The organism is Streptococcus sp. 21.1 (genome assembly GCF_016648635.1).
Lineage (GTDB): Bacteria > Bacillota > Bacilli > Lactobacillales > Streptococcaceae > Streptococcus.
In genome coordinates, this window is the sequence record NZ_JACLQL010000007.1 from 1 (window position 1) to 57,671 (window position 57,671).

General features: G+C 39.6%; 61 protein-coding genes and 1 tRNA gene (1 of these 62 running past the window's edge). 7 read left to right on the top strand and 55 right to left on the bottom strand.

Annotated elements, in window-relative coordinates:
- Positions 1-141: 141 nt before the first annotated feature.
- The 13 genes from H7U01_RS06185 to dnaG form a co-directional block, all read right to left on the bottom strand.
- A complete protein-coding gene (locus H7U01_RS06185; RefSeq protein ID WP_183137293.1) occupies positions 142-1,362 on the bottom strand; it encodes a beta-carotene 15,15'-monooxygenase in 1,221 nt (406 codons plus the stop codon).
- Between the two features lie 29 nt (positions 1,363-1,391).
- Complete coding sequence (locus H7U01_RS06190; RefSeq protein ID WP_003094408.1) at positions 1,392-2,168, bottom strand: glycosyltransferase family 2 protein; 777 nt, start codon at positions 2,166-2,168, stop codon at positions 1,392-1,394.
- Complete coding sequence (locus tag H7U01_RS06195; RefSeq protein WP_003094173.1) at positions 2,161-2,514, bottom strand: DUF2304 domain-containing protein; 354 nt, start codon at positions 2,512-2,514, stop codon at positions 2,161-2,163. The genes H7U01_RS06190 and H7U01_RS06195 overlap by 8 nt, the downstream gene beginning before the upstream one ends.
- On the bottom strand, positions 2,514-3,230 hold the full coding sequence (locus tag H7U01_RS06200; RefSeq protein ID WP_064518984.1) for a glycosyltransferase family 2 protein: 717 nt from the start codon (positions 3,228-3,230) through the stop codon (positions 2,514-2,516). The genes H7U01_RS06195 and H7U01_RS06200 overlap by 1 nt, the downstream gene beginning before the upstream one ends.
- Positions 3,231-4,199 carry a glycosyltransferase family 2 protein gene (locus tag H7U01_RS06205; protein ID WP_064518982.1) on the bottom strand — a complete coding sequence of 323 codons (969 nt, stop codon included), beginning with the start codon at positions 4,197-4,199 and terminating at the stop codon, positions 3,231-3,233.
- 17 nt (positions 4,200-4,216) lie between these two features.
- A complete protein-coding gene (locus tag H7U01_RS06210; protein WP_003094727.1) occupies positions 4,217-5,161 on the bottom strand; it encodes a glycosyltransferase family 2 protein in 945 nt (314 codons plus the stop codon).
- 5 nt (positions 5,162-5,166) lie between these two features.
- A complete protein-coding gene (locus H7U01_RS06215; RefSeq protein WP_101799716.1) occupies positions 5,167-6,420 on the bottom strand; it encodes a polysaccharide biosynthesis C-terminal domain-containing protein in 1,254 nt (417 codons plus the stop codon).
- Positions 6,421-6,538: 118 nt separating this feature from the next.
- Positions 6,539-7,390 carry a dTDP-4-dehydrorhamnose reductase gene (rfbD, locus tag H7U01_RS06220; protein WP_183137294.1) on the bottom strand — a complete coding sequence of 284 codons (852 nt, stop codon included), beginning with the start codon at positions 7,388-7,390 and terminating at the stop codon, positions 6,539-6,541.
- 85 nt (positions 7,391-7,475) lie between these two features.
- Positions 7,476-8,951, bottom strand: a complete 1,476-nt coding sequence (locus tag H7U01_RS06225; RefSeq protein ID WP_201041291.1) for a glucosyltransferase domain-containing protein — start codon at positions 8,949-8,951, stop codon at positions 7,476-7,478.
- Between the two features lie 4 nt (positions 8,952-8,955).
- Positions 8,956-9,882: a glycosyltransferase family 2 protein gene (locus tag H7U01_RS06230; protein ID WP_201041292.1), complete on the bottom strand. Its 927-nt coding sequence runs from the start codon at positions 9,880-9,882 to the stop codon at positions 8,956-8,958.
- Between the two features lie 10 nt (positions 9,883-9,892).
- The gene (locus tag H7U01_RS06235) at positions 9,893-10,228 is read right to left on the bottom strand and encodes a metal-sulfur cluster assembly factor (protein ID WP_002884757.1); all 336 of its coding nucleotides are present in this window, start codon (positions 10,226-10,228) and stop codon (positions 9,893-9,895) included.
- A 53-nt stretch (positions 10,229-10,281) separates the two neighbouring features.
- Positions 10,282-11,391, bottom strand: a complete 1,110-nt coding sequence (gene rpoD / locus H7U01_RS06240; protein WP_002884252.1) for an RNA polymerase sigma factor RpoD — start codon at positions 11,389-11,391, stop codon at positions 10,282-10,284.
- Between the two features lie 3 nt (positions 11,392-11,394).
- Positions 11,395-13,206 carry a DNA primase gene (gene dnaG, locus H7U01_RS06245; protein WP_201041293.1) on the bottom strand — a complete coding sequence of 604 codons (1,812 nt, stop codon included), beginning with the start codon at positions 13,204-13,206 and terminating at the stop codon, positions 11,395-11,397.
- 162 nt (positions 13,207-13,368) lie between these two features.
- On the opposite strand from dnaG, the gene mscL reads away from it, so the two are divergent.
- Positions 13,369-13,749, top strand: a complete 381-nt coding sequence (mscL, locus tag H7U01_RS06250) for a large conductance mechanosensitive channel protein MscL (RefSeq protein ID WP_037611854.1) — start codon at positions 13,369-13,371, stop codon at positions 13,747-13,749.
- Positions 13,750-13,905: 156 nt separating this feature from the next.
- On the opposite strand, the gene rpsU is transcribed toward mscL, so the two are convergent.
- The 9 genes from rpsU to H7U01_RS06295 all read right to left on the bottom strand — a co-directional run bounded on the left by rpsU (position 13,906) and on the right by H7U01_RS06295 (position 22,449).
- Positions 13,906-14,082, bottom strand: a complete 177-nt coding sequence (rpsU, locus tag H7U01_RS06255) for a 30S ribosomal protein S21 (RefSeq protein WP_002884573.1) — start codon at positions 14,080-14,082, stop codon at positions 13,906-13,908.
- Between the two features lie 192 nt (positions 14,083-14,274).
- The gene (locus H7U01_RS06260; protein ID WP_037601831.1) at positions 14,275-15,069 is read right to left on the bottom strand and encodes a transporter substrate-binding domain-containing protein; all 795 of its coding nucleotides are present in this window, start codon (positions 15,067-15,069) and stop codon (positions 14,275-14,277) included.
- 67 nt (positions 15,070-15,136) lie between these two features.
- Positions 15,137-16,246, bottom strand: coding sequence for an aminotransferase (locus H7U01_RS06265; RefSeq protein WP_014634848.1), 1,110 nt, complete (start codon positions 16,244-16,246; stop codon positions 15,137-15,139).
- 245 nt (positions 16,247-16,491) lie between these two features.
- The gene (locus tag H7U01_RS06270) at positions 16,492-17,289 is read right to left on the bottom strand and encodes a transporter substrate-binding domain-containing protein (protein WP_070656491.1); all 798 of its coding nucleotides are present in this window, start codon (positions 17,287-17,289) and stop codon (positions 16,492-16,494) included.
- A gap of 11 nt (positions 17,290-17,300) precedes the next feature.
- Positions 17,301-18,113, bottom strand: a complete 813-nt coding sequence (locus H7U01_RS06275; protein ID WP_201041294.1) for a transporter substrate-binding domain-containing protein — start codon at positions 18,111-18,113, stop codon at positions 17,301-17,303.
- Between the two features lie 215 nt (positions 18,114-18,328).
- Positions 18,329-18,793, bottom strand: coding sequence for an 8-oxo-dGTP diphosphatase (locus H7U01_RS06280; RefSeq protein ID WP_060971812.1), 465 nt, complete (start codon positions 18,791-18,793; stop codon positions 18,329-18,331).
- A 44-nt stretch (positions 18,794-18,837) separates the two neighbouring features.
- Entirely contained in the window at positions 18,838-20,829 is a 1,992-nt protein-coding gene (gene uvrB, locus H7U01_RS06285) for an excinuclease ABC subunit UvrB (RefSeq protein WP_201041295.1), read from the bottom strand.
- Complete coding sequence (locus tag H7U01_RS06290) at positions 20,819-21,445, bottom strand: hypothetical protein (RefSeq protein WP_225745331.1); 627 nt, start codon at positions 21,443-21,445, stop codon at positions 20,819-20,821. Before H7U01_RS06290 ends, uvrB begins: the two co-directional genes overlap by 11 nt.
- Positions 21,446-21,513: 68 nt before the next feature.
- A complete protein-coding gene (locus H7U01_RS06295) occupies positions 21,514-22,449 on the bottom strand; it encodes a CPBP family intramembrane glutamic endopeptidase (RefSeq protein WP_155124370.1) in 936 nt (311 codons plus the stop codon).
- A 198-nt stretch (positions 22,450-22,647) separates the two neighbouring features.
- Between H7U01_RS06295 and H7U01_RS06300 the strand changes: the two genes are divergently transcribed.
- Complete coding sequence (locus H7U01_RS06300) at positions 22,648-24,846, top strand: ABC transporter substrate-binding protein/permease (RefSeq protein WP_045768497.1); 2,199 nt, start codon at positions 22,648-22,650, stop codon at positions 24,844-24,846.
- Entirely contained in the window at positions 24,846-25,586 is a 741-nt protein-coding gene (locus H7U01_RS06305; RefSeq protein ID WP_002884797.1) for an amino acid ABC transporter ATP-binding protein, read from the top strand. The genes H7U01_RS06300 and H7U01_RS06305 overlap by 1 nt, the downstream gene beginning before the upstream one ends.
- A gap of 77 nt (positions 25,587-25,663) precedes the next feature.
- Here the strand turns inward: H7U01_RS06305 and H7U01_RS06310 are convergent, their stop codons facing one another.
- The 7 genes from H7U01_RS06310 to H7U01_RS06340 form a co-directional block, all read right to left on the bottom strand.
- Entirely contained in the window at positions 25,664-25,861 is a 198-nt protein-coding gene (locus H7U01_RS06310; RefSeq protein ID WP_021143779.1) for a hypothetical protein, read from the bottom strand.
- A 623-nt stretch (positions 25,862-26,484) separates the two neighbouring features.
- Positions 26,485-27,798 (bottom strand): GTPase ObgE, encoded by a 1,314-nt coding sequence (obgE, locus tag H7U01_RS06315; RefSeq protein WP_002891491.1) that lies wholly within the window; start codon positions 27,796-27,798, stop codon positions 26,485-26,487.
- 94 nt (positions 27,799-27,892) lie between these two features.
- Entirely contained in the window at positions 27,893-28,021 is a 129-nt protein-coding gene (locus tag H7U01_RS06320) for a DUF4044 domain-containing protein (protein ID WP_002884629.1), read from the bottom strand.
- Positions 28,022-28,101: 80 nt separating this feature from the next.
- Positions 28,102-28,833 (bottom strand): pseudouridine synthase, encoded by a 732-nt coding sequence (locus H7U01_RS06325; protein WP_201041296.1) that lies wholly within the window; start codon positions 28,831-28,833, stop codon positions 28,102-28,104.
- Positions 28,834-29,808, bottom strand: a complete 975-nt coding sequence (locus tag H7U01_RS06330) for a GyrI-like domain-containing protein (RefSeq protein ID WP_201041297.1) — start codon at positions 29,806-29,808, stop codon at positions 28,834-28,836.
- Positions 29,809-29,821: 13 nt separating this feature from the next.
- Positions 29,822-30,205, bottom strand: a complete 384-nt coding sequence (locus tag H7U01_RS06335; protein ID WP_201041298.1) for a PaaI family thioesterase — start codon at positions 30,203-30,205, stop codon at positions 29,822-29,824.
- A gap of 93 nt (positions 30,206-30,298) precedes the next feature.
- Entirely contained in the window at positions 30,299-30,664 is a 366-nt protein-coding gene (locus tag H7U01_RS06340; RefSeq protein WP_201041299.1) for an OsmC family protein, read from the bottom strand.
- A 246-nt stretch (positions 30,665-30,910) separates the two neighbouring features.
- Between H7U01_RS06340 and H7U01_RS06345 the strand changes: the two genes are divergently transcribed.
- Together H7U01_RS06345 and H7U01_RS06350 are read left to right on the top strand one after the other, a co-directional pair.
- Positions 30,911-31,276: a histidine kinase gene (locus H7U01_RS06345; RefSeq protein WP_070576771.1), complete on the top strand. Its 366-nt coding sequence runs from the start codon at positions 30,911-30,913 to the stop codon at positions 31,274-31,276.
- Positions 31,277-31,392: 116 nt separating this feature from the next.
- The gene (locus H7U01_RS06350) at positions 31,393-32,283 is read left to right on the top strand and encodes a DMT family transporter (protein ID WP_070576768.1); all 891 of its coding nucleotides are present in this window, start codon (positions 31,393-31,395) and stop codon (positions 32,281-32,283) included.
- Positions 32,284-32,319: 36 nt separating this feature from the next.
- Here the strand turns inward: H7U01_RS06350 and H7U01_RS06355 are convergent, their stop codons facing one another.
- The 14 genes from H7U01_RS06355 to H7U01_RS06420 all read right to left on the bottom strand — a co-directional run bounded on the left by H7U01_RS06355 (position 32,320) and on the right by H7U01_RS06420 (position 44,152).
- The gene (locus H7U01_RS06355) at positions 32,320-32,559 is read right to left on the bottom strand and encodes a hypothetical protein (RefSeq protein ID WP_002884756.1); all 240 of its coding nucleotides are present in this window, start codon (positions 32,557-32,559) and stop codon (positions 32,320-32,322) included.
- A gap of 225 nt (positions 32,560-32,784) precedes the next feature.
- Positions 32,785-33,432 (bottom strand): phosphoserine phosphatase SerB, encoded by a 648-nt coding sequence (gene serB, locus H7U01_RS06360; RefSeq protein WP_201041300.1) that lies wholly within the window; start codon positions 33,430-33,432, stop codon positions 32,785-32,787.
- Positions 33,433-33,542: 110 nt separating this feature from the next.
- Positions 33,543-35,267: a septation ring formation regulator EzrA gene (gene ezrA / locus H7U01_RS06365; protein ID WP_201041301.1), complete on the bottom strand. Its 1,725-nt coding sequence runs from the start codon at positions 35,265-35,267 to the stop codon at positions 33,543-33,545.
- A 96-nt stretch (positions 35,268-35,363) separates the two neighbouring features.
- Positions 35,364-37,316 (bottom strand): DNA topoisomerase (ATP-hydrolyzing) subunit B, encoded by a 1,953-nt coding sequence (gene gyrB / locus H7U01_RS06370; RefSeq protein ID WP_195413465.1) that lies wholly within the window; start codon positions 37,314-37,316, stop codon positions 35,364-35,366.
- A complete protein-coding gene (locus H7U01_RS06375) occupies positions 37,317-37,877 on the bottom strand; it encodes an HAD-IA family hydrolase (protein WP_070576761.1) in 561 nt (186 codons plus the stop codon). It lies immediately after the preceding gene.
- Between the two features lie 85 nt (positions 37,878-37,962).
- The gene (locus H7U01_RS06380; protein ID WP_070576758.1) at positions 37,963-38,658 is read right to left on the bottom strand and encodes an LrgB family protein; all 696 of its coding nucleotides are present in this window, start codon (positions 38,656-38,658) and stop codon (positions 37,963-37,965) included.
- On the bottom strand, positions 38,651-39,025 hold the full coding sequence (locus tag H7U01_RS06385; protein ID WP_037598332.1) for a CidA/LrgA family protein: 375 nt from the start codon (positions 39,023-39,025) through the stop codon (positions 38,651-38,653). The genes H7U01_RS06380 and H7U01_RS06385 overlap by 8 nt, the downstream gene beginning before the upstream one ends.
- 152 nt (positions 39,026-39,177) lie before the next feature.
- Positions 39,178-39,248: transfer RNA gene (locus tag H7U01_RS06390), tRNA-Thr, on the bottom strand.
- 57 nt (positions 39,249-39,305) lie between these two features.
- On the bottom strand, positions 39,306-39,659 hold the full coding sequence (locus tag H7U01_RS06395; RefSeq protein WP_037598335.1) for an arsenate reductase family protein: 354 nt from the start codon (positions 39,657-39,659) through the stop codon (positions 39,306-39,308).
- A 34-nt stretch (positions 39,660-39,693) separates the two neighbouring features.
- Positions 39,694-40,188 (bottom strand): methylated-DNA--[protein]-cysteine S-methyltransferase, encoded by a 495-nt coding sequence (locus tag H7U01_RS06400; protein ID WP_156246962.1) that lies wholly within the window; start codon positions 40,186-40,188, stop codon positions 39,694-39,696.
- 54 nt (positions 40,189-40,242) lie between these two features.
- The gene (locus H7U01_RS06405; protein ID WP_156246963.1) at positions 40,243-41,421 is read right to left on the bottom strand and encodes a 3-phosphoglycerate dehydrogenase family protein; all 1,179 of its coding nucleotides are present in this window, start codon (positions 41,419-41,421) and stop codon (positions 40,243-40,245) included.
- An 18-nt stretch (positions 41,422-41,439) separates the two neighbouring features.
- Complete coding sequence (locus H7U01_RS06410; RefSeq protein ID WP_201041302.1) at positions 41,440-41,997, bottom strand: GNAT family N-acetyltransferase; 558 nt, start codon at positions 41,995-41,997, stop codon at positions 41,440-41,442.
- Between the two features lie 12 nt (positions 41,998-42,009).
- Positions 42,010-43,104 carry a 3-phosphoserine/phosphohydroxythreonine transaminase gene (gene serC, locus H7U01_RS06415; protein WP_014632766.1) on the bottom strand — a complete coding sequence of 365 codons (1,095 nt, stop codon included), beginning with the start codon at positions 43,102-43,104 and terminating at the stop codon, positions 42,010-42,012.
- 154 nt (positions 43,105-43,258) lie between these two features.
- Positions 43,259-44,152, bottom strand: coding sequence for an ROK family protein (locus tag H7U01_RS06420; protein ID WP_201041303.1), 894 nt, complete (start codon positions 44,150-44,152; stop codon positions 43,259-43,261).
- A gap of 115 nt (positions 44,153-44,267) precedes the next feature.
- On the opposite strand from H7U01_RS06420, the gene H7U01_RS06425 reads away from it, so the two are divergent.
- Positions 44,268-44,663 (top strand): VOC family protein, encoded by a 396-nt coding sequence (locus tag H7U01_RS06425; protein ID WP_002884456.1) that lies wholly within the window; start codon positions 44,268-44,270, stop codon positions 44,661-44,663.
- A gap of 43 nt (positions 44,664-44,706) precedes the next feature.
- Here H7U01_RS06425 and H7U01_RS06430 read toward each other — a convergent pair whose 3' ends face one another.
- The 8 genes from H7U01_RS06430 to folB form a co-directional block, all read right to left on the bottom strand.
- A complete protein-coding gene (locus H7U01_RS06430; protein ID WP_004183097.1) occupies positions 44,707-45,606 on the bottom strand; it encodes an SPFH domain-containing protein in 900 nt (299 codons plus the stop codon).
- Positions 45,607-45,915: 309 nt separating this feature from the next.
- Positions 45,916-46,983: an ABC transporter substrate-binding protein gene (locus tag H7U01_RS06435; protein WP_049545453.1), complete on the bottom strand. Its 1,068-nt coding sequence runs from the start codon at positions 46,981-46,983 to the stop codon at positions 45,916-45,918.
- Entirely contained in the window at positions 46,976-47,752 is a 777-nt protein-coding gene (locus H7U01_RS06440; protein WP_183135809.1) for an ABC transporter permease, read from the bottom strand. The genes H7U01_RS06435 and H7U01_RS06440 overlap by 8 nt, the downstream gene beginning before the upstream one ends.
- Positions 47,749-48,543: an ABC transporter permease gene (locus H7U01_RS06445; protein ID WP_048673786.1), complete on the bottom strand. Its 795-nt coding sequence runs from the start codon at positions 48,541-48,543 to the stop codon at positions 47,749-47,751. Before H7U01_RS06445 ends, H7U01_RS06440 begins: the two co-directional genes overlap by 4 nt.
- Complete coding sequence (locus H7U01_RS06450) at positions 48,527-49,681, bottom strand: ABC transporter ATP-binding protein (protein WP_002884517.1); 1,155 nt, start codon at positions 49,679-49,681, stop codon at positions 48,527-48,529. The genes H7U01_RS06445 and H7U01_RS06450 overlap by 17 nt, the downstream gene beginning before the upstream one ends.
- Before the next feature lie 46 nt (positions 49,682-49,727).
- Complete coding sequence (murB, locus tag H7U01_RS06455) at positions 49,728-50,630, bottom strand: UDP-N-acetylmuramate dehydrogenase (protein WP_311043244.1); 903 nt, start codon at positions 50,628-50,630, stop codon at positions 49,728-49,730.
- A gap of 189 nt (positions 50,631-50,819) precedes the next feature.
- Positions 50,820-51,311 carry a 2-amino-4-hydroxy-6-hydroxymethyldihydropteridine diphosphokinase gene (gene folK / locus H7U01_RS06460; protein ID WP_201041304.1) on the bottom strand — a complete coding sequence of 164 codons (492 nt, stop codon included), beginning with the start codon at positions 51,309-51,311 and terminating at the stop codon, positions 50,820-50,822.
- Entirely contained in the window at positions 51,308-51,667 is a 360-nt protein-coding gene (folB, locus tag H7U01_RS06465) for a dihydroneopterin aldolase (RefSeq protein WP_060972232.1), read from the bottom strand. Before folB ends, folK begins: the two co-directional genes overlap by 4 nt.
- A gap of 221 nt (positions 51,668-51,888) precedes the next feature.
- Between folB and H7U01_RS06470 the strand changes: the two genes are divergently transcribed.
- The gene (locus H7U01_RS06470; protein ID WP_201041305.1) at positions 51,889-53,340 is read left to right on the top strand and encodes an alpha-amylase; all 1,452 of its coding nucleotides are present in this window, start codon (positions 51,889-51,891) and stop codon (positions 53,338-53,340) included.
- Positions 53,341-53,371: 31 nt separating this feature from the next.
- On the opposite strand, the gene folP is transcribed toward H7U01_RS06470, so the two are convergent.
- The 4 genes from folP to H7U01_RS06490 form a co-directional block, all read right to left on the bottom strand.
- Entirely contained in the window at positions 53,372-54,172 is an 801-nt protein-coding gene (gene folP, locus H7U01_RS06475; RefSeq protein WP_070437742.1) for a dihydropteroate synthase, read from the bottom strand.
- 8 nt (positions 54,173-54,180) lie between these two features.
- Positions 54,181-54,744, bottom strand: a complete 564-nt coding sequence (folE, locus tag H7U01_RS06480) for a GTP cyclohydrolase I FolE (protein ID WP_002884345.1) — start codon at positions 54,742-54,744, stop codon at positions 54,181-54,183.
- 145 nt (positions 54,745-54,889) lie between these two features.
- Positions 54,890-56,734 (bottom strand): APC family permease, encoded by a 1,845-nt coding sequence (locus H7U01_RS06485; RefSeq protein WP_201041306.1) that lies wholly within the window; start codon positions 56,732-56,734, stop codon positions 54,890-54,892.
- Between the two features lie 66 nt (positions 56,735-56,800).
- A protein-coding gene (locus tag H7U01_RS06490) for a bifunctional folylpolyglutamate synthase/dihydrofolate synthase (RefSeq protein WP_201041307.1) crosses the window boundary here: on the bottom strand, positions 56,801-57,671 show its 3' portion. The gene runs 392 nt beyond the window's last position; only the last 871 of its 1,263 coding nucleotides appear in the window; its start codon lies beyond the right edge, outside the window — the gene reads right to left on this strand; its stop codon occupies positions 56,801-56,803.

Genomic DNA, 57,671 nt, shown 5'->3' on the forward strand with positions numbered 1-57,671 from the left:
GTAAATAATAATAACTATTAAATCCAATCTTTCAAAGAAAGAGTATCTTATTTTGAAAGTGTATACCGCTTTAATTATACTATAGTTTGAAGAAAAAATCCCCTTACTACAGGCAAAGAAAAAAGCAGAATAACTCTGCTTTTACTTGATAACTTTGGACCGTTTAAAATGAATATAAACATCATTCAAAAAATAACAAGTAATAATAAATAGACTAAGCATTATAGGTAAATACGTTCTGGTGCTTGAAGCATAAAGCGTAGGTGAAAATGAAATCAGCAAACGCCCAATTAAACCTATCCCGAATAAGTATACAATCCATAACCTATCTGAAACTTTAGAAAGAGCCCATAGAGAATACATCACCATCATAAATAAAACGATATTATAAATCACCGCTCCAAAATAGACAACATTGTATTCAAAGGTGCCACTCTCTCTAGCAACTTTACTAACACTAGAAAGTGTAAATAAAATATTTCTCCACTCAAACTTCTGACTTAAAATAGCAAATAGGGTAAAAGATGACAGAATCAGTGAAATAAAATTCTTTTTATAAAACGACAAAACTACTAAAACTATCAAAAATACAAAAATAAACTCGAAAGATACTGAAAATATACCATCTCCAGTTTCCAAAATTCCTAACCCTATTTTTTGGAGTGGGTTCAAGTGGACAAAATTTGGAAACCAAGATTCCACATTTTTTTCAAACCTCAATGTGTTTCCAGGAGAGAATTTTGCAGAGAGAATTCCTGTCAACGAAACCAAGCCATACAATATATTTCTGTACCTAAATGTAATGACTTTCCAATCCCTTATTAATTCGAAAACAATCCATAAAAAAGCATAGACTGCTAACTGTTCATTCATAATAGCAAAAACAAAAGATAGGAACGCTAGACATTGAACCCACCACTTATCTGAATAACGATAATACAGAGAGAACAAAAGAAATGATGCTGGAAATACATAATTAATATATGTAGGAATAGAACCTGCACTTAAAAATTCACTTGCTGGAAGAAAAATAAAAATGAAAAGTCCAGGTATCCAAGGTAAATTAGGGCAAAGTTTCTTACTAGGTAAAAGCAAAAAGAAACTTGCAATAATAGAAGCAATTATAAATAACTTATCGTGTACTGAAAAGAATAACGTTGCGGATTCAATCAGTAACCGGCTACTCCATGTAAGATAACGATTAATTCCAAATTCAAGGTAATTATGGTGAAATTCCTTTGCATAATTTAAAAATGCTGTTTGATCCCCTACAGGTGTAATTTTGTTATTAATATAATACTGAAAACCATACAGTATAGAAATAATTAAGATGTAACAATAAAATCTACTTTTACTTTTCATTTTCTCTCTCAAACAATAACGATTCATACTTACCCATTCGTCTTCTGACTCTTCACATATTGTTTCATAAGGATATTTGCTATCCATTTTGGCCAAAAGAGTTGGTACATATACAAATCTTCTTTACTACGAGTATTATCAGCAATAGTCTTAGAAGTCTCAGATTCCTCATGAATTCGGTGACACATTAGCTTATCTGACACATAAACAAAACGTCCCTTGTATTCACTAATCTTATACCAAGCATACCAATCAAGGCTGACCTTCATTCCCTCATCAAAATAGAAATTCTTCAATTTTTCAAGGTTATAGGTGACAGCTGGACAACAAATTGGATTACCAAAGGCCATTACGCGGTTACGCCAAAAATGACTACTAGGAAAAAGATTCATTGTTTTTAGCATCAAGGTTTTAATCTTGAGGTTTGTATTTGCAGGGATCTTAAGACCATTTTTTTCTTCAAAATAATCAGAATATCCGATTAGAACATCACTAGTTTTTTCCATCTTGGCCAATACTTTTTCTGCATATCTTGGCTCATAGTAGTCGTCCTGATGGGCGATAGTAGCATATTTTGTTCCTACAAAAGAAATGGCATTATTCCAATCCTTACCAATCCCCCCACCTTGTTTAGTATAAAATGGGATATCATAACGCTGGCAAAGCTCCTTAATCGAATCAAGTGGCGTTGAACTATAACAGATAATTTGAGAATAAAGAGTTTGATTTTTTAAAGATTGAATACAGGCTTCAAGATAATCACTTTCTCCATAAGCGCAAATTACCCAAGTATGATTATCATTCATTCTTTTCCTCTTTCTCTTCTACATGACTTTTTAGAATAGATAATTCCTGAACTAAATGTTTAATCTGCTCTTTTTGTTTCGATAAAGTCATGGTTTGTAGGAAAGCGATGACCAATAAGAAAAAGATAGCAAGCGACAGCAAAAAATTCGAAGTCAGTTCAAATCCAAGTAATCCTGCAAAATAAACTGGAATAACATCAAAAATCGAAATAACAATCATTACCAGACTGATGACAATCCACATGAAGGCCTGTTCAAATAAGATATTGTTCTTATTGATATTTCTAATGACTAGATAAAGGAAAAAGATGGAAGCTACCAACATCACAATAGATAAAACTGACATTATTCACTCTCCCTCATAAAGGCTGCAATAACAATCGACGAACACACTTCAAGCATATATCGAATCGATTTAATTGGCGTAATGGAAGAAACACCACCAGTACGTTCAAACATATTTGCTGGTCGTTCAACAACTCGATATTTACGTTTCAAAATATGAACAATGGTTTCTGGTTCTGGATATTTGATTGGATAACGCTTAGCGAACTGTTTAATAACATCTTTATCAGCCAAACGGTACCCCGAAGTTGTATCTAAAACTCTTTGTCCAGTTGTCCATTTGATAAGGTTGGAAATAACACTAATTCCGAAGCGCCTCATAAAAGTTGTTTGAAATTCAGACTTAACATCACCAACAAAGCGAGAACCAATAACTAGGTCTGCTTCATTTTTTCGAATTGGTTCTAGCAAATCTGACAAGGATTCAATATCATGCTGGCCATCGCCATCAAATTGAACTGCTACATCATAGTCATGCTCTAGTGCATATTTATATCCTGTTTGAACTGCACCGCCAATTCCAAGATTCATCACGAGATTAACCGCATTAAAATGATTCTCTTCCAGAATTTGTTTTGTCTTATCTGTTGATCCATCATTGATAACAACATAGTCCAGATCAAAATCAACTTTCTTGCGGTAATTCAAGATACTCGTTACCGTGTCGAAAATACTTTCCTCCTCATTGTAGGCAGGAATTATCATTAAAACTCTCAACTACTTCTCCTTTCCTTTACAGTAAAATATCGAAAACAGTGAAACTAATCTTAAGCGTTCCAAAGTTCTAAAAGCCATTACAGAAATAACTGTTTGAATTCTTTCTCCAGTTATCTCAGATGATAATGGTGTTAAATTTGAATCAAGATTTTCTTTAGAAATCCATTGCTTAATTCTTCTATATTGATCCATAAACGATGAACTTGAAGCTGCTCTTCCAGAAAAGAGTAAGTACCATATGTAATATCGTTTAATAAAATAGCGAATATATTTTGAATCACCAGCAACTTGAAGCAAGTGACTCAAGAAATACACAATATCTATATTCGGATTAAACCCTCTTTGAGATGTGTTTGATATACTCTTCTCATTAAAAAACCAATTATAGCCATTATAATCAATTATTTTAATTCTTTCTGTTAGATTGTAAGCAGTCAAAGTGAAGATAACATCTTCACCTATTGGATAATCAAAGAACTGGATATTATTATCTGTTAAAAACGAAGTTCGATAAATACGTGCCCAAGGTGCAACGACTATATACTTAGACCATTCAGATTGTGTTAAATCTTGTTTAAAAAGCGTCTTCATTTCCTGATTAACACGCTTATAACCACCAAGAACAATATCTAGTTGTTCTTGATCTATTTCATTATAAAAACGCTCTAAATAATCTGAATCAACAAAATCGTCATTATCGATAAATACAATGTACTTTCCATTAGCAAGTTGTATACCCTTATTTCTGGTTTTAGCAACTCCCTCGTTTTCTTTATCAATTACTCGGATAAAATCATTATCAGCTGCATACTTTTTAATAACTTCTAAACTATTATCTGTAGAGCCATCATTTAACAGAATAATCTCAAAATCTGTAAATGATTGATTTAGAAGAGAATCCAGGCATTGTTTAATTCCCTCTTGTGCGTTATATACAGGAATTATGACTGAAACGGTTGGATTAGACATATTATACTTTCTATCTATTATTTTTTATAAAATTTCAGAAGGTGAGAAAATAACCTTGTTGAGATATTAATTCCCAAAATCGAAGCAAAGATACCTGTCATTTTAAATGATTTGTTGTTTATATGACTTGAATTTCTCAACAAATACTTATATTGAATTAACAAATCACGTATTTCTTGGTTAAATAAATATGGCCTAGCGTAAGGAAGAATTGAAATATAAGAAATTGTAAAATAGGTGTTTAGGGCTTTACGTTTAACTTCAGATAATGACTTTTCATCAGATAAACCTCTACTAATTCCCTTAAGAGTATCTAATACATTTCTTTCTTTCACTACATTTGTTAAACTTCCAACTCTGTTCTGACGATACATGTACTGAGTGCTATTAATTACAGAAAAACTTTCCATCATCTTCATTATTGATGAACAGTACAAACTATCTTCAGAGACCAAATCTTCAGGAAAACTTAACTCTTTATTAATTAATTCCTTAGAAATACATTTATTCCAATTAGGACCATTGAATAATCCAAAATTAGTAGCTTCGATTAAGTCGTTTAAACGAGAAACTGGAATCTCTTTAATTTCATTATCATAGTAATAACTATAACCAAAAATAACAACATCTACTAGTTGCTTATTTAGTTCACTAGCAACCTGATCTAAAAAGTAGATATCACTCCAAAAATCATCACCATCTAAAAATAAAATATAATCACCAACAACTTCTTTCATCCCTGTATTACGAGCTTTTGAAGCACCTCCATTAGATTGGTGAATTACATTAATTTGTTTAAATTGTAATGACAAATCATCAGCTATTTTACCTGTCTCATCTGTTGAACCATCATTTACAATTATAACTTCATAATTATCATATGTTTGTTTAAGAATACTCTCTACACAGTTTTCTAAATAATCTGCCACATTATATGCTGGAATAATGATAGAAAATTTCATGTCAATTATTTTTTCCTTCTAAAGATTGTATATGGATTTGTTACAAAATAAATTACTAGAGAAGCAAGTAGCCATGCTATCATCGCACAAAGAAATGATAATGAGGCTCCAAAAATTTCAAATTTCGACACTAGAGGCTTGGCAGTTAAGATTGACACAATATAGCCTACAATAAAGGAAATAACTAAAAAATGTTGTTTCCTAAATATTGTCAAAATGTTATCACATACAGTTGAAAAAGTACTTGCAATTCCTCCAAGCAACAAAACAACAAAACTAGTCTGATACTGTTTAAGGTTAGTCCCATATACAATATCCAAAGCAGGAATGGCTATAAAAGCACCAATTAGAAATATTAATGTACAAGTTCCAAATAAAATCTTGAAGAGATTATTCTTGTAAGTGACAAAATGAGAAATCTTCTTTTCTTCTAAAAAGACTGCAAGTTGCGTAATCATCGGTCTAAGAAATACAATCATAAGATTCATTGCAAATATTGGTGTAAACAAAATACTAAAATCTCGCTGAACACCATTTCCAATCAAACCTTGATTAAAAATATCATTCAAAGCATATTTAGGCTGATTATAAATTGAGACCAACAAAAAAGCATTAATAAATAAAGGTAAGCAATCTTTCAATACATTGATAATATTACTCGGCTTAACACTCATAAGATTTAAGCGATGGAAGAACTTTGAATGAGGGTAATCGAATAGAGCAATAAAAACAAATGAACTAATAGTTTGTGAAATCACGGACCACAATAGATTTTTTGAGATGACTAGAGTTAAAGCAAATACAATTGTTGAAATAGTATTTCTCAAAAACAGTGATTTCCCGGCAATATCCAAACGTTCCTTCTGCTGAAATAATCCTTGAAAAACATCCGATAAAGCTTCACTAACACGGAAAAAAGATACCCAAAAAATTATCCCTAGATTTGAGTGAGTATTTGTATTAAAAATTAAATACGTCACTAAAAGAAGAACCATTGCAACGTTTGAAATAATCCTTGTTACGAAATAAGTATCAAAAGAATACTTCTCTCTTATATCTGTTGCTTGGAAATCTCTAACTTGAAAACTTGCTACAATAACAAAGAGATTCGCAATCGCATAGGCAAAACTATAGGTATCCGCTGAAGCACTATTTAAAGCACGTGTAACAATAAAAAGAAGTATAACTGAAACAGCAGCTGAAGACATACTTCCTAAAATATTCCAGAAAAATACCTTTTGGGCAGTTACTTTTTTCAATTATTTCACTCTCTTTCGATAACTATATTCCATTAATTATATCATATTCTCAATGAAAAAAGAGAGAACAGCATGACACACGTTCTCTCTTTTAACTTAAAAAGCTCATTAAGTATTCTTATTTCACTTCTTGTTTGTAAAACTCTTTCAAAGCATCTTGCCATGTTGGGATGACAAACCCTGTTGCCTTAGCCTTAGTCAAACTCATTGTTGAGTTAAGAGGGCGTTTAGCTTTAGCTGGGAATTGACTTGAATCTACAGGCTTCACTTCAACATCAGTGTCTTTGAGGATTTCAACCGCAAAGTCGTACCAAGTTGTATCTTCTGCTGCATCATTTGACAAGTGATAGTAACCATAGTCCTTACGGTTTTCAGCCAAATAAGTCATAAATTCTGCCAAAGTACGTGTCCAAGTTGGACGACCATGTTGGTCATTAACAACTGTGAGTGTCTTGTGAGTCTTAGCAAGGTTTTGCATGGTGAAGACAAAGTTCTTACCATAGTTACCGAATACCCACGCAGTACGGATAATATAGTAGTTTGACACATGTTTTTCGACTAGTTCTTCACCCATACGTTTTGTACGGCCGTACTCTGTCTGTGGATCTGGTTTGTCATCAACTTCCCACTCTTGACCTACTGGTTTTTCACCATCAAAAACGTAGTCCGTTGAAATATAAACCAGCGTTGCACCATGTTTTTCAGCAGCCTTAGCGACATTTTCAGTACCAGTCACGTTGATAGCATAGTCAAGTTCTTTACCTTCATCTTCAGCAGCATCAACAGCTGTGTAAGCAGCACAGTGATAAACCAAGGTTGGTTTTACTTCCGCAAAAACTTCATCTACTTTGTCAGCATCCGTGATGTCCATTTCTGCCACATCTACTGCTACATATTCTTCGTTACGTTCATCAAGAAGGTGACGAAGTTCCGTTCCGAGTTGGCCATTTGCACCTGTTACTAGAATCATATTTTTCTCCTTGTAATTTTCATTAATAGCACTTTAATTTTATCAAAAAAAGCAGAAAAAATCTGCTTTCATAAAATATAATTTATTATTTCATCACTACAAAAAGTTCATTATCTTTTGTATAAACATTATACATTTTGGTTGTTTCTAATTGTTTATACTCTGAATTTACTGTAGTTGCATCAAATGGTCTAAAATCAACATTTAATTTTGTAACTGCATTAAATTTCATAGTCATATCCCAAGAAACATTAGTATTAGGCATAATTAAGCTACTAATCATTGGATAGACCGAGGTCGCATTTTCATAAATAGGGGAATTAGCAACAAAACGATTAATATTGACCACATTATTGTTATCATTCAGATACTTGTTCAAACTATTTCCTAACATAGCACTTTGTACTTCAAGTGTATTATTTTGTTGTTTTAAATTGCTTACATAAATAAATGAAAAAGCAAGGAAATAAAAGACGAGTAAACTAGAAAATACAGATTTTAAAATATTAATAATCTGGTTTCGATTGGTTATTCCTAAAGAAATAACTAACACAATGGACGCAAAGATTCCCAATCCATATTCATATCTGGGTCTCAACAAATAAAATTGTTCTGAAAGTATTAAGTAGCTTCCATAACTCAAAATACTTCCTAAACCTAGCCAAGCAAACGTAAAAGCTAACGCTACAATTTTCTTTTGCTTACTGCTACTAACTATATTAAACACTAATAAGATCAGTATTACTAGGAATAAAAGAATCCAAACTTTCGAGCTTTGAAGATAAATATTTTTCAGATAACCTTTAGCATTCGCAAGCATAATACTAGGAAGATGTAATAAACTTGGTACTTTTCCTTGGTCGGCAAAAATTGGTGGCTTGATAGTAATTTGTATTTTATATAAAGCCATGCCCCCAACATAGGATAAAACTGAACAGATTAAACTCTTTATATTCAATTTACCGCTGTAAACTACCTCTAAAAAGAGCAGTGTGAGCGTCATTACAATATATATTCCCGATGATGCTTGGTATGAATTACACATAAGATAAATACATACAACTGAACATAAGCTAAATAATTTTCTAGACTCCCAGAAGATAAAAGGAAGTATTGACACTAAAATACTTAGTGACATAAATGGGTTGTCAAACCTAAAGCTCAAAGGCTCTAAAAACCAAGGATTTATTCCAATTACAGTTGAAGCTAGGGCTAAAACTGGAGTAACCTTTTTCGATGGAAACAGTACAAACAATAATATCGTGCTTGCAAATGTTAATATGAAGGCTGTGATAATATTTGTAGTCAGCCCAGGATCCGTTAAATGAGCACCACCTTGAATAAGACGTGCTGAGAATTCACTCAAATATCTAGAGTAATGTTCAGAAAATCCTGTATAACCCAGAATTTGACGGCCTATATCATCAATGTACGGATACTCAGCTAAGCTGATGTTAATGTTAACTAAAAGATAAACACCTAAGATAAGAGATAAAACAAATTTATTTCTCTTGATATAATCCTTTAAGTTATGAAACACTCCTAAAAACTCTCCACTCATTCCTTCACCCTTTTTCCTTAACAATATAAACTGGCCGTTTCTTGGTTTCTAGGAAAATCTTTGAAATGTAGTTCCCGATGATCCCCAAGGCTAAGAGTTGGATTCCTCCGATAAAGAGGATGATTGAGACGAGGCTTGCCCAGCCTGCAACACTCCCACCTATAGTTAGTTTTCGGATAACGACAAAGACAATTCCAACCAAAGAGATTAAGAATGAGAAGGTTCCTGCCCATGTGGCAAGCTTCAACGGTACCTCGGAGAAGTTGATAAAGCCATCAAGTGAATAGTTCAATAGGCTCCAGAAAGACCATGAAGTTTCTCCTGCCACACGTTCACGATTTTCATAAGAGACGTAGGCCACATCAAAGCCGACCCAAGAAAAGAGCCCTTTTGAAAAGCGATTCACTTCCTTGAGCTCAAGGATGGCGTCAACAACCTGACGCGTCATCAAACGGAAATCACGCGCCCCGTCTACCATTTCTGTGTCAGAAACTTTATTAATCAACCAATAAAAGGCCTTAGCAAAGAGTGAACGAATAGGTGGCTCACCCTTGCGGTCAGCACGTCGTGTCCCAACAACGTCGTAACCTTCTTGGATTTTGGCATACATCTCGATGAGAAGTTCAGGTGGATCCTGAAGATCGGCGTCCATAACTGTGACGTAGTCGCCTTCAGCTGCTTCAAGGCCTGCAAGTAAGCCTGCTTCCTTCCCGAAATTACGAGAGAAAGAGAGATAGTGAACATTTTCAAATTGTTTTGAAACCTGTCTCAAAACCTCTAAGGTGCGATCTTTTGAACCGTCATTGACAAAATAATAGTTGAAAGTCAACTGATTGGCCATTTGTCGTTCAACTGCCTGACAAGCCTCTAAAAAAGGGTGGATGGTCTTTTCCTCGTTATAACAAGGAACAACGATAGCCAGTGTTTTCATAAGCCTTCTCCTAACGAATACCTAGGGCGATACGGGCATAGCGGCTCATCTTTTCGATAGTCCATGCTGGTGTCCAGACCAATTTAACCTCAGTCTTAGTGACTTCTGGCACTTCTTTCATAGCGTCATAGATTTGATCTGTCAAAAGATCTGCCAAAGGACAGCCCATAGTCGTCAAGGTCATGTCGATTTCAGTATAGCCATCTTGCTGGAAACGAATATCGTAAATAAGGCCAAGATTGACAATATCAATCCCCAACTCTGGGTCAATGACCATTTCTAAGGCTTCCAAGATACGGTCTTTGATTTTTTCAATTTCTGCTTCAGTGTATTTTACTTCAGACATAGCTTTTCCTCCAAAATCAGGACCTAATAATCAGGCCCCTTCCATTTACTATCTTAGTCTTCAATAAAGTCTTTAAGTTGTTTACTACGACTTGGGTGGCGCAATTTACGAAGGGCTTTAGCTTCAATCTGGCGAATACGTTCACGAGTAACGTTGAAGACTTTACCAACATCTTCCAAAGTACGCATCTTCCCATCGTCAAGACCAAAACGGAGACGAAGAACATTCTCTTCACGGTCTGTAAGGGTATCAAGCACTTCATCCAATTGTTCACGAAGAACCACTCGAGTTGTGTAATCTACTGGATTTTCGATAACTTCATCTTCAATAAAGTCACCCAAATGGCTATCATCTTCTTCACCGATAGGTGTCTCAAGAGAAACTGGCTCTTGAGCAATCTTAAGGATTTCACGAACCTTATCTGGAGTCATATCCATACGTTCAGCGATTTGCTCAGGCGTTGGATCTTGTCCCAACTCTTGCAAGAGGTTACGTTGTTCACGGACCAATTTATTGATAGTTTCAACCATGTGAACTGGGATACGGATGGTACGTGCTTGGTCTGCGATGGCACGTGTGATTGCTTGACGAATCCACCATGTCGCATAAGTTGAGAATTTGAAACCTTTAGAGTAGTCAAATTTATCAACGGCTTTCATAAGCCCCATATTACCTTCTTGAATCAAGTCCAAGAACTGCATGCCACGTCCCACATAACGTTTAGCGATTGAGACTACCAAACGAAGGTTAGCTTCTGCCAAACGTTGTTTCGCTTCCAAGTCACCATTTTCAACAGCGATAGCCAATTCTTTTTCCTCTTCGTTACTCAAGAGAGGAACTACCCCAATCTCTTTGAGGTACATACGAACAGGGTCATTGACCTTAGCTGAGTTTGAACCAAGAAGCTCCTCGTCTGTCAACTCTTCTGGTTTTGGGGCTTCAACAACATATTTAGATGAAGGATTTCCGTCCTTATCTGTGATAGAGATACCACCGTCTGTCAAACGTTCCAAAAGGTCATCAATCCCATCAGCATCAAGAACAAATGGGATAACTAGTTTCTCTGTGACTTCATCATCAATTGCTGTACCAGCCTTTTTGTGGTTACGGATGAAATCAGCGACTTGAACGTTAAATGCTGTATTTTGTTTTTTCTTTGCCATGTGTTACTCCATATCTCGTTTTTGGGCGATGAGCATTTGCAGCGCTTCTACCGCTGCATCCACATCACCGTGGTTACTTGATTCTCTTATTTGTTTACTTTGCTTACGGAAGTCCTGTTCCCTCAGAAAATGATTTCTACGCTCTTCAATATCCTGGACCTCCTCTAAACTGGTTTCAGGTGGCAAAATCTCCTCTAAAACCTGATAATAGGCTGTTTGCACCTCTTGAGAAAGTACAGACAAGGCCACCGTATCGATTTGACCATCTTGCTTCAGAATATGATAGAGCTCCTCTAACTCAGGTGTTTGGAAGAAAAACTCCTCTCTCATGCGATAGTCATTCAAAATCATCGGATGATTTAACATGCGATGGAAGAGTTGATTTTCCGCTCGACGAAGACCTGTAATCTTCGGTGTGGAAGGTAGTTTGACCGTCCCTCTAAATCCTGACGCTGAAGACTCATAAGCACTATTACTAGCAGCCGATAATTGAGCCGTCTGCTGATTCCTCATGCTCAACCGTTCATTATTGACCGCTTGCTCGACTTGAAAAAAATCAAAGTCTGGCAAAAGGTCAGCCACCTTAGAAATGTAGGAATTTTGTGCTGTCACAGAGGGTGACTTGGCAATAATCTTAGCAATCTGCTCAACATAGGCAATCTCCGCTTGAAGATTGTCCACATTAGCGGGCTTGAGCTGTCCAATCCAAAATTCCACATCTGAAATGCGGGATTCGACCAAAAGTTTCCCCAAAGCCTCTTCAGATGTTTTCTGTAGATATTCATCAGGGTCCATATTGTCTGGAATTTTAACAATATCGACTTGAAAATCCGATAAAAGCTGCAGAGACTTGGCAATAGCATTTTGCCCAGCCTTATCACCATCATAGGTCAGAACAATTTTCTTGGTTAACTTACGCAGACGATTAACATGCTCAGGGGTCAACGCCGTTCCCATAGAAGCCACAGCATTAACATGCCCAGCCCTATAGGCAGCAATGACATCCATGAATCCCTCCATCAGATAGACCTCATGAGTCTTCTGAATCACTGGCTTAGCCTGATTGAGGTGGTAGAGTTCATAAGATTTATTGAAAATACGGGTAGCCCTTGTATTTTTGTACTTGGCTTGTCCTTTTTCAATATCGTCCTTAGTCCAAACACGCCCTGAAAAACCAATAGTCTTTCCAAACTCATTCTTAAGCGGAAACATGATTCGATTTTTAAAAGTATCGAAAAGACGATTACTTTCAGAAAGATTAAAAAGACCTGATTCTGTCAGCACCTCTTCGTCATATTTTTTTGATACAGACTGATAGAGATAATCTGGTTCGTCAGGGGCTAGACCAATCTGGAAGGTCTTAAGTAAATCGTCAGTCATACCACGCTCATAGAGGTAGGCACGCGCTGCTTCTCCTATCTTGGTCGTCATCAGAACAGCGTGATAAAACTTAAGCGCATCCTCATGAAGATCATAGAAGGCTTGATTAGGAGAATTCTGCTGCTGAGCCTGTCTTGGTGCGTCTATCGTAACTGCAATACCTAAGCGGTCTGCCAGAACCTTGACACTTTCTTGGAAAGAAATCTGACGGTATTCCTCTAAAAATTTAAAGACATCCCCAGACTTTCCGCAACCAAAACAATGGTAAAACTGTCTGTCCTCAATAACGTTAAATGAGGGGGTTTTCTCCTTATGGAAGGGGCAGAGACCCAGGTAATTGCGACCTGCACGATTAAGACTGACAACTTCGCCAATTACGTCGACGATGTTGGTACTGCTCTTAATATCTTCTATTAAAGCTTTATCAATCACCATCTAATCGCCCCCTATCTTACCATAATTGCATTACCCCTAATTATAACACGATGAAAAATGAAAGTAAAATAAAATTGATTTTTCATGAGCAAATACCTTGTCAAGATTTACAAAATCGGATAAACTATTAAAAGTAAATAAAAGAAAGGATTCATTGTCAAAATGATTAAAGAACTTAAAGACTTTTTGTTCAAGGGTAACGTCCTTGATCTTGCTGTAGCCGTTGTTATGGGGGCTGCTTTCAACGCTATCATCACTTCACTTGTAAGTGATATCATCACTCCACTTATCCTTAACCCAGTTGTTAAGGCTGCTAACGTTGAAAACCTCTCTAAATTGTCATGGAACGGTATCGCATACGGTAGCTTCTTGAGCGCAGTTATCAACTTCATCATCGTTGGTACTACTCTCTTCTTCGTTGTTAAAGCTGCTAGCAAAGCAACTGCTCTTAGCAAAAAAGAAGCTGAGGATGCTGCTGAAGCAGCAGGTCCATCACAAGAAGAATTGCTCGCTGAAATCCGCGACCTTCTTGCAAACAAATAATCTTTATTTGTTCAACTAAAGACATATGAAACTTAAGACGTCTGAAATCTCAGACGTCTTTTTTGGTATCTCACGATTACTAACCGACTTCTTTATTCGATGAAAAGAAAAAAACTTGAGAAGACTCAAGCTTTTTTCTGTTAATTTCATTCTTAATTAGAATTTTTTACGTTTGCGAGCTGCCTCTGATTTACGTTTACGTTTTACAGAAGGTTTTTCGTAATGTTCACGTTTACGAGCCTCTTGAAGAGTACCAGCTTTAGTCACAGAACGTTTGAAACGACGAAGAGCGTCGTCAAGTGATTCGTTTTTACGTACTACTGTTTTTGACATTGAATTCACCTCCTCAAGATAATGTAACATTTTACACGTTCTATTCAAGTATACAAGACTCGCCTTTTTCTGTCAAGAAATATATTTAAGTTTAGGAATTTTTGCTATTACAGTTGACTTCTAAGTCTACTAAAACTATCCAAGTTTTTTCCTATACAAAAACTAGAGGAGGCATCTCCCCTAGCTACTGATTTATTCAACTGCTGTGTATTTAGAAGCATCCTTGATGTACTCGTCGTAAGTACCATCTGCTTTCAATTTCTTGACGACTTTGTTGACTACTTCTTTCAATCTTTCGTTGCCTTTAGCCATAGCGACTGCTTTTGCATCGCCATCATCAACTTTGAGGGCAACGCTTGCCAAAGCCAAATCTGAATTTTGTGCCACGTAACCTTCTGCTACTGGTTTTTCAAGGTCAACAGCATCAACTTGGCCAGATTTCACCTCGTTAATCGCCTCACCCATTGCTGTAAGTGATACGACTGTTGAATCTTTCAATTGTTTCTTAGCAAGGCCTTCTTCAATGGTACCTTTTTGAACTGCTACTTTCTTACCTTTGAAAGCATCAAGACTTGAGTAAGTAGACTCTTGATCTTTGCGAACGATGATAGCATTTTGTGTTTCGTAGTAAGGATATGAGAAATCAAAGGTTTTCTTACGTTCGTCTGTTACTGAGATACCTGAAATAGCAAGATCAGCCTTACCTGATTGAAGGCTAGAAAGGACATTGTCAAAGCTCATTGTTGTAACTTCAAGCTTAACACCGAGTTCATCAGCGATAGCTTGTGCCAACTTGATATCTGAACCAACTACTTGGTCTTTACCATCTACCAAAGTTTTGAACTCAAATGGTGCATAGTCTGGGCTGACAGCCACGACAAGTTTTTTATTTTCTTTAATGGATAAGTAAGCATCCTTTTTTGACCCACAAGCTACTAAAGTCACAGTAGCAAGGAGAGCCATAGCCCCAAGGAAAAGTTTTTTCATTTTCATAAGAAACTCCTGTATAAATATAATTTTTGCTCGTTTATTTTACTTAAAATTAGTGGTATTGTCAACATTTATTAAGAAATTGCGACAATTTTTCTAAGCCCTTTTGAAGAACTTCCTTGTCACAGCAATAACCGATGCGGACATGAGACTCCTTGTCAAAACGGTTACCTGGAACCACAAGAACACCATAGTCCTGAAGAAGCTCCAAAGCAAAATCTTCGATAGGACGATTCACATCTAGTTTGACGAAAGATGTGGAAACACTGGCAGGTCTAATCCATGACGCCTTAGGTTCCTTGGCAATCCATTCATCCATAAGAGCTAGATTTTCCTCTACAATCTGACGATTACGCTCTAGGATGGCTTCTTTATTTTCCAAGACAAGGGTAGCCACCATATCATCAAAGACACCCGCACAAATCATCGTGTAGTCACGGTAGTCACGCAGAATGTCCGCCACCTCTGTGTTAGAAGCAACCCAACCCACACGAATACCAGGAATGGAATAGGTCTTTGACAGACTATTGACGGCAATGCCCTTTTCATACAAATCTACAATAGAAGGCGTAGGCTGGTCAAAACTGCGATAGACCTCATCTGAGAAGATATAGGCGTCTACTTCTTTAGCGATAGCCACTAGCTCCTCGAGGTAAGCAGCGTCCATAAGGGCACCGGTAGGATTGTTGGCGTTGTTAATACAGATCATTTTGGTATTAGGACGAATGAGACGGCGGAGTTGGTCCAAATCAGGCAACCACCCCTTGTCCTCTTCAACCTCCCAGAGATCCACGTCTGCTCCTAGCGACTTAGGAATGTCATAGAGCTGTTGATAAGTTGGATACATGGAGATGACATGGTCCTCAGGCTCAATAAGCGCATAAAGGGCTAGCATCGTCGCTCCTGTAGCCCCATTGGTTTGGAGGATATTATCAACCGGCATGTTCTTGTATAAGCTAGCCACTTGAGTCTTAAACTCTGGTGACCCTTCAATCCAGCCGTAATCCATCTTTTTCTTTAGTAGTTGGGCAAAAAAGGCGTCTTTATCAAGGCCTGACAGGTCAAATAATTCTTCCATTGTGAGGGCCTTAATTGAAACTCCTGCGATATCATATATGGCAGATTTTTCATGGACATTAAGCCATTCTTCAACACCAAAACGTGGTAGCTTCATAGTTTCTCCTTGCTTTTCTTAAGCACTCTATACGATGTCATTTGTCTATTTTGACAGACTTACCTACTTTGATAATAACTGTTTTTAACAGAGAATTCAATAAAAAATGGGGTATTGCCCCATTTTAGATTTAAGAATTTTTGGAGACTCCTCTTAGGTGAACAAAGCCATCACCAAACGAAACTTTTCACTGTTGATGAAAGCACCTGAATTTTACTCTTTTCAGGTGCTCGGGAGTTTTAAATTTACTTACTTTGTTTGTAGGTTGATGCTTCTTTCAACCATTGGTCAAATTTCCCAGAGTCCTTAGTCTCTTTGATGACGGCATTGATTTCTTTAAGCAAGTCATCCGAACCTTTACGTGTTGCGACGGCATAAGCATCTGTGCTATCTGACTTGAGATTAAAGTTGGCAAGGGTTAAATCGTCATTTTGAGCGATATAACCTTCTGCAATGGCCTTCTCAAGTACAACTGCTTGAAGCTGCCCTGATTTGAGTTCGTTAATCATTTCACCATTTGAAGCCAGTGATACCACACTTGCCTTAGGGATTTGTTTCTTAGCAACGGTTTCTTGAACAGACCCTTTTTGCGTACCGACCGTTTGTTTTGCTAGACTATCAGTGCTTGTGTAGTCATTTACCTTGTCTTTTTTGACAATCACTACATTTTCTGACGTATAGTAGCTGTCTGAAAAATCATAAACCTTCTTACGTTCGTCTGTCACCGAAATCCCTGCAATGGCGATATCGGCTTTACCACTTTGTACGTTAGCAAGAACATTATCAAAAGACATCACGGAAAATTCAACCTTTACGCCGAGTTTTTCACCGATAGCTTTGGCCAACTCGATGTCTGCTCCAACTAGCGTATCTTTGCCGTTAACCAATGATTTGAACTCAAATGGTGCAAATTCTGATTCTGTTGCCACGACAATTTTCTTCTTTTCCTTAATCGTTTTAGGACTTACTCCCTGACTTCCGCTACAAGCAACTAGAAAGCAGGTAGCGACTAGAGCTGTAAGGATAAACCAAAATTTCTTCATATAATAACTCCTTATTTGCTAGAACTCTTAAGTGAAAGAGTGTAGGCATCTTGAACATAGCTGTCAATCTTACCTTCTTTTTTGAGTTTAGCGATAACCTTATTAACCTTTTCTTTTAGCTTATCGCTTCCTTTAGGCATTGCTACGGCATAGGCATCTTTTGAATCAGACTTGAGAGCAATGTCTGACACAGCTAGGTCGCTATTTTGGTCTACATAACCTTGTGCAATTGCTTTTTCAAGAACTACTCCTTCAACTTGACCAGACTTCAATTCATTGATAGCTTCACCAGGTTGTGCCAAGGAAACCACATTAGCATCTGACAAGTTGGCTTTGGCGATATTTTCTTGAATAGACCCTTTTTGAACGGCTACAGATTTTTTAGCAAAATCACCGGTTTGTTTGTAAGTTCCTGTCGCATCTTTTTTGACAACAAGAACCGTTTCAGACTCATAGTAAGTATCCGAGAAGTCGAAAATTTTCTGACGTTCTTTAGTGGCTGAGATACCAGAAATGGCAATATCTGCCTTACCAGATTGGACGCTGGCTAGGACATTGTCAAAGGACATTTCAGAGAATTTGACTTTCACACCAAGCTCATCTGCAATGGCCTTGGCAATTTCGATGTCTGCTCCAACAATAGTATCCTTACCATCTTGGATTGTTTTAAACTCAAAAGGAGCAAAGTGGGGATTAAGAGCAACTGTCAAAGTTCCTTTATCTTGTACCTTTTCCAAAGTGTCCTTCGACGAAGAACAAGCTGCTAAAGTCGTCAAAGCAAAGATCCCTGCAAATCCCAACAAAAGTTTTTTCCATGTTTTCATAATCAATCTCTTTTCTATATTTATTAACTTATGTAAGTATAATAATGTATTATTATGCATTTGTCAATGAAAAAATGAACTTTTATTGATTAAAGTTTTCATTTTTATTAATTTTATCGTCATTATAAAATCTAAAAATTACTTATTTAAAGCTCTCCTATCTGATTTTAACGACAAAAAAACTATTCATTCATTTGAATAAATAGTTCATATTCTTACCAAAATTCTCGGATAAAGTCATTTTCGAGTCGCTCCCGATAGAAAAGTTCTGAGAGATTGTCTTCTTCAAAGACACGTAGCAGATTGAGCATGTCATAAGCTAAATCCATATTAGCTACCTCCTCTCGAGCAACCCAACGAACTTCGCCTTCCTCTGTTGAATGGATTTTTCCTTCAAAATCCGAAGTTCTATAAAGGAATACTAGATAACGCTCATCATCTGTCGTGTAAAAATGCTTCATACCAACTAATTTAGGGTTTTTGATGGTCAAGCCAGTTTCTTCTTCAACCTCACGGATAACTGATTCTACCAGACCTTCATGTGCTTCGATATGGCCACCGGGTAGGGCTGCTCCCGACCAGTAATAACGCTTTGGATCGCGGATTTGCATGACGATATTTCCACGGCCATCTTCGATGAGACACATATTGGTTAAAATAGTTGCTTGTGAACGTGACATATATTTCCTTTCTTACTTATAATGCCTAAGTGATGTAACTAGCCTTAATCCATACTCTTCAGCTCAAGAACCATATCACGGATTTGAGCCGCCAATTCAAAGTCAAGCAGTTCTGCTGCTTCGTGCATTTGTTTTTGAAGTTTCTTGATGGCTTCTTGGCGTTCTTTTTTGTTCATGGCACTGTAGTCCACAGTGTCCTCTGCCACTTCTGCTTCATTGGCCTTGGTAATAGAAATAAGGTCACGAATTTCTTTCTTAATCGTTTGTGGAGCAATGCCATGCTCCTTATTATAGGCCATCTGGATTTCACGACGACGAGCCGTTTCATCCATGGCCTTCTGCATAGACTCTGTAATCTTATCCGCATACATGATAACGTGACCTTCGCTATTTCGAGCAGCACGTCCGATTGTTTGGATAAGTCCACGTTCATTACGAAGGAAGCCTTCCTTATCAGCATCCAAAATAGCAACCAGACTAACTTCAGGAACGTCAATTCCCTCACGAAGAAGGTTAATACCGATAAGAACATCAAAGACACCCAAACGTAGGTCACGGATAATCTCAGTACGCTCTAGAGTCTTAATGTCAGAGTGCATGTATTTGACCTTGACACCCATTTCCTTGAGATAGTCAGTCAAGTCTTCAGCCATCTTCTTAGTCAAAGTTGTTACAAAGACACGCTCGCCTTTTTCAGTACGGGCATTAATTTCACCAAGAAGGTCATCCATTTGTCCCATGGTTGGACGAACTTCGACTTCTGGATCAAGGAGCCCTGTCGGACGGATAATTTGCTCAACGACAGTCTCAGTTTGCTCCATCTCATAATCACCTGGAGTGGCAGACACATAGACAATCTGATGAACATGACTCTCAAATTCTTCACGTCGAAGTGGACGGTTGTCAAGCGCCGATGGCAAACGGAAACCGTAATCAACCAACATCTTCTTACGAGCCTGGTCTCCGTTATACATTCCCTTAATCTGACCCATTGTCATGTGGCTTTCATCAATCATGATGAGAAAATCTTCTGGGAAGAAATCAAGCAAGGTGAACGGTGGCTCGCCCTCTTTTCGCCCATCCATGTGTCGTGAGTAGTTTTCAACACCATTTGTGTAGCCCATCTCACGAAGCATTTCAACATCGTATTCTGTCCTTTGGCGGATACGTTGAGCCTCGATGAGCTTACCTTCAGCTTCAAATTGTTTAACTTGAGCTTCCATCTCTTCCATAATATTCTTGATGGCCTCTTCCATATGCTCTTCATTAGTCATAAAGTGAGTCGCCGGGAAAAGAACAAGGTGCTCAACCTCGCCGAGATTGCGTCCTGTCAAACTTTCAATCTCACAGATACGGTCAATCTCATCACCGAAAAATTCCACACGAAAGGCGTGTTCATCGCGGCTGGCAGGGAAAATCTCGACTACATCACCGCGTACACGGAATTTCCCACGTTGGAAATCAATGTCATTTCGCTCAAACTGGATATCAACTAGGTCATTGAGCAACTTGTCTCGAGAAATCTCTTGCCCTGGACGAAGACTAACCGCTGAATCGGCATATTCTTTTGGCGAACCCAAACCGTAAATACAAGAAACGGAAGCCACAACGATAACATCATTACGCTCAAGGAGGGCAGATGTCGCTGAGTGACGGAGCTTATCAATTTCATCATTTACAGAACTATCTTTTTCGATATAGGTATCTGATGACGGTACATAGGCCTCTGGCTGATAGAAATCATAGTAGGAAACGAAGTATTCTACAGCATTGTCTGGGAAGAACTCCTTGAACTCTCCATAAAGCTGACCTGCCAAAGTTTTATTGTGGGCAATAACCAAGGTTGGTTTATTGACGCGCTGGATGACCTGACTCATGGTATAAGTCTTACCTGTCCCTGTCGCCCCCTTTAGAATTTGAGCCTTCTCACCACCTTCAATATTGTCCACCAAGGCTTCGATGGCCTGAGGTTGATCCCCAGAAGGTTCATATTTAGAAACCAAATGGAATTGGTTGTCTTCTTTTCTATCTATCATTCTTTTTCCTTTCATTTATGTAATCATTCATCTCTTGGTCGGAGAAGATTTCCCCACTTGTAAGCGGAATTTGAATCATTCGCATCTTAGCGACATAGGCACGTTTCTTCCGTGATTGATGACCAAGTTTTTTGTCATAGGTAACAGCTGTCTCACCATTTTTGAAGAAGATAAGCAACACCTGATATCTCTTTTTATCATCAACCTCGGCATCATAGTCGAAGACATGCTCGATGCGTTTCAAAGAATATCTCACTGTCGAAGAGCGTCCAATATCCTCCATCCGTGTTGTCCAAGCTTTCTTGACAAATTCAATCTCGGATAAAGGAATGTCAAAAGTTTTCCGTCCAAATGCTTGGCCATAGTAGGTCAAGGAATTGTCATCCAGTTCCAAGAGCTTTCCATGACCTTTGAGATTTACGATACCGTCTATAAGGTGAACAATGGATAATAAAAGCCAAAATAAAACAATGACAGCAAGGAACTGCTTGACTGGATTATCACGAAGAGAACCTATAATGAGCTCAGGACAAAGAATCCATAAAGACAAGACAGAAAATATAAGGCCAACGACTATTTTCAATTTCAACATGACCCTATCAAGCTTAACTATCATATTGTCTCCTCCAAGTGTTTCTTCTATTTTAACACAGAAGTAAAAAGACCGAGTCTTTGAACTCAGCCTTAAAAGTTTTCTTTTTTCAATTGTAGACGAAGGATGATAATCCCTACTAGGAGAACGAGACAGGTAACGAGATTTCCTTCTAGACCAAAAGCTCCTCCTGACAACCAATCAGGCACGCCTGACCTGGCCTGAAAGTGCAATAAGCTGCCGCCTGCATTCTGTCCACTAACTGCCACGCCAACTAGATTCCCTTGCGCAAAGTTCCAAGCACCGTGAAGGGCAGCGACACCCCAGATATTATCTGTCTTGAGCATGTAAAGAGCCAAAAGAACTCCTACTAGAACAATACTAATTAGAGACAAGGCGGTAACACCTTGATTTCCTAGGTGTAATATTGAAAAGAAAGAACTTGAAATAGCAATTCCCCAGGAAAGGTTCAATTTATTAGTCACCGTCTGAAGTAACCAACCACGTGTCACCAGTTCCTCGGTTCCACCTTGGATAAACCAGAAAGGTATTAGGGATAGTATATATAGGAGGGTTTTCTGAGAAAAGTCTACTTTTACAAATTCTAACCCTCCAAGTATATAAGTCCCAAGGAAACTCACTAACAAGAGCAGGGTTCCCAATCCCCAGCCCTTAAGCAAGTTAAACCAAATATGCCCCTTGAAAAATCCAAGTGTACGAATGGGACGTTTTTCAACAACTTTAACCCAGAAAAAGATAGCTAAGGCAGTAAAGGCAAATGTTCCCAACTGAAAATACATGTTTGAAAACATCTTATAGGAAATCGTATTTATATCCTGGAACTGAATGTTACCATTTAATACTAAGAAAGAAAGAACAATAGCCATTGGAATTCCCACAACAATCCCTGATAGAAATCCACCTACAAGGACATAACCAAAGGCAATAAAACAGGACAGCATAATCATCAGCCAACTTGGAACTTTATCATATCGGCTAGTATATTTCTCAAGCATACGTTTCTTCATTTTTTAGCTCCTGTAACAAATCTTACATGTATTCGATTACAGTGTAACTAATTGACACAAGCTTGTCAACTTCTTCTCAGATAGCTCTCATAGCTAACGAACCTTGTTACATTTCCTAACATCAAACTCCAAGAAGTTTGATAACAAGACCTTTTTTTGATAGAATAGGAAGGTATTTTATAAAGGAGACTTTTTATAATGAAGAAAAAACTTCTGACACTCTTCTTGAGTGCCATGTCAGTTTTCTTTGTTTTCGGAGCTAAGGTATCTGCTGAAACAATTTCAGTCGTTTCAGACACAGCCTATGCCCCATTTGAATTCAAAGATTCTGATCAGACCTACAAAGGTATCGACGTTGATATCATCAACGAAGTTGCCAAACGTAAAAATTGGGATGTTAACCAAACCTTCCCTGGTTTCGATGCAGCTGTTAACGCTGTTCAATCAGGCCAAGCAGACGCCCTAATGGCCGGTACTACTGTTACCGACGCACGTAAGAAGGTCTTCACTTTCTCAGACACTTATTACGACACTTCAATTGTTATCTACACACGTAGTAGCGACAAAGTCAGCGACTACAAACAATTGAAGGGTAAAACAGTCGGTGTTAAAAACGGTACCGCTGCTCAAACTTGGCTTGATAAAAACGCTAGCAAATATGGTTTTACAGTTAAAACTTTTGACACTAGCGACTTGATGAACAACAGCTTGGATTCTGGTTCTGTTGACGCAGCTATGGACGACACACCAGTTGTTAAATACGCTATTGGTCAAGGAAAAGACTACGCTATCAACATTAAGCCTGAATCTATCGGTAGCTTCGCTTTCGCTGTTAAAAAAGGCGGAAAACACGAAAATCTTATCAAAGACTTCAACGAAGCTCTTAAGGAAATGAAGAAAGACGGCACCTACGATAAAATCATGAATAAATGGTTGGGTGACTCAGAAAAATCTTCTTCCTCAAAACCTTCAGCAGATCTTAAATTGACTGGTGATGCTAACGCAAAAGCCACTCCTGCTAAGGAAACCTACACTATCTCAATGGACTCATCTTTTGCTCCATTCGAATACCAAAATGGTTCAGGTAAATATGTAGGTATCGATGTTGATATCATCAATGCTATTGCTAAAAACCAAGGCTTCAATGTAAAATTGACAAACCCTGGTTTCGATGCATCACTTAATGCTGTACAATCTAGCCAAGCTGATGCCGTATTGGCTGGTATGACCATCACTGATGCTCGTAAACAAATCTTTGACTTCTCAGATCCTTACTACACATCAAACATTCGTTTGGCTGTAGCTAAAGGAAGTAAGGTTAAATCTTACAAGGATCTTAAAGGTAAGACTGTAGGAGCTAAAAACGGTACGTCATCTTACTCATGGTTGGAAGACCACGCTGGTGAATATGGCTTTACTGTTCGTGCTTACGATGAAGCTTCTACTATGTATGACAGCTTGAACTCTGGTTCAATCGATGCTCTTATGGATGATGAAGCCGTTCTTCTATACGCTATCCAACAAGGACGTAACTTTACAACACCAATTGAAGGTATTGCCACTGGTGAAGTCGGATTTGCTGTTAAAAAAGGCACTAATCCTGAGTTGATTGAGATGTTCAACAATGGTTTGGCTGCTATCGTGAAAGATGGTACTTACGATAAGATTATCAATAAATACCTCGATAGCAACAAATCAAAAGAAGGAAGCTCAAAAAAAGCTACCGATGAAACAACCATCGTAGGCTTGATTAAAAACAACTACAAACAACTCCTCCAAGGTCTTGGAATTACCCTTGGATTGACCCTTCTTTCATTTGCTATTGCCATGATTATCGGTGTTATCTTCGGTATGATGGCAGTTGCACCAAATAAGACACTCCGCGTGATTTCGCAAGTCTTTGTTGACGTGGTTCGTGGTATCCCATTGATGATTGTTGCAGCCTTCATCTACTGGGGTATTCCTAACTTGATTGAAAATATCACTGGTCACCAATCACCAATCAATGATTTTGTGGCAGCGACAATTGCCCTCTCACTTAACGGTGGTGCTTATATTGCCGAAATTGTACGTGGTGGTATCGAAGCTGTTCCTATTGGTCAGATGGAAGCTAGCCGAAGCTTGGGTGTCCCTTACAATACAACAATGCGTAAGGTTATCTTGCCACAAGCGGTTCGCTTGATGTTGCCAAACTTCATCAACCAATTTGTTATCTCATTGAAAGATACGACTATCGTATCAGCTATCGGTTTGGTTGAACTCTTCCAAACTGGTAAAATCATCATTGCTCGTAACTACCAATCATTCCGTATGTATGCGATCTTGGCCATCCTTTACTTGGTCATCATCACATGCTTGACGAAATTGGCTAAACGACTAGAAAAGAGACTTAAATAATGGCTGAATTGAAAATCGATGTGCAGGACTTGCACAAATCATACGGCGACAATGAAGTCCTCAAAGGCATTGACGCCAAATTCTACGAAGGTGACGTTGTATGTATCATCGGTCCTTCAGGTTCAGGTAAATCAACCTTCCTTCGTACGCTTAACCTACTTGAAACAGTGACATCTGGTAAGGTAGTCGTTGATGGCTATGAATTATCAGATCCTAAGACAGACCTTGACAAAGCCCGCGAAAATATCGGGATGGTCTTCCAACATTTCAACCTCTTCCCACACATGACAGTCCTTGAAAACGTGACATTTGCACCTGTTGAACTCGGACGTATGAATAAGGAAGAAGCTGATAAATTAGCTATGGATCTTCTTGATCGTGTGGGACTTGCTGACAAGGCAGATGCAATGCCAGATAGCCTATCAGGTGGACAAAAACAACGTGTGGCGATTGCACGTGGTTTGGCAATGAATCCTGATATCATGCTCTTTGACGAACCTACTTCTGCCCTTGACCCTGAAATGGTCGGAGACGTTCTTAACGTTATGAAAGAATTGGCAGAGCAAGGTATGACCATGATTATCGTTACTCACGAAATGGGATTTGCTCGTCAAGTTGCCAACCGAGTAATCTTTACTGCGGACGGTGAGTTCCTCGAAGATGGTACTCCAGATCAAATCTTTGATAACCCACAACACCCACGTTTGAAAGAATTCTTGGACAAGGTTCTAAACGCCTAACTAATTATCAAAACAGTTACTCTTGCTAGAGTAGCTGTTTTTGATTGCCATTTTGGATAAGAAAAACAGAGCAAGTGCTAGACTTGCTCTGTTTCATCATTTAGTTCAGGGTGTTTTGCTGCTTCTTCCCTTGCCAAGCGTTCACGCTCAAGACGGAGTTTTCGGTTAGGATTTAAGCGCGTAAAGAGTTCTTCAAGTTTCTTTGGATTCCAAACATCGGCCGCAGAAACAAAATTTCCATCTTTATCCCTGAAGGATATCGGTTTATCTCCCATTGTAAACCTCTTATTTCAATATTTTTAAATTCGCCAACTTCACGTAGTTAGTAAGGTTGCTTGGCAGACCGCCATAGCAATTGGCCTAGACTATCAAGTGCTTGGCACTTAGAGAGTCTTTCATGGTCACGACACGAAGGAAAGTCGGTCGATTATACCGATTTTACGTAGTTAGTGAGGTTGATAGGCAGACCCCCATAGCGACTACCGTAGACTAGCAAGTGCTTGGCACTTAGAGAGTCTTTCATGGTCACGACACGAAGGAAAGTCGGTCGATTATACCGACTTTACGCAGTTAGTGAGGTTGTTAGGCAATCCGCCATAGCGGCTGCCGTAGACTAGCAAGTGCTTGGCACTTAGAGGGTCTTTCATAGTCACGACACGAAGGAAAGTCGGTCGATTATACCGACTTTACGCGGTTAGTGAGGTTGATAGACAGTCCGCCATAGCGGCTGCCGTAGACTATCAAGTGCTTGGCACTCAGAGAGTCTTTCATGGTCACGACACGAAGGAAAGTCGGTCGATTATACCGACTTTGCGCAGTTAGTGAGGTTGATAGGCAATCCGCCATAGCGGCTGCCGTAGACTATCAAGTGCTTCAGCACTTAGAGAGTCTTTCAACGTCAATCCACAAACTCAAATTCGAAGTTACCAATACGAACGATGTCGCCATCCTTAGCACCACGTTCACGAAGCGCTTCATCAACTCCCATACCACGCAATTGACGTGCAAATTTCATGATTGATTCGTCACGTTCCATGTTGGTCATAACAAAGAGTTTTTCAAGTTTCTCACCAGAAAGTACCCATGAGGCATCATCGTCACGGCTAATTTCAAATGGACGTTCATCCTCGTTAAAGCCGTAGTAAACTTCTTCTTGTTCCATATCATCTTCGCTATAAAGCAAGAATTCGTCTGTCTCATCAAGCAATTTTGCAGTAGCTTCTAAGAGATTTTCCAAACCTTGGTGAGCCAAACTTGAAATTGGGAAAATTTGTGGCAACTCATCGAATTCATCGTAGTTAGCAGCCAATTTTTCCTTAAACTCTTTCAAGTTTTCCTCAGCCTCAGGCATGTCCATCTTATTAGCCACAATAATTTGTGGGCGTTCCATCAAGCGTAAGTTGTAAGTTTCCAACTCTTTATTGATCTGAAGATAATCCTCGTAAGGATCACGCCCTTCACTCGCTGACATATCAATCACATGAAGTATAACACGTGTACGCTCAATGTGGCGAAGGAACTGCGTTCCCAAACCAACACCCTGACTAGCCCCCTCAATCAATCCTGGAAGGTCAGCCATAGCAAAGCTCTCACCTGACTTAGTGCGGACCATTCCCAAGTTAGGAACAATTGTCGTAAAATGATAGGCACCAATCTTCGGCTTTGCTGCCGTTACCACACTGAGAATCGTTGATTTACCAACAGATGGGAAACCAACCAAACCAACATCAGCCAAAATCTTCAATTCCAATTGAAGTTCGCGTTCTTCACCTGGTTCACCATTTTCAGCGATTTCAGGAGCAGGGTTACGAGGTGTAGCAAAACGGATATTTCCTCGACCACCACGTCCACCGTGAGCAATGACAAACTCTTGGCCATCTTCAACCAAATCAGTAATAACTTTGCCGGTCTCAGCATCACGAACTGTCGTACCTGGCGGGATGCTAACAATGAGGTCTTCAGCACCTCGACCGTGCATTCCCTTGGTCATCCCTTTTTCGCCATTCTTAGCCTTGAATTTACGGTTATAACGGAAATCCATAAGGGTACGCAGACCTTCGTCAACCTTGAAAATGACTGAGCCACCCTTACCACCGTCACCGCCCCAAGGACCGCCATTGGGTACATATTTCTCACGACGGAAAGCGACCATCCCGTCACCACCACGACCAGCTTTGACACTAATCTTGGCTGTATCTAAAAACATACTCATCTCTATATCTCTCTTTCTGACTCGTGTGTCCTATCTCAAGACATTCTCATATAAAAGAATTTCTGACAGACACAAAAAAACGCTTGATAGCGTCTTAAAGGACAGCTGCGACTGCTTGGAAAATCAATGCCCCAACTGTTACTAATAGCATAATCAAAACGACCAATACTGTTAGACGTTCAAAAAATGATTTCTTACGTGGTCCGTTATCTCCAAATGCCACTTGAATTTACCTCGTTTTTTCTTCTATTATTTCACAATAATAGTAACAAAAATCTGCCCATTTCGCAACTCTTAACTAGCTTAAGCCAAAGGAATTCCAAAAACAGCCAAAGCTTCCAACTCCTCCTCGGTTAAACGTCGCCAAGCACCAAGTTCTAAATCATCTGGCAGACTTAAAGGCCCCATACTCATACGTTGTAACTCTGCCACTTCCTTACCACAAGCAGCTACCATACGCTTAACCTGATGGAATTTCCCCTCAGCAATGGTAATCTGAACCAAGCTAGTCCCAGCATCCCTATCTACGGATACAATCTCTAGTTTAGCTGGTTGGCAAGTGTGGTCTTTGAGTTCAATCCCTTTTTCAAAAGCCAGAATATCCTCCTGATCCATGATACCATCCACCTTGGCTTGATAAATCTTGTCCACATGTTTCTTTGGAGATAGCATGGCGTGAGCTAAGTCACCATTATTGGTCAATAGAAGAAGACCATGAGTGTCAATATCCAAGCGACCAACTGGAAAAACTTGCTTATGTCTTGCTGTGTCATCGAGTAAATCGAGCACTGTCTTGTGACGGGCATCCTCTGTTGCTGAAATGACACCCTGAGGCTTATTTAAAAGATAGTAAACAAAGGTCTCATGTGTCAGCTCCTGACCCAAGTAAGCAATTCGGTCTTCATTCTCATCAATCTGAACCTTAGCTGACGTCTCCACTTGACCATTTACAGTCACTTGCTTCTTTTTTAGGAAGGTCTTGACCTGACTACGACTCCCGACACCACAGTCTACCAAAAACTTATCCAGACGCATCTAAACTTCCTCCTTTATTGGAATCCAAACTTCCATCTCATAATCTTCAGCCTGACGATTTCCTGGGAGATAAACCTCTACAGTGGGCTGGTCAATCATTTCAAAATGGTTCTTAGCATAGTGAAAACTCTCCCAAACAGCTGCCGTTGCAGGCCCTCTAAGTTTAAATACCGCATAAGTAACCGGTGCTAGAGCAATCATTTCCATACTATCATCCTCACCAGCCAAGGCTGTTACATAAGTCTTGCGACTGCCATCATTGATCCGAATGCCATAGGTAGGAACAGCCAAATCATCTTGCTCTGCTAAAAAAGGTACCCAAAGGAAGTCTGTTGGCTTACCTAATTCCTCGCCTTCAAAAGCCATCCCTGAAAAACTCAAAAATCCCTTCCGAACAACTCTCACATCATAACGAACGGTTACTAAATCCAACTTTTGAATCACCTTTTTCAGTTTTGTCAGCTCAACTGGAACCTCGTCCGCTAGGACATAGGAAATCTTTTCTACAAATGCTTCTTTTTCGGCATTACCAGAGCCTATAGGAACCAAGACCCAATCTTCTGCTGCAACGCTTCGATCTTCACAAAGGTAGGTAAAGTACTTGCCTCCTTCGTTAAAAGAAACATCAGCTAAACGAAAAAGAGGTTCAGGCAAATCGACAACCACCATCTCAAGCCCGTTTGCCTTAAACAAGAGCTCTTGATCCCTTAAACGAGCCTTCATAGCCAAGCTATCACTATCAATAGAAAAGCTGTTATCCGAGTCCATTACAGACTGAAAGAAGGCCTGGTGTAAACCTGAAAAAGTCCAGACAGCATGCCAACGACACATCATCTCATAATCGTCAATGGTCACCAGAAGAGAGAGCTCCTGTTGGTCAGAAGCATAAGAATAGGCTTGAACGCTCAATTGGTCTGGTGTCAGGTAGTCATTAACAAAGACCGCAAAGTCATCCATTGTTTGAAAATCTGACATAAACGCTCCTTTTCTAATCCTCGACCGAGCCTGTCACATACATAGTAAATGTAGCCCTTGTAAGAATTTTCTCTTCCTGATTAGTAATGACAACTTCCACCACCTTAGTCGTCTTACCATTATGAACACATAATCCTTCAATCTTGAGTTGGTCAGACAAATGCCCTGCCTTGAGATAATTGATATTAGACTGAAGCGTCACCGCATAGTCACCTGTTGAAATGGCCACGAGCCCTGCGACCTGGTCACAAAGCGTAAATAGATATCCCCCGTGAGCATTACCAAAATAATTCAGGGACTTCTCGACTACCTTAGTTGTCACGATAACATGTCCCGTTTCAAATAGTTCTTCTTGAAAATTCTCAAATACACGGATCTCATGTAGTTTGTCTTCCATAGCAAGCCCTCCTATCGTTGCTCATTCCACACCTAGTGAAATGACACGTCTTTATCTACTAGTATAACACGAAGTTCATAAAGGATAATAAGCTTATTTGGCTAAGCTAATATCAACCTTAATATCTTCACGAAAAAGCTTCTTCACTCGACAATAATTATCCACAAAAGCCAAGAGTTCTTGTTCATTTTCCAAAATCAGATCCTTAGGTAAATGAATCGCAAGTGTGAAATGCCCTTCTTCATAGTTGGAATCAACCTGAATAGCAAGCTCCTCGATTCCCTGATACTTTGTAAAATAACTCTGTAGACACATGGTCACACAAGAAGCCAAAGCAATATTCACCAGGCTCATAGGTGTTTCCCCATCTTCCGTATAGCCAAAAAGTTCCACAGGTGCTCCATACCCCTCTGAAAGTGAATGGAATCGTTTGTCACCTTTAATTGTTGTTTGATACATCATATCACCTCAATCTGTTTTTATTATTATAACAAAGAGAGGCCTAAGGACCGAGCTGAACGATTTGAAATATCTATCAAAAAAACAGAAAGCGTAAGGGTTTTTAACTCTTATTTTCCAATAGATTAGTCTTGTACAAAACTGATATTACCTAGGGATTCCAGTTGAGTAAAAACGACTAGAAGCGTTTTTAAAATTTTGGTTTTTCATTTAAAATGAATTTATTAAGAAAAAAGGGAGACTATTATGAAAATATTTTCGAAATTAACTTTAGCCTCTATCTCAGTTCTTGCCTTGTTGACCTTAGCAGCATGTGGCAACTCTAAAGACAAAACTGACTCGTCATCTTCAGCACCATCATCAAGCAAGGTGATCAAAGAATCTTCTTCAACTGATTCAAGTGCTTCTGTAAAAGTCAACAAAGACGGATCAACTGAAGTCAGCGACGGAAACGGTAACTCAGCAAAAACAAACGGCAATAACACTGTAGAAGCCAACGATAGCGAGGGTAACAGCGCAACAGTTGGTCAAGATGGTTCAGTAGAAGTTAATAGCCAAGACGGTACAAACGTCAAAGTCAGATCAGACGGAACTGTCTCAATTGGTAACTAAATAAGATAAAAAAGGCTAGCTATTCTGCTAGTCTATTTTTTTAGATTTAGATTGATGTAAACGCTTCCTGAAAGTGTTATAATAGGCGTGGTAATCCAAATTCAGGAGGTGAGACAATGAAAAATAAAATCATCTTGGGATGTTTGGCTGCAGCGACTTGTGAGATTCTCTTTGGGCTCAGTTTTATCTTTACCAAATCTATTACAGCACAGGTCAGTGACCTGGCTTTAATCTCTTGGCGTTTTGTCACAGCCTTCCTTTTTATTAACCTCTATTTTCTCATCAGTCGACGTCGTATAAACATTAACGGTAGGAATCTTAAACCTCTGACACGTATTGCCATCCTCAATCCGATTATCTATTTTATCTGTGAAACGATTGGCATTCGTATGACGACGGCTTCTGAAAGTGGAGCCTTTCTCGCCTGCATCCCAGTCGTTGCCCTTATCATGTCTAGCCTTATTTTAAAAGAATGGCCCAGCCGTTGGCAGGTGGTCGGTGTCATCACAACCCTCGTCGGTATCATCATGGCTGTCTTTGCTGCTGGCGGTTCTACCCACTTCTCCCTGGTGGGCTACTTGATTCTAGGTCTAGCAGTTGTCTCCTACGCCCTGTATTGCGTTGATGTTGAAAGGGCTAGTCAATTCAGTAGCCTTGAGATTACTTATTTTATGCTTGCCAGTGGTTGCCTGACATTCGGACTCTTTGCACTCAGCCAAGGCTTTCTAGCAGGCGATTTGAAAGAGCTCTTGCTACTCCCTGTGATCAATCCAAAATTCACTATCACCATCATTTATCAAGGCTTGGGATGCAGTGTTCTGGGCTATCTTCTATCAAATTTTGCCATCGCAAATATCGGGGTTAACCGAACAGCATCCTTTATTGGGATTTCGACAATTATCTCAATTCTAGCGGCTGTCGTCGTCTTAGGAGAACCCTTCTCGTATTTACAAATTTTTGCAGGAATTTTAGTCGTCTTGGGCGTCTATGTGGCCAATAAAACCTAAAACTCTCGGGAATTAAGCTTCCGAGAGTTTTTAGTCTTAATCAAGCTCTGTTTGGATTAACACGACGAGTTCTTCCTCATTAGGAATGCTGCTTACCGCAGTCGGCTCAGGTAAAGCCTTATCTCCATACCCCTTAATAATATGTGATAAGAACACAGACGCTTTTGTCATGGCAAGAGGTAAAGAATCTGCCCTAATGCTACGACCAAAATCAGGAAAACTAATTTGATAACCTTCCTCAATCGTGTGAAAAATCGCTGGATATTCGTATAACATGTCTCTTCCCCCATTTCAATACTATACTCCTCTATGATAAGATGCGTTTGAAGAGAAGTCAACCAAAAATCGTTATAATAAAGGTATTGAAACCATTCGAAACAATACAGCAAAGTTAAAATAAGGCTTAGTCCGTATTCAACTTGAGAAAGTGGCACCGATTCGGTGCTTTTTTGAAACCCAAAAAGTCCCTTGGAATTATCCAAAGGACTCTTTTTATCTGTTCTATTTCTTAACCTCATCCAAAATCTCAATCACCTTATACAAATCTGGTTCTGTGATTTGGTAAGGCGCTTGTTCACGGACAATTGGTTTAGCACAAAAGGCGATGCCGATGCCAGCTGTCTTAATCATAGGCAAATCATTAGCACCGTCACCCATAGCAATGGTTTGCGAGAGTTCGAGATCATTTTCTGCTGCCCAATCTTTGAGTTTGGCTACCTTGACATCTTTGGTGACAATGTCACCATAGACCTTACCAGTTAAGACACCGTCAACCACCTCTAGGTGATTAGCCTTAACATAATCGATTCCTGCTTCAACTGCTAGTCTATCCACAGTCTCATGGAAACCTCCAGAAACCAAGCCTACCTTAAAGCCACGGGCGTGGAGTTCATCTATAAGTTCCTTGGCCCCCTTGTTGAAATGAATACGGGCGTAGACCTTGTCAAATATACTCTCTGGCAATCCCTTGAGGGTCGCCACACGCTCATTCAAGGCCTGTCTAAAATCCAATTCTCCACGCATGGCACGCTCTGTGATTTCAGCAACCTTTTGACCAACGCCTGCTTCTTCTCCCAATAAATCAATAACTTCTTCTTGGACTAGCGTAGAATCTACGTCCATAACTAATAAACCTTTAACTTCTGACATAATTACCTCGATTCTTCGATGTCTATATAAGCCTTCACTAGATTTAATTCAAATATGAAATGAAAAACGGACCTTACAAAAAATCTGGACCGCAGTCCAGAATCTTTCTCTTACATACGAATTTGTTCGCGTGTCTTCTCGTAAGATGATACAAAACGATCTGTCACACCTGGTTCAACTGTTTCCAAGGCATAAGAGATTTCTTCCAAAGATGCATCATAATCATGATCAACCTCAAACAATTTAAGTGCATGCTCAAAGCTACTTTGAACAGCAGGTTCGAACGAACGGTAGCGGTTTGAGTATTGCAAGAGTTGCTCAGTCAAGGTTGCATTTTGAACAACCAAGTAAGCAGTCTCTTCCAAATGATCAATGGCGTTTTTAGATGTTTCTGTCAAACGCATTACCGCATCAATATTAATACGGCCACGGCTAAGTTCGTCCATAAGGGCCTCAATTTGAGCACTAGTTGAGAAGAATACACTCAAGAAGGATTGAGGAATACCTGGCAGGTTACGTTTTTCCATGTAACGCTTGATAACATGCAATTTATTAACATAAAGATCAAGCTCTTCACGTGCTTTAGCTTCGTTTTTCTCAATAGCCTGAAGATTTTCAAAGACCTCAACCTGACCGTTTTCAACAGCTGACAAGGTATTAAGACTCTTTTCAAAGATTTTCTCAAGTTCTGAGAATGGTTTCACCTGAGTTTCAAAGTTTTCAAGGGTTGGAAGAACAGCCGTCTCCACACCTGAAATATCAGATGCAAAGCTACGAACATCTGCCGCATATGTTTCATCGAAGATGTAAGTCAACATAAGACGCTCAAGCTCTTCTTGAAGTTTCTTGTTGTTTTCTTTAGCATGCTTGAGATAATCTGGCAAAATTTTCTTTTGACGCATAACAACCTTGTATGAGGCAATTTCACGTTCAAAAATGCTATACAAGTTGTCAATTTTTTCTTGAATCTCAGCGTTTTCTTCTTCCGCACGGTCTAAATCAAGAGAAACCAACTCACTTGAGTTTGAACGGATAGCTTCACGAATTTCTTGGAAGCGACGTTCGATATTTTTCTCAGGGAAGTGATAATTTTGCTCAATCAACTTGCGATAGCCAGATTCCAAATCATCCAACTGATCTGGGAAATCATCTTCCAACTTAGCTACAATAGCAGGAATCTTCTCTGAAATTTGACCCAATGCAATAGTGTGCTCTTCTGCACGATCCAAGATAGTAGATGCTTCAACAGGGTCACCTGATGAGTTAAGAGTCACGAATTCTGCAAACTCAGCTTCAATGTTTTTAAGCTGCTTATTGATTTCGGTCATGGTAGAACCGAAATTATCAGAGTTTTCCTCGATTGAGTTTTGCAACTCTTCGTACAAGTCTAATGCATGCTTAACGCGAGCACTGTTCTTTTCTTCTTGTTCTTTCAAGGTTGAGAGCGCTTCGCGGATAGACTTGATGTCTTCTTCCACAAGATCTAACTGACTCTCAATGTTATTGATTTCACCACTAGCCTTGAAGAAATGGAAGGTATCGTTCATATTTTCAGCTTCGAAAATATGATTTTCAATATCTGCGAATGAATTTGTCGAGATATCAATCCATTTCTGATGCCATTCACGGAATGTTGTTTGACTTTGTCCAATCAAGTGAAGCTTTTTAACTTCTTCAATTTCTTCGTTAATTGGCAAGTCAAACAATTTTTGCTTGCGTTCTTCAAGCTGTGCAATCCGCGAATCATTTCGTTTTCTAATAAGAATACCGACTAAGTAAGCGATAATTACGAGCATAACTACCACTACAATCAGTAAAACAATTCCGCTAGACATAGTTTCTCCTTAATCGTCTATTATGTTCATAAATGTAGAATAACATTACGATTATATCATAGTTATCCTAGCATTGCACCCTTTTCTAAAAGAATATTAGATATCTAGAGTACTGTAAACGGCATTTTCTTCGATAAATTCGCGGCGAGGTTCAACCTTGTCTCCCATCAGCATATCGAAAATCTTATCGGCCTCTGCAGCATCATCCACAGAAACACGTGCCATCAAACGATTTTCAGGGTCCATGGTAGTTTCCCAAAGTTGGTGGTCATCCATTTCACCCAAACCTTTATAACGTTGTACTGTAGGTTTTGAACGTCCCACACTATACTTTTCAAAAGCAGCACGCAATTTGTCTTCTTGATCGGCACCAGGTTGGATGTATTCTTTAATCTCAGAACCAACCTTAACCCCATAAATTGGTGGTTGAGCAATGTAGACATAGCCTGCTTCCAAGACTGGACGCATAAAGCGGTAAATCAAAGTCAGAAGCAAAGTACGGATGTGGGCCCCATCGACATCGGCATCGGTCATGATTACCAACTTGTGGTAACGAGCCTTGCTGACATCAAATTCAGCTCCAAAACCTGTTCCCATAGCTGTGAAGAGAGAACGAATTTCTTCATTGGCTAGAATCTTATCCATGCTAGCCTTTTCAACGTTCAAAATCTTACCTCGAATTGGCAGAATAGCTTGGAATTCACGATTACGACCTGATTTAGCAGATCCACCGGCTGAGTCCCCTTCGACAATGAAAAGTTCATTCATTTCAGCATTATTCGATGAACAGTCTGCCAACTTCCCTGGAAGGTTAGAAATTTCAAGACCTGACTTCTTACGTGTCACCTCACGGGCACGCTTAGCGGCGATACGGGCCTTAGAAGCCAAAATCCCTTTTTCAACAATCTTCTTAGCGATAGCAGGATTTTCCAAGAGGAAGCGACTCAAAGCTTCACTGAAAAGACGATTGGTAATCTTAACCACTTCAGAGTTTCCAAGCTTGGTCTTGGTTTGACCTTCAAACTGTGGGTTTGGATGTTTAACAGAGATGATAGCAGTCAAACCTTCACGAACATCATCCCCTGTCAAATTATCATCTTTTTCTTTGAGAATCTTATTCTGACGTGCATAGTCATTAATGACACGCGTTAAGGCTGTTCGGAAACCTTGTTCGTGAGTACCACCCTCATGGGTGTGAATGTTGTTGGCAAAACTCATTACCGTTTCATGATAGCCAGTCGTGTATTGCATAGCAACTTCAACCGAAATACCATCCATCTCACCATCAGTGTAGATAGGTTCATCAAAGATAACATCCTTGTTTTCATTGATGTATTTCACATAAGATGTGATACCACCTTCGTAGTGATAATGTTTCTCTTGTTCGAGACCTTCACGCTTATCTGTGATAGAGATACGGAGCCCCTTGTTCAAAAAGGCTAATTCTTGGATACGTTTAGCCAATTTTCCAAAATCAAACTCGGTTGTCTCTTGGAAAATCTCTGGGTCTGGCGTAAAGTGAACAGTCGTACCATGTTTCTCTGTTTCACCAATTACTGCCAAATCTGCTACCACTACCCCACGTTTATACTCTTGGAAGTGGATATGGCCATTTTTATAAACCTTAACATCAAGTTGTGTTGAGAGGGCATTAACGACCGAAGAACCAACCCCATGCAAACCACCAGAGACCTTATAACCGCCTCCGCCGAATTTACCACCAGCGTGAAGTACTGTAAAGACAGTTTCTACCGCAGGACGGCCAGTTTTTTCTTGGATATCGACTGGAATACCACGACCATCATCGACAACCGTAATAGAATTGTCCGGCTCAATAAAGACTTGAATATGAGTGGCGAAACCAGCCAAGGCCTCATCGATTGAGTTATCGACAATCTCCCATACCAAATGATGCAATCCCTCTTTTGAGGTTGAGCCAATATACATACCTGGGCGCATACGTACCGCTTCAAGTCCCTCTAGGACTTGAATCTGGCTGGCATCATATTCTTGCGCTTTTTCTTCAAGATTTTTTAATTCATCAGTCATTTATGTCACAATCTCCAATAATGATTTATGGCCATCAACAAGCAAGGTATCCAGACCCGCTGCTTTTCCTGCCTCTATATCTATCTGGCGGTCACCTATGACCAAGCCGTGTTTAATATCGTATTTTTTAATTAAATAAAGGAAACTATCTGGACTCGGCTTTCTAGCAAAACCATTTTCAGAAGTTACAACCTCTGTAAAATAAGAGGCAATTTCTGCTTTATCAAGGATGTCTAGCACCAAGTGATTACGGTGGCTAACCAAAAAATTACGCCCACCCTCGGTCACAATCTTAGCTAGGATAGCCCTAGCACCTTCAAAAAGAACAGGTTCCTGTAAATGCTTGGCTTCCTCCTGCTTATATAGGGTTCGAAAATCAGCTATATCAGGCGCAAACATAGCAATGGCAGTGCTCGTTGATACCTTAAGGGCATCATAGACTGCTTGAGGTTCTGCTGTACGCTCAAATTGTTCTAAAGTTGCTAGAAAAGCTTGAGTTGATACCTGGTAATTATCCAACAAGGTACCACCCAAATCCCAGATATAATCTCCATAATTCATAACCTTAATTATAACATAAAAGGTTAGATTTTGCTTGCTTTTCACAGCTAAAAAGGGTTGGAAAACCTATCCAAACCTTAATTTTTTATTTCAGAATCAAACTCGCCACAATAGGACTAATAAAGACATATAGAATCCCTGTTACAGCAATTGAGAGACCACCCATGGCACCTGCAACCTGACCATATCTGAAGGCAGTTCCTGTACCTACAGCGTGTCCGGTTCCTCCTAGTGAAAGTCCGATAGCGACTGGGTCTTTCATCCCAATCATTTTTAGAAAGACAGGACCTAAGACAGAGGTTAAGATACCCGTAATAACAACTACAACCAAGGTTACCGTCGTAATCCCCTGCATTTTTTCCGAAATTCCCACAGCCATGGCAGTCGTTACAGACTTAGGAAAGAGCGAAATAGCCAAAAAATAATCCATTCCAAAAAGCTTAGCAATCAAGGCCGTGTAAGTCGTATTTAGAACACAAGCAACCGTTGATCCAATTAGAATACTCTTATAGTGATGGCGCATGAGGTGTAGATTTTTATAAAAAGGAACTGCTAGCGCGACTGTTGAAGGAATAATCAAACTGTTAAGATAAGAGCCACCGACATAGTAATCCTTGTAGGAAATTCCTGTATAGTGCAAAATGACGATAATCAGGGCAGTCGATACAAGAAGAGGCGTCGTCAAAGGATTAGGGAAACGGCGATAAATCAATAGCCCTAATGTGTAAGCTAGTACAGAAAGTGTTAGCCCAAACAAGGGTGTGTTAAAAAAATTAGCCACGTTTAACCTCCTCGTAATCACCTTCAAAATGTTTTTTGATGAAACCGACGACTACTGCAATCACTACAATATTAAGAACCAAGGCTCCCATAATAATCAAAATAATAGGGACAATATTCGCTGAAATAGCATTCCAACGTTCCATAATACCGACACCTGCTGGCAAAAATAGAATAGTCATATTGGCAATTAAAAATTCTGCCACAGCATGTATATGACGTAGACGAATCCACTTAAGCTGAAGAGCAATCAGAAGCAAGAATAAGCCAATAATGCTTCCAGGAATAGGTAATTTGAAGAATGTTGAAAGAGCTTCACCAATAACGGCAAACAAACAAATCAACATGAATTGAACGTAGTATTTCACAACTTGCCTCCTAGGTTTAATCACCTATTAGTCTACTCCTTTTTTTTTGAATTTCAAGAGTTTTCAGTAAATTCTTTTGAAAAATTGAGATCCATAAATCAGCCCCTTTGAACATAAAAAAATCCAACCCAAAGGCTGGACTCTATCACAGATGCCACCACCGAGAATTGAACTCGGAACGGAGCATTACCATTGCTCTATTATACCATTTAACTATAGCGGCAACTGTTTTAATCTTACCATACTTCTATTTACTGTGGCAAGATTTTTTGCTTATTTTTTATAAATTTAAGTCTTGGTAAGGCGTACGGTATCCAACCTGTAAAACCTTACCATCTTTAATCAAGATAGGACGTTTAATCAACATACCATCTGAAGCTAAGAGTTCAACAGCTTCATCAAGAGATAGCGTTGGTAGCTTATCCTTTAATCCTAGAGATCGGTAGGATTGTCCACTCGTATTAAAAAATTTCTTAAGCTCTAAATCTGATCCTGCCAAAAGCTCTTTTAAAAACTGAGCCGAAGGTGGGTTTTCCTTAATATTAATAGATTTAACATCTAAACCTAATTGATTGAGTTCCGCCTTTGCCTTACGACAAGTGCTACATTTGGGATATTCATAAAAAGTGTACATGTTTTTCTCCTTTTTTCTAGCATAAGACATCTGTCTAAGGATTGTCAAACCTAATGCCTTCTAAATGAAGTAAAAAACGCTTGGCTTCTTCTCCTGCTGCATATTTTCCTATATGACCACTACTAGGAAGAACCCGATGACAAGGGACGAGAATCAACCATGGATTCTTAGCAACAGCAGTTCCTACGGCCTGTGCCGATTGACATGAAATCACTTTTCCAATCTGACTATAAGTTCTGCTCTGACCCACAGGAATGTCCCGTAAAGCTGACCAAACTTTTAGCTGAAAGGCTGTCCCTCTATCAGCTAAAGGGAGGATATCTGGACTTGGATTCTTCCCTTTAAAATAAGCCTCTAACCAATCCCTCGTCATTTTCAAGATAGGATTTGAGTTGTCTACTAGCTCCTCTTCCTTGATTCCTGCCTGAAAATGCTTTTGTCCCTCCAACCAAATGCCATAAAGCGCTTGGTCACTTGCCACCAAACACAAGCGTCCAATAGGAGATAAATAATACTGACGATAAAACATATATTTATTATAACAAAAAGACAGGAATCTCTTGTTCCTGTCAATTAACTCTTATTATTTACCTTTAATCAAACGCACACGAACGATATTGTCGCTAGCCTCAAACTTAGCAACCAATTCATCAATCTTAGACTTGTCTGTTTCATCAAGGTCAAGAAGTGTATAGGCATAGTCTCCCTTAGAACGGTTGATGATATTATCAATATTGATATTAAAATCAGAAACCGCTGTAGAGATACGAGCCACAATATTAGGCACGTTTTTATTAATCAAGGTGATACGGTATGGGGCACTCAAGGCCTGTTGCACACGTGGGAAGTTAACAGAGTTAACAATCTCACCTGTTTCCATGAAACGACGAATGGTTTGACCGGCCATAATCGCACAGTTAAGTTCTGCTTCACCTGTTGATCCTCCAACGTGTGGGAAGACAGTCACATGAGGTTTGTTAAGTAGCTCTTCTGTACCAAAGTCGGTGATATAACGTTTAACCACACCTGTTTCCAAAGCATCAAAGAGGGCATCGTTATCTACCAACTCTGCACGGGCAAAATTAATGATAGTTGTCCCTTTTTGCATAAGGTTAAAGGCATCCGCATTGAAAGTTCCTTTTGTGTCAGATGTCAATGGAACGTGAACAGTGATATAATCACAGTTTTCAAAAATCTCTTTGAGATCAGAAACACGTCTTACATGGTGAGAAATATTCCAAGCTGCTTCAATAGAAACGTATGGATCGTAACCATAGACCTTCATACCCAAACGGTAAGCATCATTGGCAATACGTGCACCAATAGCACCAAGCCCGATAACACCAAGGGTCTTACCAGCAATCTCGCTACCAGCAAACTGTTTCTTCCCTGCTTCAATTTGTTTAGGAACATCGTCACCACTAAGTGTGTTAACCCAAGCATTGGCCGCAATATAGTCACGTGCTGAGAGTAAGATAGAGGCCAGAACAGCTTCTTTAACAGCGTTAGCATTGGCACCTGGAGTATTGAAGACAACAATTCCTTTTTCAGTTGCTTCGTCAACTGGAATATTGTTAGTTCCTGCACCAGCACGCGCAATAGCTTTCAAGTTGTCAGGGAAGACGGTATTATGGAGATTTTGACTACGAATGATGTAGGCATCTGGATTTTCCGCTAAATCACCATCAATTTGGAAATGATTTCCAAGTTCCTTCAAACCAATCTGGTTAATATTGTTATACGTTTTTACACTAAATACCATAATTTTATTCCTCTTAAATCAATGTATCCCGTGGTGAGCTGCTTCATCAAGTTCTTGATAAAAGGCTTTCTCCCGCTTAGTTTTGATTTTCTGATAAGCAAGACGTTCACCATCAATAGGAACCTTGCCACAATAGACATAGCCAAGTTTCTCCAAAATATGCTGCATGACAGTATTCTTTTCATGCGTATCGCAACGAAAATCATGAGCATCCGTTCCCTCAATAAGACCTTGAATGAAGGTTTGAGCAATGCCCTGACCCGAAAATTCACTTAAAACGGCGATTCTATGAAAAGTAATGTAGCGCTTATTGTGGTGTTTCCAGTCCCCGTCATAGATTTTGTCGTAAGCAGGGGCTCCATCAACAATCACCGCAGCATAAGAAACGATTTGACCATCAACAATTCCTACATAGGCCTGCCCGTTAAGGACATCGTCAAAGATAGTTTCTTCAGTAGGGTAACCATCAGATCCTTGCCATTGAGTACTCCCCGCTTCTGCTAAAGCAGTTCTAGCACTCTCAATCACAGTCATGATAGCCCCAATTTCATTTGGGAAGGCTTGTCTAATTTCCATCTCTTTACCTAATTATTTATTTTCGGCTTCAAATTTCTTCATAAAGTCAATCAAGTCAAGTACACCCTGACGTGGGAAAGCGTTATAAACACTAGCACGCATACCACCTACTGAACGGTGTCCTTTGATATTCTTGAAACCAAGAGCATCTGCTTCTGCTACAAACTTAGCATCCAACTCTTTACTTGGTGTTACAAATGGGATGTTGCAGACAGAACGATCCTTGGCATCTTTGACAGGATTTGTGTAGAAATCAGATGACTCAATGTAGTCGTAGAGAAGACCTGATTTCTCACGTTGAATTTCAGCCATCTTGTCCACGCCACCAATTTCATTTTTAACCCAGTCAAAGACGAGTTTTGAAATATAGATGTTGAAACATGGTGGTGTATTGTAAAGTGATCCTGCTTCAGCTTGAATACGGTAATCCAACATGGCAGACAATTGTGGTTGGTCGTTAAGGAAGTCTTCACGAACGATAACAACTGTCACCCCAGCAGGTCCAATATTTTTCTGAGCACCAGCATAGATAAGGGCAAAGTCCTCAACATTGTAACGAGCAGCCAAAATATTTGAAGACATATCAGCTACGATTGGCACACCATTAGTATCAGGCAAATCGTAGATAGATGTTCCTTCAATGGTATTGTTCGTTGTCAAGTGAACATAAGCTGCTTCTGGATCAATTGTTGCTGGGTCAAAACTTGGGATATGATCGTAAACAGTTTCTTCTGAAGAGGCCAAAAGAATTGGTTCAAAAGGAATAGTTTTTGAAAGTTTAACAGCTTCTGTATAAGCTTTTTTACCCCATGAACCACCTACAAGGTAGTAAGCTTTCTTACCTTGAGCGAGGTTAAGTGGGACCATTGTAAATTGTGTTGAAGCGCCACCTTGCAAGAAAATAACCTTATAGTTATCAGGAATGGCCATAAGCTCACGAAGTGTCGCTTCCGCATCTTTAACGATTTTGTCAAATTCTGGAGAACGGTGGGACATTTCTAGCACGGACATACCGGAATCTTGATAGTTAAGCAATTCAGCTTGGGCTTTTTCAAGCACTGGTTTTGGTAATGTAGCAGGTCCTGCTGAGAAATTATAAATTGTCATAAAGACACCTCCAAAATTTTAATGGTCCTATTATAGCGAATTTTCTGAATATTGTAAAGTGTTAACAGTAAAAAACGAACGGGATTAACCGCTCGCCTCAAAAAAGTTAGGTATTTTATGTATATTCTTATCAGTAATTGATTTTAGTATCCGTTTATTTTTGCTTAAGAAAATAGGCTGTCCCAATTAGATTAGCTCCATTATGATGATGACAAGCAACAATCTCGGGACGTTTAATAATTTTACCGATAAAGTCAATCTCATGGTGAACCTTATCAAACTGGCGGTTGACCTCCTCGATAAGTATCGGCTGAGCTGAAATACCACCTCCAATAACAAAGGTTTCCACATCAAAGATGGTTTGAAGATTCAAAATGGTAATGGCTAGATTACGGCAATAGCTTTCAAAAAGCGAATAGACCGTTTTATCTCCTGCATTTATGGCCTTAAATGCGGCTAAACCATCCTTTAAATCTGAGTTACCTAGCACTTCATTTACCTCGGTAATTAAACCGACAGCCGACAAAGTCATGCCTCGCATCAATGAAGGATCAACTTTTTCCATTTGAACTGGTAAAAGAAAGGTCAACTCCCCCGCTTGAAAGTGGCTTCCTTGAAAAAGTTTACCATTAATAATAAATCCACCACCTAGACCTGAACCCAAAACAAGGGCTGCACCATTGGTCACTCCTTGCAAATGACCTGTGGCTAGCTCTGCTAAGGCCGCTGCTTTACCATCATTAAGAGCCATTACAGGCAGATGGTACTTGGCTTCGAGGACCTCTTTAATACGAAAGCCGTGGAAGAACCTCAATAAGCCACCATGATAAATCACACCTTCCTCAGTATCAACTGTCCCTGGAACACTAATTGCTAAACCTGATAAGTCTACTTTAACTGAAGTAACTATCTGATCAATCACGTCAATAGCTTGTTCCAAGGTTTGTGGGGATGACTGCGTCGGCAGATTCTTTTCAATGGCGAACTGCTCCGAAACAAGTGCTGACTTCACCTGTGTTCCCCCAAAATCAATCGCTAAAATCGTCATAAGCATCCTCCACAGATTGTTTTTCGTCATTATAACACAAAAGAGCAAAAACTAGAAAAAACGGTTCCAAAATGCTATCATAAACTTACACAATTAGATAAAAGGAGTATCTCACATGACTAAATTTCTACACACTTGTGTCCGTGTCAAGGACCTAGAAGCCTCACTTAAATTTTATAAAGAGGCACTTGGTTTCAAAGAAGCTCGTCGAAATGATTTTCCAGAATATAAGTTCACCCTTGTCTATTTACAACTCGAAGATGATCCTGATTATGAGTTGGAATTAACCTATAACTACGACCATGAAGCTTATGATCTCGGGGATGGATATGGTCATATCGCCGTTGGTGTTGATGACCTAGAAGCTACACACCAAGCTCACAAAGAGGCTGGCTACACTGTTACAGACCTCTCAGGTCTTCCTGGTAAACCAAAAATGTACTACTTTATCACTGATCCAGATGGCTATAAGATTGAAGTTATCCGTTTGACGCAATTCCTAGAAAAATAAAACAAAAAAAGTCAGATCGTATAGATCTGGCTTCTTTTTGTGCTTAATTTTTATTATCTGTCTTTAAGGCTGACAAAATTTGGGTACGAATATCATCCACACCGTTTGGATTATTTGGTAGGAATAAGGTTTGATTGCCTTTAGCCGCAAAAGTATTAAGCGTATCTAAGTATTGGTTAGTCAAAAGAATAGACATAATCTGCTCTTCAGACATACCCACATTGGCCTCTTTAAGTTCTGCGATTGATTCAGCCAATCCATCAACGATAGCCTTACGTTGTTGGGCAATACCAACCCCGTGAAGACGATCTTTTTCAGCTTCAGCTTCAGCTGCTGTGACAATCTTAATCTTATCAGCTTCTGCCAATTCTTGAGCTGCGACACGCTTACGTTGAGCAGCATTGATTTCGTTCATAGACTGTTTAACTTCAGCATCTGGTTCAACTTTGGTAATCAAGGTCTTAACAATGATATAACCATAAGTTGTCATTTCTTCAGCCACTTGGTGTTGAACCTCAAGGGCAATTTCATCTTTCTTCTCAAAGAGCTCATCAAGTGTCAATTTAGGAACTGATGAACGGAGAGCATCCTCAATGTATGATTTAATTTGAGCTTCTGGACGCATGAGTTTATAGTAAGCATCTGTAACATTTTGCTCATTAACACGATATTGAGTGGCCACATTCATCATGACAAAGACATTGTCCTTTGTCTTAGTCTCAACCACAATCTCACTTTGAAGCAAACGTAGTTGAATACGAGCGGCAATTTTATCGATACCAAATGGTAAACGCATATGAATCCCACTCGTTGCAATTTTTTGATAACGTCCAAAACGTTCAACGATAGCCACTGACTGTTGACGTACAACGTAAAGCATACTAATGAGAATTCCCAAAATAATCAGGAAGGAAAACAGTAAAAAAAGAAGTGCTGCTTGCATGTTAAGTCCTCCAAAATAAACATTAAAAATTTCTTTGCTTTATTATAGCACAGCAATACAATTTTTCAAGAAAAATAGTATGGCTCATTTGAAATAGTGTAAAAGAGACACTTTCTTTATCGCTTATGTGTTAGCACTCCTGAAAACTTGGAAACTCCTGTTAGTCGAGAAATTTGTTCGCAATAGGTGAGACTTTTCGATGTAAGAAAAAGGCTGAAACGATTGCGTTTCAGCCTCTTAGTATTTTCGAAAATAAAATCGTTGGAAGAATCATTCTAGATGGCATCTAAAACTCAAATCTCAAAAGACTTATTTACGATACATCTTGACTTGAAGGTAAATATCGTTATAGATTCCTAGCCATTTTTGTCCCAAGTTGTTATAGACTTCAAGGTTTTTAATGGTTGATTCTGATGGATAAAAGGCTTTATCATCAGTGATACTCTTTGGAAGCAAGGCTTTAGCTGCTTGGTTAGGTGTGGCATAACCAATATATTCAGCATTTTGGGCTGCATTTTCCGGTTTAAGCATGAAGTTGATAAAGGCATAAGCCTCTTTTTCATGCTTTACAGTCTTAGGAATCACCAGATTATCAAACCAAAGATTTGAGCCTTCAGATGGGACAACATAACGTAGGTCCTCATTTTTATCAAGCATCTCACTGGCTTCCCCTGAGAAGGTTACTCCAATGGCCGCATCACCTTGAACCATGTAGCCCTTCATCTCGTCACCAACAATAGCCTTGATATTTGGTGTTAGACTATTAAGTTTAGTTTCAGCCAAACGTAATTCAGTCATGTTCTTCGTATTCAAGCTATATCCCAGGCTATTGAGTGAGAAACCAAGGACTTCACGCGCGCCATCCACAAGCATAATCTGATTTTTGTAATCTGGTGACCAAAGATCATCCCAGTGCTGTGGTGCTTTTTTCACCAATTTTGTATTATAAACAATGCCGACAGTTCCCCAGAAATAAGGGATGGAATAGTCATTGTGAGGGTCAAAACTAAGTCCTTTAAAGCTTGGGCCAATCTGGTCAAAACCTTTGATTTTAGATTTATCCAACTTCACCAAAAGGTCTTCCTTAACCATTTTATCAATGGTATAGTCTGACGGCACAGCGATATCGTAGGTTGTTCCGCCCTGCTTAATCTTGGTATACATGGCTTCATTGGAATCAAAGGTTTCGTACTGAACCTTGATGCCCGTTTCTTTTGTAAACTTGGTCAGGAGGTCTGGGTCAATATAATCACCCCAGTTATAGATAACTAATTTGTCCGACACATTTCCTGTACGACTCTGCATGTAGGCAGAGATGCCCCAAAGGAAGAAGATAATGGCTAAGATACCTGCCAGAAATTGATAGAGTCTACGCATCCTGCTCCTCCTTCTCCTTGGTAATCGCATAATAACCTATCACTAAAAGAATAGAGAATAGGAAAACAACGGTTGACAAGGCATTGATTTCCAGAGAAATCCCCTTACGTGCACGTGAGTAAATTTCCACAGCAAGTGTTGAAAAACCATTTCCCGTTACAAAGAAGGTTACTGCAAAGTCATCCAATGAATAGGTAAAGGCAATGAAATAACCAGCAATAATACCAGGTGTCAAGTATGGCAACATAACCTCACGTAACATCTGCCATTGAGTTGCACCTAGGTCATAAGCGGCATTCACCATATCTCGATTCATTTCCTTGAGACGTGGCAACACCATGAGAACCACAATTGGGATTGAAAAAGCAATGTGACTCAATAAGACAGATACAAAGCCTAATTGGAAACCAATCAAGGTGAAGAGAATCAAGAAACTAGCACCAATCATGACGTCCGGTGCAACCATGAGCACGTTATTTAGGGATAAAATCCCAGTCTGTTGCTTTTGTTTACTCTCATAGATAAAGATAGACCCAAAGGTACCAATAATCGTTGCTAGAAGAGCGCTAAGGAAAGCTAAAAAGAAGGTTTGAGTCAGAATTAACATAAGACGGCTATCTGAAAACATGCTCTGGTAGTTATCCAGAGTAAAACCTGTGAAACTATTCATATCGCCACCACTGTTGAAAGAGTAGGCGATTAAATAAAAGATTGGCAGGTAAAGGATAACAAAGACAAGAGCTAAATAGAGATTTGCAAATTTTTTCATTGACGTCTCTCCTTTGTTAACCACATTGTCGCAATCATAGCAGCAATAAGAACAACACCAATGGTTGCCCCCATTCCCCAGTTTTGTGTCGTGAGGAAATGCTGTTCGATGGCTGTCCCTAGGGTGATAACTCGGTTACCACCAATCAAGCGTGTCAGCATAAAGAGGCTGAGACTAGGAATGAAGACCGACTGGACACCAGAGCGTACCCCATTAAGCGATAAGGGAAAAATAACCTTGGTAAAGGTCTGCCAATCATTGGCTCCCAAATCTTTACTTGCATTCACAATATTTTCATCCAAATCATCCAGTGCATTGAAAATCGGTAGAATCATAAAGGGAATTTCAATGTAACTAGCTACGAAAATAAAGGAGAAATCCGTAAAGAGGATTTGCATGGGTGCAATCCCAAAGAAACCGAGAAAGGCATTGATACCGCCTTGTTGACCAAAAATCCCCATAAAAGCATAGGCTTTCAGAAGGAGGTTGACCCAGGTTGGCAAAATGACCAACATCAACCAAAGTTGCTTATGCTTTAGTCTGGTTAAAAGATATGCCGTCGGATAAGAAATGAGAAGGGTTACCAGAGTAATGATGGCTGCATAAAGAACCGAGTTAAAACTCATCCTTAAGTAAGTCCAACTGGAAAAGAAGGTACCATAGTTGTCCAAAGTAAAGTTGCCACTGATATCAAAGAAAGACTGATAGAGTAGCATGAGCACTGGAGCAACCACGAAGAGTAGGAGCCAAAGGAGGTAAGGAACCGAGAAGAGGCTAGCTGTTTTCTTCATAGCGCTCCTCCTCAATGGCATTAATCAAGCCATCTTCATGCTCTTCCACTTCCACATATTCTTCAATACGCGCATCGAATTCTTCTTCTGTCTCATTAAGACGCATGATATGAATATCCTCAGGCGTAAAATCAAGACCGATAATCTCACCCTCAATCGCCTTACGGGTTGAATGAATCATCCATTCATTACCAAGATTGTCATAGGCAATGATTTCATAGTGGACCCCACGGAAGAGCTGAGTTTCCACGCGAACTTGCAATTTGCCTTCCTCAGGAAGTGTAATCTGTAAATCTTCAGGACGAATCACCACTTCGACAGGTTCATTAGGACGCATTCCTCCATCAACAGATTCAAAACGTTTCCCATTGAACTCAACCAAATAGTCCTCAATCATAACGCCTGGTAGGATGTTAGATTCTCCAATAAAGGTTGCAACGAAGTGATTAATCGGTTCATCATAGATATCAACCGGAGTTCCTGATTGAACAATTTCACCATCATTCATAACAAAAATCCAGTCCGACATGGCCAAGGCCTCTTCCTGATCATGAGTGACAAAGACAAAAGTAATCCCTAAACGTTGTTGCAATTCGCGCAACTCGTATTGCATTTCAGTACGTAGTTTCAAATCCAGTGCTGACAAAGGCTCATCCAAAAGGACTACACGGGGTTGGTTAATAATCGCACGAGCAATAGCCACACGTTGACGTTGACCACCTGATAATTTTTGAATCGAGCGCTTTTGATAACCATTTAGTTGAACCATCTTTAAGGCTTCTTCTACACGCTCTTCAATTTCCTTTTTAGGCACCTTTTTCAATTTAAGAGCAAAAGCCACATTGTCAAAGACATTCATATGTGGAAAGAGAGCATAAGATTGGAAAACGGTGTGAACATCCCTTTTATTGATAGGAATATCATTGATACGTTTTCCATCCAAAAGGACGTCACCACTGGTCGCATCTAATAGACCTGCAATGATGTTCAAAATCGTTGATTTACCAGAACCAGAAGCCCCAAGAAGGGTATAGAACTTACCTTCTTCTAGTTCAAAGTTGATGTCTTTTAAAACTTGTGTGCCACTGTCTTCAAACACTTTTGAGACATTTCGAAAGGCAATAATCGGATTAGTCAATTGTCATAAATCCTCCATGGATAGCAAATATAGGGATAGGGTTTTATTAGTTTAATTCGTCGCCAATGATACGTACTTCAGGCTCTAGTGTAACACCTGAATTTTCCTTAACCTTAGCTATAACGTCTGAAATAAGGTCTTCATAGTCTTTTGCTGTTCCTTGATCGACATTAACCATGAAGCCAGCGTGCTTAGTTGACACCTCAACACCCCCGATACGATGTCCCCTGAGGTTAGCTTCCATAATCAGCTGACCTGCAAAGTGACCTGGTGGGCGTTTAAAGACCGAACCACATGAAGGGTATTCAAGAGGTTGTTTAAGCTCTCGCAAATGATTGAGACGATTCATCTCATTCTTGATTTGCTCGTAGTCTCCTGGTTTGAGGTTAAATTTAGCTGAAATAACCACTTCACCTGTTTCTTGGAGCACCGAACGACGATAACCAAAACGCATATCTCTTGCATCAATCGTACGAATATCACCGTCTTTTGTAAGAACCTGAGTAGAAACCAAGATATGGGCAATCTCACCACCATAGGCACCCGCATTCATAAAGACGGCACCACCAACACTACCTGGAATCCCCGCTGCAAATTCAAAACCAGTCAAACTTTGGAAACGAGCCACCTTGGTTGTCGCAATCAAATTAGCCCCCGCTTCAGCTTCAATTTGATAACCATTAACTGCAATACCATTCAGTCTGTCAAACATAATCACAAAACCTCTGATACCACCGTCACGGACAATCAAATTACTGGCATTACCGAGCACCATCCAAGGAATGTCATGCTTATTAGCAAATTTGACAATACGAGAGAGTTCATAGCGGTTACGTGGAAAGGCCAAATAATCCGCTGGACCACCAACCTTGGTATATGTATAACGTTTTAAGGGTTCGTCGAAACGAATATCAATCCCCACTAAATCTTCTTTAAGTTCATCTAACATGTTATTTTCCATACTTTTTCTATACATTTATTTCTTTGTAGGTATCGTGATAGACTTCCCCATATTACTATCACTACCTAAAAATGAGTTAGTATTTTTCCCTAAAAATAAAAAGAAAAATACAGCAAAAAGCCAAGTTTAATTATAGCAAAAATTCCCCATCTTGACGACAAGGAATTTCACGCAAAGCTAGTCCATAACTTCCAATTTACGGACATCACTAGTGTTTAATTGACTCAAATATTTTTTGTAGGCTTGGCCAGTTTTAGGGTCAGCCAAATCATCTGCTATTTCTATCAAGGGAACCAAAACAAAAGCTCTCTGACTCATATAAGGATGGGGCACTTTAAGGTGCTCAGTCTCCCAGATTTCCTGCCCATATAGAAGAATATCAATATCTACTGTCCGAGGCCCCCAATGCTCATGACGAACGCGATCAAGGTCTTTTTCAATCTGCTGACATGACCTTAGTAAGGTTTCAGCTGGCAACTGAGTCTCTAAGAACAAGGCAAGGTTCAAAAAATCAGCCTGTTCTGTCAGTCCCCAAGCAGCCGTTTCATAATAGGAAGACACTGCTTTAACCTCTGTCTCAGGTAAGTCATTCAAGGCCTCCACAGCTTTTTGGAGATAGTCCTGACGATCACCCATATTAGATCCCAAACTCAAATAAACTCTTGTCATCGGCTACGCTCCAATTCAATACCAACACTCTTATAATGCCCATTAATTGGTGGATTTTCCTTGGTAATTCGAACTTTAATAGATTGAATTGGTGTAAATTGGGCAAATAAATCCTCACAAATCGCACCCGCCAAACGCTCAATCAAAATGTACTTTTTATCTTCCGCTTGTTTTTGTACGGCTTCGAAAACCAAACCATAGTGAACCGTATCATCTAGATTGTCACTCTGTGAAGCCTTAGTTAGATCAACAGTCAATTCCAAATCAACCACAAAAATTTGCCCTAGGGTCTGCTCCTCAGCAAAAGCCCCGTGATAACCATAAAAACGGCAACCATTTAAAATAATTTTATCCATAGTTTCTCCTTAAGACACTAGACTCTTCTTTATTCTAGCACAAAACAGTTGAAAAGTTGGTCTCTAATTAGTATGATATTTTAGACAGGTCTGAAGTTAGTGTACTTACACTTATGCAATCGATTGCATAATCCTTCTGATTTGGTAAAATAAAGGCACAGGAGTTTAAAAACTCCTGATATCTAAACTAAGACTATCTCAACTAACAAGGAAAAAAAACTATGACAAATCAAACTGCAATGCAATACTTTGAATGGTATCTCCCAAGTGACGGTCAGCATTGGAATAACTTAGCTAAAGATGCCCAGCATCTAGCAGACCTTGGCATCAGCCATGTTTGGATGCCACCTGCTTTCAAAGCTACTAATGAAAATGATGTTGGTTACGGAGTCTATGACCTCTTTGACCTTGGGGAATTCAACCAAAAAGGAACCGTACGCACCAAATACGGTCTTAAGGAAGAATACCTCAATGCCATCAACCAACTCAAAAATGTTGGTATCGTCCCTATGGCCGATGTTGTGCTCAACCACAAGGCAGCCGCGGATAAACTTGAAACCTTTGATGTAGTAGAAGTTGACCCCGAAGACCGTACCCAAGAAATCAGCGAACCGTTTGAAATCGACGGTTGGACTCATTTCACTTTTGACGGACGTCAGAAAGCTTACAATGACTTTGAATGGCACTGGTACCACTTTAATGGAACCGACTTCGATGCCAAACGAAATAAAAGTGGCATCTATCTTATCCAAGGTGACAACAAAGGCTGGGCAGACAACGACTTGGTTGACAATGAAAATGGTAACTTTGACTACCTTATGTATGCCAACCTAGACTATAAACACCCTGAGGTTATCGAAAATATTTACGAATGGGCAGATTGGTTCGTTGAAACAACAGGTGTTCAAGGATTCCGCATGGATGCAATCAAGCACATCGATTCATTCTTCATGCGTAACTTTATCCGTGATGTCAAAGAAAAACAAGGGCAGGATTTCTATGTCTTTGGTGAATTTTGGAATGGTAACGAAGAGGATAACAATACCTATCTTGAAAAGATTGAAAAACGTTTTGACCTCGTTGATGTCCCCCTTCACAACAATCTACACAAGGCTAGCTTAGATGGTGCCGATTATGATTTGACGACAATTTTCGATCATTCCTTGGTCAAAAATCATCCTGAACATGCCGTGACCTTCGTAGACAACCACGACACTCAACGCGGACAAGCTCTAGAATCTACTGTTGAAGAATGGTTTAAACCAGCTGCTTATGCTCTCATTCTTCTCCGTGAAGACGGTCTTCCTTGCCTATTTTATGGTGACTACTATGGCATTGAAGGTGAATTTGCCCAAGAAAATTTCCAAGAGATTCTAGATACCTTGCTCTACGCTCGTAAAGACCTAGCTTACGGAGAGCAAACAGACTACTTTGATGATCCAAACTGTATTGGATGGACACGCTCTGGCAACGAAGATGGCGCTCCATTAGCTGTAACAATCTCTAATGATGCTGCTAACAGCAAGTCTATGGAAATTGGTAGTGATTGGGCTGGACAAGCCTTCTATGACATTCTTGGAAACTGCTCTGATACTGTAACCATTGACGAAGACGGATGGGGAGACTTCCCAGTTTCTGAAAAATCTGTCAGCGTTTGGACAATTCAAGACTAAGAAAAAAAGCTCAATCGAGCTTTTTTTAGTATCATAAAATCCCTGAAATGGTCTTAACAATATCACGATTGGCATCAACATTATGCACACGGACAATCTGACAGCCCTTGCTAACAGCATAGCCAGATAGAGCAGCCGTTCCCTGATCACGGTCCTTAGCTTGGGTATTTCCACCTAGTAGGTAGTTCACAACACGCTTACGAGAAATCCCAAAAAGAACAGGATAGCCCAAGGCAACGACCTTGTCCAAACCTTTTAGCAGGTCAATATTGTGTTGGACATTTTTCGCAAAGCCAAAGCCTGGATCAATCCAGATATTGTCCTTGGCCACACCTGCTTCCAAGGCGGCCTGGGCTCGTTGACTGAGGAATGTACAGACATCTTCTGTGACATCATTGTATACTTCTTCTTTTTGATTATGCATGAGAATAATCGGCACATTCTTTTCAGCTGCTAAAGCTAGCATCTGACCATCATAGAGTCCAGCCCAGACGTCATTTAGAATATCTGCCCCTGCTTCAAGAGCAGCTCTGGCAGTAGCTGTCTTATAGGTATCAATACTGATGAGCACATCATATTTTGCCTTGATAGCCTGAATAACTGGCACGATACGAGCAATCTCTTCTTCCTCGGTCACAAATTCTGCTCCTGGTCCTGTAGATTCGCCACCTACATCGATAATGGCAGCTCCCTGGGCAATCATACGCTCAACCTGAGCCAACGCATCCTCTACAGTGTCAAAATCGCCACCATCTGAGAAAGAATCAGGGGTGACATTCAAGATTCCCATAATACAGGCCTTACCTGCAATCTCATGTTTGCCAATAAACATCTTAACTCCTAAAAATCACGCATCAATGAAAGAATTTCCTTGCGTTCTTCACGGTCTTCTTTATAAAGGCCCTTAGCGACAGTTGTGATTGTCTTACTTCCTGGTTTCTTAATGCCTCGCATGGTCATGCACATGTGCTCTGCTTCAACCATGACAAAAACTCCTCGAGGATTCAGAGCTTCTTCAAGTGCTGTAGCAACTTGATCTGTAAGACGTTCTTGCAACTGTGGACGACGAGCAGCTACTTCAACCGCACGCGCTAATTTGGAAAGTCCTGTCACCTTGTCTCCACTTGGCAAATAAGCCACATGGGCCTTACCATAAAATGGAACCAAATGGTGCTCACACATAGAGTAAAAAGGAATATCCTTGACAAGGACAACTTCGTCATGGACTTCTGAAAAGACAGCTGTAAATTGATCCTTAGGATCTTCATTTAGACCTGAAAACATTTCAGCATACATCTTAGCCACACGTTTTGGTGTGTCCAAAAGTCCCTCACGCTCAGGATTTTCACCGAGAGCTTCCAATAGTTGATAGACTGCTTGTTCTACTTTTTCTTGATTTGCCATAATTTCCTCCTGCAACGTTATAATACTATCTATTATACCTTATTTTGCTGGATTTTTCTTGCAAAAAATAAGATTTCCTAGCTATCTAAATCTCAAAAAAAGCGAAGACCACCTTTCATATAGAGGTTATCTTCGCTTATATTTTTTAGTCTTTCAAGTGGTAAGAATAAGATGAAACCACAATATTCTCACGCCATTTGAGATAATATTTCAATCGTAAACTCATTTGGTTGTGAAGCATGGTTTGCCATGATTTTTTAGGTACAAACTGAGGAATCATGACTGTCAGAGTCGCATTATCCTTCTCAGCTTGAGTGGCGACCTCGTCCACATACTGAATGGTTGACTGAGTGATTGAGCTATATGGTGATTGGATATGAACCATCTCAATTTCAGGGAAATATTTTTTAAACTCTTGTTCAGTTTCCTTGTCCTTGTTCTCTGTATCCTTAGTAGATACATGCATGGCGATAACCTTGTCACCAATAGAACGTGCATAGGAAATAGCTCCGATATTAGCCTTGGTAACATTCCCAACAAGGATAAGAACAATATTTCCTTGATAATGGTGTTCTTCTACCGCTCCATCAATACGCAACTGTTGAGCAACACCATTATAGTGTTTTTTAATCTTAAGGAACATCCACATCAAGATTGCAATAATCGGGAAGAATGGCCAGATATCTCCTAAACGGAAAAGGAAGAGAATGAGAACGATAGCATAACAAATGAGGGCACCTAAGATATTTGCTAAAGAGTGTTTCCAGAATCCCTTACCATATTCACGAATCCAATGGACAACCATCCCCGTTTGAGAAAGAGCAAATGGAATAAATACACCGATGGTGTAAAGCGGAATCAACCGTTCCGTATTTCCTCGGAAAATAAACAAAAGGGTAATGGCACCAATTGCAAGTGTCAAGATCCCATTAGAGTATCCCATACGTGCACCTTTTTCAAGATACATGTGAGGCATGTATTTATTTTTCGCCATATTAAAGGACAACATCGGAAAGGCTGAAAAACCTGTGTTAGCTGCCACTGCAAGAATCATAGCAGTAGAGAATTGGAAAATGTAAAATAGAATACTACCAATCCATGATTGACCAAGAATTTCTCTAGCCATTTGTGACAAGATAGTTACTCCTGCATGAGGTGTAATACCTGTCCACCAGTTGAGGAAGGTAATTCCCGCAAACATAGCCCCCAAAATGCTAGACATGATAAAGAGGGTTGATGCTGCATTTTTAGCCTTAGGTTTTTGAAAGAAAGGCACCGCATTAGAGATGGCTTCAACCCCTGTCAATGAGGCAGAACCTGAAGTAAAGGCCCTTAAAATAAGAATCAATGACACCCCTGTAATGGGTTGTCCTAAATGTGCTGTGGCTGCGTAAGGCATATGACCAGTTAAAATTTGAAAGAAACCAAATCCCAACAAGAACAGCGTCGAAACAATGAAGAGATAAACCGGTATCATCAAAGATTTTGCCGATTCACGCATTCCCCTAAGATTCATAACCATCAAAACAAGCACCAAAATCATTGATATCTCAAGATTGAAAGGATGAAGGAAGGGAAGGGCTGAAGTAATGGCATCTGCACCTGAGGCCACTGAAACAGCAACTGTCAACATGTAATCGACCAAAAGACTGCCACCAGCTATCAAGCCAAACTTAGGAGACAGATTTTCCGTCGTTACCATATAGGCACCACCACCTTGAGGATAGGCCTTGATAACCTGTCTATAAGAGATGGTAAGGCTGGCCAAAAGGACGAGAACCAAAAGCCCAATAGGGATTGACCACCAAATAGCCGCACTAGATACAGCTGTCAGAACCAAGACGACTTGCTCTGGACCATAGGCGATAGATGAGAGCGCATCACTCGACAACATGGCCAAGGCCTGAATCTTGGACAATAAGTGTTCATCACCACTATCATCATGAGTTAAAGGTTCACCAATTAAAATGTTTTTCAGATGTTGAAACATTGCGATCTCCTTGCTTTTAAAACATACGAGGGTTATTATACGCCCCTAAATGTCATCTTTCAAGTCTTAAACATCACTTGCCTGATCTAAAACCCATTTTCTGACCTGAGAAATAAAGTATAGAGATCCCGTAATCACATAAAGTTTCTTATTGTCAGTCGTTACATGTTCTTTAATCCATGTTTTGAAATCTGGTACCTGCTTATAAACCTCTGGGTATTTATCTAATTTAACACTGTTTGGATAGTCAAAACTCGTTACAGTCAAGTCACCAACCGATTTTAGTTGAGCCAGCATACCATCAATAGGCTTGGTGTCAATAGCCGCAAAGAGAAGTTCAATCTCCTTATCTGCATGTTCTGATTGCAGCAAGTCAATCAAAACTTTAACACTCTCATTATTATGAGCACCATCAATCATGAGATTAGGTCTTAAAAATTCTGTTCGACCTCGCCAATTGGCATGAGCTAGTGCTTCCTTTATGAGTTTAGGAGTTACTTTAGGATAATCTTTTTGAAGCAATAAAGAGGCCATAATAGCTAAACTAGCATTTGCTACTTGATGTTGACCAGCCATGGCCAAGGCTATATCATCTAACCTTTGCTCCCCATAGGTAAAATCAAAGGAATGACTAGACCCTTCAGCTGTGAAATCTCTCCCCAATTCATAGGTCTTGGCCCCTTCTTCACGCGCCTTTTTCTCGAAAACATCTCTAACATCAGTACGGTCAGTCGCATAAATAAAAGGAGCCCCATTCTTCAAAACACCAACTTTTTCTGCTGCAATTTCAGCATGGGTATTTCCCAAAATAGCCTGATGGTCCAAACCAATCGAAGGGCAAAGAACTGCCAAAGGCTTAAATAGATTAGTCGAATCATGAAGGCCGCCCATTCCAGCTTCAATGAATGCGATATCAACAGGATGGACCTGACCAAAA

Excerpts from the sequence above, each read along its gene's own strand:
- murB (WP_311043244.1), bottom strand. The coding sequence starts at position 50,630 with ATGTTAGATGAACTTAAAGAAGATTTAGTGGGGATTGATATTCGTTTC.
- H7U01_RS06375 (WP_070576761.1), bottom strand. The coding sequence starts at position 37,877 with ATGAATTATGGAGATTATATCTGGGATTTGGGTGGTACCTTGTTGGAT.
- H7U01_RS06205 (WP_064518982.1), bottom strand. The coding sequence starts at position 4,199 with ATGTCTAATCCAACCGTTTCAGTCATAATTCCTGTATATAACGCACAA.
- H7U01_RS06265 (WP_014634848.1), bottom strand. The coding sequence starts at position 16,246 with ATGAAGCTACCACGTTTTGGTGTTGAAGAATGGCTTAATGTCCATGAA.
- H7U01_RS06325 (WP_201041296.1), bottom strand. The coding sequence starts at position 28,833 with ATGCGTCTGGATAAGTTTTTGGTAGACTGTGGTGTCGGGAGTCGTAGT.
- mscL (WP_037611854.1), top strand. The coding sequence starts at position 13,369 with ATGATTAAAGAACTTAAAGACTTTTTGTTCAAGGGTAACGTCCTTGAT.
- H7U01_RS06270 (WP_070656491.1), bottom strand. The coding sequence starts at position 17,289 with ATGAAGAAATTTTGGTTTATCCTTACAGCTCTAGTCGCTACCTGCTTT.
- H7U01_RS06225 (WP_201041291.1), bottom strand. The coding sequence starts at position 8,951 with ATGAGTGGAGAGTTTTTAGGAGTGTTTCATAACTTAAAGGATTATATC.
- H7U01_RS06210 (WP_003094727.1), bottom strand. The coding sequence starts at position 5,161 with ATGAAATTTTCTATCATTATTCCAGCATATAATGTGGCAGATTATTTA.
- H7U01_RS06395 (WP_037598335.1), bottom strand. The coding sequence starts at position 39,659 with ATGTACACTTTTTATGAATATCCCAAATGTAGCACTTGTCGTAAGGCA.
- obgE (WP_002891491.1), bottom strand. The coding sequence starts at position 27,798 with ATGAGTATGTTTTTAGATACAGCCAAGATTAGTGTCAAAGCTGGTCGT.
- H7U01_RS06345 (WP_070576771.1), top strand. The coding sequence starts at position 30,911 with ATGAAAATATTTTCGAAATTAACTTTAGCCTCTATCTCAGTTCTTGCC.
- H7U01_RS06340 (WP_201041299.1), bottom strand. The coding sequence starts at position 30,664 with ATGTATCAAACAACAATTAAAGGTGACAAACGATTCCATTCACTTTCA.
- folE (WP_002884345.1), bottom strand. The coding sequence starts at position 54,744 with ATGGCAAATCAAGAAAAAGTAGAACAAGCAGTCTATCAACTATTGGAA.
- H7U01_RS06425 (WP_002884456.1), top strand. The coding sequence starts at position 44,268 with ATGACTAAATTTCTACACACTTGTGTCCGTGTCAAGGACCTAGAAGCC.
- serB (WP_201041300.1), bottom strand. The coding sequence starts at position 33,432 with ATGTCAGAAGTTAAAGGTTTATTAGTTATGGACGTAGATTCTACGCTA.
- H7U01_RS06335 (WP_201041298.1), bottom strand. The coding sequence starts at position 30,205 with ATGGAAGACAAACTACATGAGATCCGTGTATTTGAGAATTTTCAAGAA.
- H7U01_RS06310 (WP_021143779.1), bottom strand. The coding sequence starts at position 25,861 with ATGGGAGATAAACCGATATCCTTCAGGGATAAAGATGGAAATTTTGTT.
- dnaG (WP_201041293.1), bottom strand. The coding sequence starts at position 13,206 with ATGGTGATTGATAAAGCTTTAATAGAAGATATTAAGAGCAGTACCAAC.
- H7U01_RS06300 (WP_045768497.1), top strand. The coding sequence starts at position 22,648 with ATGAAGAAAAAACTTCTGACACTCTTCTTGAGTGCCATGTCAGTTTTC.
- H7U01_RS06295 (WP_155124370.1), bottom strand. The coding sequence starts at position 22,449 with ATGAAGAAACGTATGCTTGAGAAATATACTAGCCGATATGATAAAGTT.
- H7U01_RS06275 (WP_201041294.1), bottom strand. The coding sequence starts at position 18,113 with ATGAAAACATGGAAAAAACTTTTGTTGGGATTTGCAGGGATCTTTGCT.
- rfbD (WP_183137294.1), bottom strand. The coding sequence starts at position 7,390 with ATGATTCTAGTAACAGGTGCAAATGGCCAACTCGGAACGGAACTTCGT.
- folK (WP_201041304.1), bottom strand. The coding sequence starts at position 51,311 with ATGACAAGAGTTTATTTGAGTTTGGGATCTAATATGGGTGATCGTCAG.
- H7U01_RS06185 (WP_183137293.1), bottom strand. The coding sequence starts at position 1,362 with ATGAAAAGTAAAAGTAGATTTTATTGTTACATCTTAATTATTTCTATA.
- gyrB (WP_195413465.1), bottom strand. The coding sequence starts at position 37,316 with ATGACTGATGAATTAAAAAATCTTGAAGAAAAAGCGCAAGAATATGAT.
- H7U01_RS06190 (WP_003094408.1), bottom strand. The coding sequence starts at position 2,168 with ATGAATGATAATCATACTTGGGTAATTTGCGCTTATGGAGAAAGTGAT.
- H7U01_RS06280 (WP_060971812.1), bottom strand. The coding sequence starts at position 18,793 with ATGTCACGTTCACAAGCAACTATTTTAACCAATATGTGTCTCATCGAA.
- uvrB (WP_201041295.1), bottom strand. The coding sequence starts at position 20,829 with ATGATAGATAGAAAAGAAGACAACCAATTCCATTTGGTTTCTAAATAT.
- H7U01_RS06430 (WP_004183097.1), bottom strand. The coding sequence starts at position 45,606 with ATGCAAGCAGCACTTCTTTTTTTACTGTTTTCCTTCCTGATTATTTTG.
- rpsU (WP_002884573.1), bottom strand. The coding sequence starts at position 14,082 with ATGTCAAAAACAGTAGTACGTAAAAACGAATCACTTGACGACGCTCTT.
- folP (WP_070437742.1), bottom strand. The coding sequence starts at position 54,172 with ATGTTTATTGGCAAACATGAGATTGCAGGTAAGGCCTGTATTATGGGA.
- H7U01_RS06195 (WP_003094173.1), bottom strand. The coding sequence starts at position 2,514 with ATGTCAGTTTTATCTATTGTGATGTTGGTAGCTTCCATCTTTTTCCTT.
- H7U01_RS06440 (WP_183135809.1), bottom strand. The coding sequence starts at position 47,752 with ATGAAAAAATTTGCAAATCTCTATTTAGCTCTTGTCTTTGTTATCCTT.
- rpoD (WP_002884252.1), bottom strand. The coding sequence starts at position 11,391 with ATGGCAAAGAAAAAACAAAATACAGCATTTAACGTTCAAGTCGCTGAT.
- H7U01_RS06230 (WP_201041292.1), bottom strand. The coding sequence starts at position 9,882 with ATGAAAACACTGGCTATCGTTGTTCCTTGTTATAACGAGGAAAAGACC.
- ezrA (WP_201041301.1), bottom strand. The coding sequence starts at position 35,267 with ATGTCTAGCGGAATTGTTTTACTGATTGTAGTGGTAGTTATGCTCGTA.
- H7U01_RS06260 (WP_037601831.1), bottom strand. The coding sequence starts at position 15,069 with ATGAAAAAACTTTTCCTTGGGGCTATGGCTCTCCTTGCTACTGTGACT.
- H7U01_RS06350 (WP_070576768.1), top strand. The coding sequence starts at position 31,393 with ATGAAAAATAAAATCATCTTGGGATGTTTGGCTGCAGCGACTTGTGAG.
- H7U01_RS06355 (WP_002884756.1), bottom strand. The coding sequence starts at position 32,559 with ATGTTATACGAATATCCAGCGATTTTTCACACGATTGAGGAAGGTTAT.
- H7U01_RS06485 (WP_201041306.1), bottom strand. The coding sequence starts at position 56,734 with ATGTTTCAACATCTGAAAAACATTTTAATTGGTGAACCTTTAACTCAT.
- H7U01_RS06330 (WP_201041297.1), bottom strand. The coding sequence starts at position 29,808 with ATGTCAGATTTTCAAACAATGGATGACTTTGCGGTCTTTGTTAATGAC.
- H7U01_RS06410 (WP_201041302.1), bottom strand. The coding sequence starts at position 41,997 with ATGGAAATTAGACAAGCCTTCCCAAATGAAATTGGGGCTATCATGACT.
- H7U01_RS06235 (WP_002884757.1), bottom strand. The coding sequence starts at position 10,228 with ATGTCTGAAGTAAAATACACTGAAGCAGAAATTGAAAAAATCAAAGAC.
- H7U01_RS06305 (WP_002884797.1), top strand. The coding sequence starts at position 24,846 with ATGGCTGAATTGAAAATCGATGTGCAGGACTTGCACAAATCATACGGC.
- folB (WP_060972232.1), bottom strand. The coding sequence starts at position 51,667 with ATGGATAAAATTATTTTAAATGGTTGCCGTTTTTATGGTTATCACGGG.
- H7U01_RS06420 (WP_201041303.1), bottom strand. The coding sequence starts at position 44,152 with ATGACGATTTTAGCGATTGATTTTGGGGGAACACAGGTGAAGTCAGCA.
- serC (WP_014632766.1), bottom strand. The coding sequence starts at position 43,104 with ATGACAATTTATAATTTCTCAGCAGGACCTGCTACATTACCAAAACCA.
- H7U01_RS06435 (WP_049545453.1), bottom strand. The coding sequence starts at position 46,983 with ATGCGTAGACTCTATCAATTTCTGGCAGGTATCTTAGCCATTATCTTC.
- H7U01_RS06445 (WP_048673786.1), bottom strand. The coding sequence starts at position 48,543 with ATGAAGAAAACAGCTAGCCTCTTCTCGGTTCCTTACCTCCTTTGGCTC.
- H7U01_RS06470 (WP_201041305.1), top strand. The coding sequence starts at position 51,889 with ATGACAAATCAAACTGCAATGCAATACTTTGAATGGTATCTCCCAAGT.
- H7U01_RS06290 (WP_225745331.1), bottom strand. The coding sequence starts at position 21,445 with ATGATAGTTAAGCTTGATAGGGTCATGTTGAAATTGAAAATAGTCGTT.
- H7U01_RS06405 (WP_156246963.1), bottom strand. The coding sequence starts at position 41,421 with ATGGTATTTAGTGTAAAAACGTATAACAATATTAACCAGATTGGTTTG.
- H7U01_RS06400 (WP_156246962.1), bottom strand. The coding sequence starts at position 40,188 with ATGTTTTATCGTCAGTATTATTTATCTCCTATTGGACGCTTGTGTTTG.